At 64.7% G+C, this 56,481-nt stretch carries 53 protein-coding genes and 3 pseudogenes (2 of these 56 only partly in view); 19 read left to right on the forward strand and 37 right to left on the reverse strand.

Annotated features, from left to right (window positions below):
• The 7 genes from HMF7854_RS10695 to HMF7854_RS10725 all read right to left on the reverse strand — a co-directional run.
• Nucleotides 1-3,956, reverse strand: partial view of a translocation/assembly module TamB domain-containing protein gene (locus HMF7854_RS10695; RefSeq protein WP_126719080.1) — the 5' portion only. Its footprint begins 277 nt before the window's first position; only the first 3,956 of its 4,233 coding nucleotides appear in the window; its start codon is at nt 3,954-3,956; the stop codon falls past the left edge of the window.
• Entirely contained in the window at nt 3,956-5,944 is a 1,989-nt protein-coding gene (locus HMF7854_RS10700) for an autotransporter assembly complex protein TamA (RefSeq protein ID WP_338056335.1), read from the reverse strand. Before HMF7854_RS10700 ends, HMF7854_RS10695 begins: the two co-directional genes overlap by 1 nt.
• A 375-nt stretch (nt 5,945-6,319) precedes the next feature.
• Complete coding sequence (locus HMF7854_RS10705) at nt 6,320-6,799, reverse strand: DoxX family protein (protein ID WP_126719082.1); 480 nt, start codon at nt 6,797-6,799, stop codon at nt 6,320-6,322.
• Nucleotides 6,800-6,801: 2 nt separating this feature from the next.
• Complete coding sequence (locus HMF7854_RS10710; RefSeq protein ID WP_126719083.1) at nt 6,802-7,524, reverse strand: HvfC/BufC N-terminal domain-containing protein; 723 nt, start codon at nt 7,522-7,524, stop codon at nt 6,802-6,804.
• A complete protein-coding gene (bufB, locus tag HMF7854_RS10715; RefSeq protein ID WP_126719084.1) occupies nt 7,517-8,341 on the reverse strand; it encodes an MNIO family bufferin maturase in 825 nt (274 codons plus the stop codon). The genes HMF7854_RS10710 and bufB overlap by 8 nt, the downstream gene beginning before the upstream one ends.
• A 3-nt stretch (nt 8,342-8,344) precedes the next feature.
• A complete protein-coding gene (locus tag HMF7854_RS10720) occupies nt 8,345-8,626 on the reverse strand; it encodes a BufA1 family periplasmic bufferin-type metallophore (RefSeq protein WP_126719085.1) in 282 nt (93 codons plus the stop codon).
• Between the two features lie 118 nt (nt 8,627-8,744).
• Complete coding sequence (locus tag HMF7854_RS10725) at nt 8,745-9,182, reverse strand: cupin domain-containing protein (protein ID WP_221766433.1); 438 nt, start codon at nt 9,180-9,182, stop codon at nt 8,745-8,747.
• A 235-nt stretch (nt 9,183-9,417) separates the two neighbouring features.
• On the opposite strand from HMF7854_RS10725, the gene HMF7854_RS10730 reads away from it, so the two are divergent.
• The 5 genes from HMF7854_RS10730 to HMF7854_RS10745 are packed head-to-tail and all read left to right on the forward strand — an operon-like array spanning nt 9,418 to nt 13,037.
• Nucleotides 9,418-10,233, forward strand: coding sequence for a 3-hydroxybutyrate dehydrogenase (locus tag HMF7854_RS10730; protein WP_126719087.1), 816 nt, complete (start codon nt 9,418-9,420; stop codon nt 10,231-10,233).
• A complete protein-coding gene (locus HMF7854_RS15810) occupies nt 10,230-10,379 on the forward strand; it encodes a hypothetical protein (RefSeq protein WP_185829251.1) in 150 nt (49 codons plus the stop codon). Before HMF7854_RS10730 ends, HMF7854_RS15810 begins: the two co-directional genes overlap by 4 nt.
• Nucleotides 10,379-11,524, forward strand: a complete 1,146-nt coding sequence (locus tag HMF7854_RS10735) for a patatin-like phospholipase family protein (protein WP_126719088.1) — start codon at nt 10,379-10,381, stop codon at nt 11,522-11,524. The genes HMF7854_RS15810 and HMF7854_RS10735 overlap by 1 nt, the downstream gene beginning before the upstream one ends.
• A gap of 16 nt (nt 11,525-11,540) precedes the next feature.
• Nucleotides 11,541-12,251 carry a peroxiredoxin-like family protein gene (locus tag HMF7854_RS10740; protein WP_185829252.1) on the forward strand — a complete coding sequence of 237 codons (711 nt, stop codon included), beginning with the start codon at nt 11,541-11,543 and terminating at the stop codon, nt 12,249-12,251.
• A 27-nt stretch (nt 12,252-12,278) separates the two neighbouring features.
• A complete protein-coding gene (locus HMF7854_RS10745) occupies nt 12,279-13,037 on the forward strand; it encodes a peroxiredoxin-like family protein (RefSeq protein WP_126719090.1) in 759 nt (252 codons plus the stop codon).
• On the opposite strand, the gene HMF7854_RS10750 is transcribed toward HMF7854_RS10745, so the two are convergent.
• Genes HMF7854_RS10750 through HMF7854_RS10760 form a run of 3 tightly spaced genes read right to left on the reverse strand, consistent with a single transcriptional unit; the run spans nt 12,951 to nt 15,389 of the window.
• Nucleotides 12,951-13,865: a LysR family transcriptional regulator gene (locus HMF7854_RS10750; protein WP_126719091.1), complete on the reverse strand. Its 915-nt coding sequence runs from the start codon at nt 13,863-13,865 to the stop codon at nt 12,951-12,953. The genes HMF7854_RS10745 and HMF7854_RS10750 overlap by 87 nt on opposite strands.
• A gap of 31 nt (nt 13,866-13,896) precedes the next feature.
• A complete protein-coding gene (locus tag HMF7854_RS10755) occupies nt 13,897-14,865 on the reverse strand; it encodes a YeeE/YedE thiosulfate transporter family protein (protein ID WP_126719092.1) in 969 nt (322 codons plus the stop codon).
• A gap of 29 nt (nt 14,866-14,894) precedes the next feature.
• Nucleotides 14,895-15,389 carry a DUF302 domain-containing protein gene (locus tag HMF7854_RS10760; protein WP_126719093.1) on the reverse strand — a complete coding sequence of 165 codons (495 nt, stop codon included), beginning with the start codon at nt 15,387-15,389 and terminating at the stop codon, nt 14,895-14,897.
• A 283-nt stretch (nt 15,390-15,672) separates the two neighbouring features.
• On the opposite strand from HMF7854_RS10760, the gene HMF7854_RS10765 reads away from it, so the two are divergent.
• Nucleotides 15,673-16,689, forward strand: a complete 1,017-nt coding sequence (locus HMF7854_RS10765) for a phosphatase PAP2 family protein (protein WP_221766434.1) — start codon at nt 15,673-15,675, stop codon at nt 16,687-16,689.
• Nucleotides 16,689-17,420 (forward strand): fatty acid desaturase, encoded by a 732-nt coding sequence (locus tag HMF7854_RS10770; protein ID WP_126720180.1) that lies wholly within the window; start codon nt 16,689-16,691, stop codon nt 17,418-17,420. Before HMF7854_RS10765 ends, HMF7854_RS10770 begins: the two co-directional genes overlap by 1 nt.
• Here the strand turns inward: HMF7854_RS10770 and HMF7854_RS10775 are convergent.
• Nucleotides 17,392-18,636 (reverse strand): glycosyltransferase, encoded by a 1,245-nt coding sequence (locus tag HMF7854_RS10775; RefSeq protein WP_239016939.1) that lies wholly within the window; start codon nt 18,634-18,636, stop codon nt 17,392-17,394. The two genes, HMF7854_RS10770 and HMF7854_RS10775, sit on opposite strands and share 29 nt — an antisense overlap.
• A 243-nt stretch (nt 18,637-18,879) precedes the next feature.
• Nucleotides 18,880-19,512, reverse strand: a pseudogene (locus tag HMF7854_RS10780) (IS6 family transposase); the annotation flags it as partial.
• A gap of 532 nt (nt 19,513-20,044) precedes the next feature.
• Between HMF7854_RS10780 and HMF7854_RS10785 the strand changes: the two are divergent.
• The 4 genes from HMF7854_RS10785 to HMF7854_RS10800 all read left to right on the forward strand — a co-directional run bounded on the left by HMF7854_RS10785 (nt 20,045) and on the right by HMF7854_RS10800 (nt 24,678).
• A complete protein-coding gene (locus HMF7854_RS10785) occupies nt 20,045-21,121 on the forward strand; it encodes a type III polyketide synthase (protein ID WP_126720181.1) in 1,077 nt (358 codons plus the stop codon).
• Nucleotides 21,118-21,810 carry a methyltransferase domain-containing protein gene (locus tag HMF7854_RS10790; RefSeq protein ID WP_239016940.1) on the forward strand — a complete coding sequence of 231 codons (693 nt, stop codon included), beginning with the start codon at nt 21,118-21,120 and terminating at the stop codon, nt 21,808-21,810. Before HMF7854_RS10785 ends, HMF7854_RS10790 begins: the two co-directional genes overlap by 4 nt.
• Nucleotides 21,811-21,848: 38 nt before the next feature.
• Nucleotides 21,849-22,874, forward strand: a complete 1,026-nt coding sequence (locus HMF7854_RS10795) for an NAD(P)/FAD-dependent oxidoreductase (protein ID WP_239016941.1) — start codon at nt 21,849-21,851, stop codon at nt 22,872-22,874.
• Nucleotides 22,875-22,947: 73 nt separating this feature from the next.
• A complete protein-coding gene (locus tag HMF7854_RS10800; protein WP_126719096.1) occupies nt 22,948-24,678 on the forward strand; it encodes a polysaccharide deacetylase family protein in 1,731 nt (576 codons plus the stop codon).
• Between the two features lie 191 nt (nt 24,679-24,869).
• On the opposite strand, the gene HMF7854_RS10805 is transcribed toward HMF7854_RS10800, so the two are convergent.
• From HMF7854_RS10805 to HMF7854_RS10875, 15 genes and pseudogenes are all read right to left on the reverse strand, one after another.
• Entirely contained in the window at nt 24,870-25,994 is a 1,125-nt protein-coding gene (locus HMF7854_RS10805) for a transporter family protein (RefSeq protein WP_126719097.1), read from the reverse strand.
• Between the two features lie 137 nt (nt 25,995-26,131).
• Nucleotides 26,132-26,575, reverse strand: a complete 444-nt coding sequence (locus HMF7854_RS10810; protein ID WP_126719098.1) for a hypothetical protein — start codon at nt 26,573-26,575, stop codon at nt 26,132-26,134.
• 119 nt (nt 26,576-26,694) lie between these two features.
• Nucleotides 26,695-27,357 carry a C39 family peptidase gene (locus tag HMF7854_RS10815; protein WP_239016942.1) on the reverse strand — a complete coding sequence of 221 codons (663 nt, stop codon included), beginning with the start codon at nt 27,355-27,357 and terminating at the stop codon, nt 26,695-26,697.
• Nucleotides 27,358-27,386: 29 nt separating this feature from the next.
• Entirely contained in the window at nt 27,387-27,728 is a 342-nt protein-coding gene (locus HMF7854_RS10820; RefSeq protein ID WP_126719099.1) for a hypothetical protein, read from the reverse strand.
• 73 nt (nt 27,729-27,801) lie between these two features.
• The gene (locus tag HMF7854_RS10825; RefSeq protein ID WP_126719100.1) at nt 27,802-29,097 is read right to left on the reverse strand and encodes a beta strand repeat-containing protein; all 1,296 of its coding nucleotides are present in this window, start codon (nt 29,095-29,097) and stop codon (nt 27,802-27,804) included.
• 379 nt (nt 29,098-29,476) lie between these two features.
• Nucleotides 29,477-30,778: a family 1 glycosylhydrolase gene (locus HMF7854_RS10830; protein WP_126719101.1), complete on the reverse strand. Its 1,302-nt coding sequence runs from the start codon at nt 30,776-30,778 to the stop codon at nt 29,477-29,479.
• A 279-nt stretch (nt 30,779-31,057) separates the two neighbouring features.
• Nucleotides 31,058-31,234 (reverse strand): annotated as a pseudogene (locus tag HMF7854_RS16270) (IS6 family transposase); the annotation flags it as partial.
• 454 nt (nt 31,235-31,688) lie between these two features.
• Nucleotides 31,689-32,570: a cytochrome c oxidase assembly protein gene (locus HMF7854_RS10840; RefSeq protein WP_126719102.1), complete on the reverse strand. Its 882-nt coding sequence runs from the start codon at nt 32,568-32,570 to the stop codon at nt 31,689-31,691.
• A gap of 26 nt (nt 32,571-32,596) precedes the next feature.
• Complete coding sequence (locus HMF7854_RS10845; protein ID WP_126719103.1) at nt 32,597-33,022, reverse strand: hypothetical protein; 426 nt, start codon at nt 33,020-33,022, stop codon at nt 32,597-32,599.
• Nucleotides 33,019-33,618, reverse strand: coding sequence for a cytochrome c oxidase subunit 3 (locus HMF7854_RS10850; RefSeq protein ID WP_126719104.1), 600 nt, complete (start codon nt 33,616-33,618; stop codon nt 33,019-33,021). Before HMF7854_RS10850 ends, HMF7854_RS10845 begins: the two co-directional genes overlap by 4 nt.
• Nucleotides 33,611-35,566: a cytochrome c oxidase subunit I gene (gene ctaD / locus HMF7854_RS10855; RefSeq protein WP_126719105.1), complete on the reverse strand. Its 1,956-nt coding sequence runs from the start codon at nt 35,564-35,566 to the stop codon at nt 33,611-33,613. Before ctaD ends, HMF7854_RS10850 begins: the two co-directional genes overlap by 8 nt.
• The gene (gene coxB / locus HMF7854_RS10860) at nt 35,566-36,522 is read right to left on the reverse strand and encodes a cytochrome c oxidase subunit II (protein WP_185829254.1); all 957 of its coding nucleotides are present in this window, start codon (nt 36,520-36,522) and stop codon (nt 35,566-35,568) included. Before coxB ends, ctaD begins: the two co-directional genes overlap by 1 nt.
• Nucleotides 36,523-36,545: 23 nt before the next feature.
• A complete protein-coding gene (locus HMF7854_RS10865; RefSeq protein ID WP_221766436.1) occupies nt 36,546-37,109 on the reverse strand; it encodes a c-type cytochrome in 564 nt (187 codons plus the stop codon).
• Nucleotides 37,110-37,120: 11 nt separating this feature from the next.
• Complete coding sequence (locus tag HMF7854_RS10870) at nt 37,121-39,145, reverse strand: PQQ-dependent dehydrogenase, methanol/ethanol family (RefSeq protein WP_338056336.1); 2,025 nt, start codon at nt 39,143-39,145, stop codon at nt 37,121-37,123.
• Nucleotides 39,146-40,131: 986 nt separating this feature from the next.
• A complete protein-coding gene (locus tag HMF7854_RS10875; RefSeq protein WP_126719109.1) occupies nt 40,132-40,848 on the reverse strand; it encodes an IS6 family transposase in 717 nt (238 codons plus the stop codon).
• A 52-nt stretch (nt 40,849-40,900) separates the two neighbouring features.
• Here HMF7854_RS10875 and HMF7854_RS10880 point away from each other — a divergent pair, with 52 nt between their 5' ends.
• The 5 genes and pseudogenes from HMF7854_RS10880 (at nt 40,901) to HMF7854_RS10900 (ending at nt 44,478) form a co-directional block, all read left to right on the forward strand.
• On the forward strand, nt 40,901-41,335 hold the full coding sequence (locus tag HMF7854_RS10880; RefSeq protein ID WP_126719110.1) for a DUF6481 family protein: 435 nt from the start codon (nt 40,901-40,903) through the stop codon (nt 41,333-41,335).
• Nucleotides 41,336-41,461: 126 nt separating this feature from the next.
• Nucleotides 41,462-42,099: pseudogene (gene gntA / locus HMF7854_RS10885) on the forward strand (guanitoxin biosynthesis heme-dependent pre-guanitoxin N-hydroxylase GntA).
• A gap of 60 nt (nt 42,100-42,159) precedes the next feature.
• On the forward strand, nt 42,160-42,684 hold the full coding sequence (locus HMF7854_RS10890; protein ID WP_126719111.1) for a DUF1989 domain-containing protein: 525 nt from the start codon (nt 42,160-42,162) through the stop codon (nt 42,682-42,684).
• Between the two features lie 311 nt (nt 42,685-42,995).
• Nucleotides 42,996-43,952 carry a fatty acid desaturase gene (locus HMF7854_RS10895; RefSeq protein WP_126720184.1) on the forward strand — a complete coding sequence of 319 codons (957 nt, stop codon included), beginning with the start codon at nt 42,996-42,998 and terminating at the stop codon, nt 43,950-43,952.
• Complete coding sequence (locus HMF7854_RS10900) at nt 43,945-44,478, forward strand: DUF1003 domain-containing protein (RefSeq protein WP_126719112.1); 534 nt, start codon at nt 43,945-43,947, stop codon at nt 44,476-44,478. The genes HMF7854_RS10895 and HMF7854_RS10900 overlap by 8 nt, the downstream gene beginning before the upstream one ends.
• A gap of 839 nt (nt 44,479-45,317) precedes the next feature.
• Here HMF7854_RS10900 and HMF7854_RS16275 read toward each other — a convergent pair.
• The 7 genes from HMF7854_RS16275 to HMF7854_RS10935 all read right to left on the reverse strand — a co-directional run bounded on the left by HMF7854_RS16275 (nt 45,318) and on the right by HMF7854_RS10935 (nt 53,061).
• Nucleotides 45,318-45,674: a carboxylesterase family protein gene (locus HMF7854_RS16275; RefSeq protein ID WP_126719113.1), complete on the reverse strand. Its 357-nt coding sequence runs from the start codon at nt 45,672-45,674 to the stop codon at nt 45,318-45,320.
• A 574-nt stretch (nt 45,675-46,248) separates the two neighbouring features.
• Nucleotides 46,249-48,135, reverse strand: a complete 1,887-nt coding sequence (locus HMF7854_RS10910; protein ID WP_126719114.1) for an AI-2E family transporter — start codon at nt 48,133-48,135, stop codon at nt 46,249-46,251.
• The gene (locus HMF7854_RS10915) at nt 48,132-49,430 is read right to left on the reverse strand and encodes a YihY/virulence factor BrkB family protein (protein ID WP_126719115.1); all 1,299 of its coding nucleotides are present in this window, start codon (nt 49,428-49,430) and stop codon (nt 48,132-48,134) included. Before HMF7854_RS10915 ends, HMF7854_RS10910 begins: the two co-directional genes overlap by 4 nt.
• The gene (locus HMF7854_RS10920; protein WP_126719116.1) at nt 49,427-49,777 is read right to left on the reverse strand and encodes a membrane lipoprotein lipid attachment site-containing protein; all 351 of its coding nucleotides are present in this window, start codon (nt 49,775-49,777) and stop codon (nt 49,427-49,429) included. The genes HMF7854_RS10915 and HMF7854_RS10920 overlap by 4 nt, the downstream gene beginning before the upstream one ends.
• Before the next feature lie 86 nt (nt 49,778-49,863).
• Complete coding sequence (locus tag HMF7854_RS10925; RefSeq protein WP_126719117.1) at nt 49,864-50,175, reverse strand: Rossmann-fold NAD(P)-binding domain-containing protein; 312 nt, start codon at nt 50,173-50,175, stop codon at nt 49,864-49,866.
• 486 nt (nt 50,176-50,661) lie between these two features.
• Nucleotides 50,662-51,795 carry an extracellular catalytic domain type 1 short-chain-length polyhydroxyalkanoate depolymerase gene (locus HMF7854_RS10930; RefSeq protein ID WP_126719118.1) on the reverse strand — a complete coding sequence of 378 codons (1,134 nt, stop codon included), beginning with the start codon at nt 51,793-51,795 and terminating at the stop codon, nt 50,662-50,664.
• Nucleotides 51,796-52,344: 549 nt separating this feature from the next.
• Entirely contained in the window at nt 52,345-53,061 is a 717-nt protein-coding gene (locus tag HMF7854_RS10935; RefSeq protein WP_126719119.1) for an IS6 family transposase, read from the reverse strand.
• Between HMF7854_RS10935 and HMF7854_RS10940 the strand changes: the two genes are divergently transcribed.
• Nucleotides 53,060-53,647, forward strand: a complete 588-nt coding sequence (locus tag HMF7854_RS10940; RefSeq protein WP_126719120.1) for a helix-turn-helix domain-containing protein — start codon at nt 53,060-53,062, stop codon at nt 53,645-53,647. The genes HMF7854_RS10935 and HMF7854_RS10940 overlap by 2 nt on opposite strands.
• 72 nt (nt 53,648-53,719) lie before the next feature.
• Here the strand turns inward: HMF7854_RS10940 and HMF7854_RS15815 are convergent, their stop codons facing one another.
• Nucleotides 53,720-53,914, reverse strand: a complete 195-nt coding sequence (locus HMF7854_RS15815; protein ID WP_126719121.1) for a hypothetical protein — start codon at nt 53,912-53,914, stop codon at nt 53,720-53,722.
• Nucleotides 53,915-53,939: 25 nt separating this feature from the next.
• On the opposite strand from HMF7854_RS15815, the gene HMF7854_RS10950 reads away from it, so the two are divergent.
• A complete protein-coding gene (locus HMF7854_RS10950; protein WP_126719122.1) occupies nt 53,940-54,491 on the forward strand; it encodes an Abi-alpha family protein in 552 nt (183 codons plus the stop codon).
• A gap of 429 nt (nt 54,492-54,920) precedes the next feature.
• Here HMF7854_RS10950 and HMF7854_RS10955 read toward each other — a convergent pair whose 3' ends face one another.
• Nucleotides 54,921-55,214 carry a hypothetical protein gene (locus HMF7854_RS10955; RefSeq protein ID WP_126719123.1) on the reverse strand — a complete coding sequence of 98 codons (294 nt, stop codon included), beginning with the start codon at nt 55,212-55,214 and terminating at the stop codon, nt 54,921-54,923.
• Nucleotides 55,215-55,391: 177 nt separating this feature from the next.
• Here HMF7854_RS10955 and HMF7854_RS10960 point away from each other — a divergent pair, with 177 nt between their 5' ends.
• Entirely contained in the window at nt 55,392-56,153 is a 762-nt protein-coding gene (locus HMF7854_RS10960) for a Crp/Fnr family transcriptional regulator (protein WP_126719124.1), read from the forward strand.
• Between the two features lie 213 nt (nt 56,154-56,366).
• Here HMF7854_RS10960 and HMF7854_RS10965 read toward each other — a convergent pair whose 3' ends face one another.
• Nucleotides 56,367-56,481, reverse strand: the end of a protein-coding gene (locus HMF7854_RS10965) for an ATP-grasp fold amidoligase family protein (RefSeq protein ID WP_126719125.1). 410 nt of this gene lie beyond the right edge of the window; 115 of the gene's 525 nt are visible here — the last part of the coding sequence; its start codon lies off the right edge, out of view — the gene reads right to left on this strand; its stop codon occupies nt 56,367-56,369.

A 56,481-nucleotide genomic window follows, 5' to 3' on the forward strand; every position in this document is an offset into this window, starting at 1 on the left:
GAGCCGCGCAGCGTGTTCAGCGAGGCGGCGAGCTGGACCGCCTGGATCGCAGACAGCTGACCGACCGAGTTGCCGAACAGGATGCGCGAGACGATCTCGTCCTGCGGCAGACCGGGGGTGCTGGTGAAGCTGATCTTCGGATCGGTCGCCGAGCCGGTGACGTTCACCGTGATGTCGACGTCCTCGATCGTCTCCGCGGCGGTCAGAGCGATGGTCGCATCGCCGGTGCCGCCGCCGGCAAAGCGGATCTGGCCTTCCTGCAGCTCGAACGAACGGCCAGCGAAGCCGAGCGTGCCGCGGACGAGGTCGACTGTTCCCGAGATGCGGGGGTCGCTGTTGCTGCCGCGCACTCTCAGGTCCGCGCGCCACTCGGATTCCAGACCCATGCCGCTGACGTAGAGCTGCTCGGGTGCGACGATGCGGAGGTCGAGCTGGACCGCGCCGAACCCGCTGTCGGTCGGCGGCGGTGCATCGCCGGTGACCCGTGCCGGGCCCCTCGGCGGCTTGAACCGGACGCCGGTCAGCTCCGGCACCTGCGCCGAGCCCTGGCGGATGATCTGGTAGCGAGTGGCGGGCAGCCGCACGATGCCCGTCAGCACTGGCGACTGGTTGGCGGCTTTGACCAGGCGGACATCGCCAGTCGCGGTCACCCTCAGCGCGTCACTGTTGGCCAGGCGTGCATTGTCGAGCTTGAGATCGAAGTTGGCAGGATAGCCGCTCGCCGCCGCCAGGCTGACATAGCCGCTGCCGGTGACCGTGCCGCTTCCCGCCTGGGCGGTCAGCTGGTCGATCTGCAGCCGCTCGCCGGTGAAGCGGCCCTGCAACGCCATGTTGGTGAGGCGCGTCCCATAGGTCGCGTTGGAGTAGCTCAGCCCGCGACCGCGAACGATGCCCTGCAACGACGGCCGCTCGACCCGGCCACCGAAGTCGGCGGCGACACCGAGCGGACCGGCGAGGCTCTGGTCAGCGAGCCCGGCCAGCGAGAACAGCGAGTCCGCCGGCCCGATGTAGCGGATCCCGCCGGTTAGCGGCGCGCCGGCGATCCGCCGGGTCCAGCTTCCAACGCCCGGACCAAGCGGCTGGATCGCGGCTTGAAGCCGGCCGACCACCGTCCCGCGCGTGCGCATCACAGCATTGAGGTTACCGATGCCGGGCGCGATCCGGGCGACCAAGTTCACGTCGAGCGGCCGGCTGACCGACACCGCGGTGGTGCGGGTGAAATTGCGGATCGCGAGATTGGCCTGGAGCTGCGGGAGCGCGTTGCCGGTTTCGGCGAAGTCGATTGCCCCGGTGACGCTGCCGCCGAGCCCCAACCCGGGCGCGAAGAGGTCGAGCAGGCTCATGTCGAGCCGATCGATCCGGCTTTGCAGCCGAAGCTCGCGGCCGTAGCTGCCGGCCAGTCGCATGCTGCCGCGATCGAAGTTGAGCCGCGTGGGGAGAAGCTCGTAGCTTCCGCCGTGCGGGACGATCCGCGCCGGGCTGGCGGTACTGACATCGACGCCGTTCACCCGCCCCTTCAGCGCCGCACGCCACAGGTTCGGCTCCAGTTCGCTGTTGAAGGCCATCCGGAACGGTACGCCGGCGGTGCCTTCGGCCAGCCCCCGCGCATAACCGCGACCGCCGCGATAGTTGATGATCGTCCGCAGCGCGGCGATGTCGGTGGTCCCGAACCGCGCCTGCGCGAGCTGCGCGTCGGCGATGATCTCGGGCTGGTCGTAGAGGGTCACCCGGGCATCGACGATCGCCGCGCCGACCGCGACGTTCGCCGGTGCGGGCAGCACGGCGTTGCGCGCGCGCAGGTTGATCACCGCCTGCTGATACTTGCCCGCGGCGGCGAGCCGGACCACCCCACCCAGCCCCTGCCCGCGCGCATTGAGCCGGCCCGCGAACGGACCGGCGGCGGTCTGGCGGACCTGGCCGTCCACGGTGATCCCCGCGAGCGTGGCGCGGCGGATGTCGACGGTCAGCGGGCCGCCCGCGGTCCTCACCGCGACGTCGGCGGTGAAGGCGCCGTACTGGCTCTGTCCGCTGGCGGTCACCAGATAGGCGTTGCCGGCGCTCCGGATCTCGGCGCGCAGCCCCGCGATCCCAAGGCCGAGCCCGGGTCGGGCGGCAGTGACGATCGCGTGCGGGCTGTTGACCGTGCCCGTCACTTGCACCGCGACCGGGCCGTAGGCCTTTGACACGCCGCTGGCGGCGAGCGCGATCCGCCCGTCCGGCGAATAGCTTCCGCGTCCGTCGGTGACCCGGAGCTGCGGCGCATTGAGGCGAAGCCGCGAGAAGCGGATCAGCCCGTCGGTCCCGTAGGCGACGTCGCTCGACGCGACCAGATTGCCGCCGAGGAAGCTTCGCACCCCGTCGTTGAACAGCCGCGTCGACTGGGCGCGGACCCGGCCGACCAGGCTGAACCCGCCCCTCGGCAGCGTCTTCACGTCGGCGTGGGTGTCGATGTTGAAGATGCCGAGGCTGTTGATCCGGTAATTGTTGACCCGGCCCTCGAGCGCGCCGGTGTAGAGCCCCCTGGCGACGTCGGCGAGGACGATCGCCTTGGCGTCGATCCGGTCGGCGCGGAGGCGGAGATTGTCGGAGACGATCCGCGGCCAGTCGACCGCCAGGTCGCCGTCCAGCCGGACGTTGGTGATCGCGCCGCCCGCGGCGGCATCGAGCCCGGTGATCGCCCGCGCGGTGGCGGCGACCGGCACGACGAGATGATCGCGGTTGAACTTCGCCGTCCCGTGCGCGTCGAGGTTGCTCAGCCCCATCGTGTTGAAGGCGAGCGCGGCGGCGGTGACGTGATAGTCGACAGTCGGCCGCCTAAGTTCGCCGTTCAAAACGGCCGACACTTCGACCTCGCGCCCGGCGAGGTTGGGCGCCAGAGTCTGCGGCTTCAAAAGCGCGAAGCCGAGGTGGAAATCCTCCAGCCGGTTGCCGCCGACGTCGGCTACGCCCTCGCTGGCCAGCGTGAACGCATCGCTCCACACCCGTCCGCGAAGCTGCGCCCGGCGGTTGGCCCAGGTCGACTGGACGTCGACGTTGGTGATCGGCCCGAGCAGCGCCGCGGTCGGTCCCTGCACCAGCCGCGCCACCCGCGTCGGCCCGCGTACCCCGAACGTCCCGTCGCGCGCGCTCAGCGCCAGCCGGGCGAACGGCGAATTGTCGAGATTGGCGAACAACTGCCCGTCCCAGTGCCGCCAGTCGCCCTGCCCGCGAAGCTGCACGCGCACCGGCTTGGTCAGCCCGGCGATCCTGGCGAGAACGCCGTTGGCCGGCGCGTCGAGCGAGGCGTTGAGGCCGAGCCGGTTGGCCTCGGGCACCGCGTCGAGCCGCAGCGACAGCCGGTCGCCGCCCGCCTGCCCCGCGACCCCCGCCGTCGCCGCCTCCAGCGCGACCTGCGCGCGCCGGTCGGCGATCCGCGCCCGGCCGTCGATAAAGGCGATCCGTTGCTCGCCGGTCACCGGCCGCTCGATCACCAGCCGGTCGACCTTCAATCGCCCGACCGTGATGTCGAGGTCGGGAAGCAGGGGCTGGTTGCTCGGCGGCGTGACGTTGAACATGGGCAGCCGCGCCAGGGTCGCGGTCGGCGCGGTCAGGCTCCGGACATCGAGATGCTTGTGGAGATAGTCGAACGGCCGCCAGTCGAGCTCGACCAGCGGCGCCCGGAAGAAGACGCCCTTGGGGTCCGACAGGCTGAAGTCGTGGATCGTCATCGCGCCGTAGATCGACCCGTCGATCCGCCCGACCCCTATCTTCATCCCGTTCGCGAACTGCAGCCCGCCGATCCGCTGCGCGACGAAGCGCCGGCCGGGATCGGTGTTCACTCCCACCAGCACGATTCCCGCGAGCAGGAGCAGCGCGACGACCAGCCCGAGCACCCACTTGGCAATCCGCAGCGGCCAGTTCGTCCGGTGGCGGACGACGATCGTCTCCGGCGTCGGATCTTCGTCCGGCGCGGCCATCAGAAGGCCTGCCCGATCGAGACATAGACGTTGAACCGGCTCTCGCCGGGCCTTCGCCCGAGCGGCGTCGCGACGTCGACCCGGAGCGGGCCGAGGCTGGTGTAGTAGCGGCCGCCGATCCCGACCCCGGTGCGCAGCCCGCTGAAGTCCGGCACCCGCTTCTCGTAGACCTGGCCCATGTCGACGAAGCCGACCACGCCGAAATTGCCGAAGCGGTAGCGCACCTCGGCCGCCGCCTCGGTCAGGCTCAGTCCGCCCAGCGGCCGGTTGTCGGGGTCCTTGGGCCCGAGCTGCTGGAAGCCGAAGCCGCGCACCGACCCGCCGCCGCCGGCGTAGAAGCGGCGCGACGGCGCGAGGTCGAAGCGGTCGATCCCGAGCGTCGTCCCGACCCGCACCCGCCCCGCGACGACGATCTTGTCCGCGACCGGATAATAGACGCTCCCGTCGAGCTGGCTCCTGACATAGGGCCGGAACCCGTCGTGGAGCGCGCCCTCCGGCTGGACCAGGATCTGCGCCCGGAACCCCTTGGTCGGGTCGAGCAGGCTGTCGGTCCGGTCGATTCCCAGCTGCCCGCTGACCCCGCCGATCAGGAACTTGCGCTTGTCCCGCTCGCCCAGCGCGAAATTATAGTCGGATTCGACGGTTCCGAGGATCTCCGCCCCCACCGCCCAAGTGAAGGTCTTCCGCCAGATCGGCGTGCTGTCGTAGCTCAGCCTCGTGAACAGGCGCCCGGTCAGCGCCGAGAAGGCGTCGTAGCGGCTCCTCAGCGCCTCCAGCCCGAACTGGAAGGTGCGGTCGCGCTTGCCGGCGTTCGACCGGCGGAAGATCGCGCTCGCACCCTGCTCCTGCGTTCCCGCGACCGCCGTCGTGACGAGCGCGCCCTCGGGCGGGAAGAGGTTGCGGTGGGTCCAGCTGCCCTCGACCCGGAAGCCCTCGCCGGTGCCGTAGCCGGCGCTGGCCGCCAGCGTCCGCGGCGGCCCGGCGTCCTGGGTCACCAGCATGGTGACCGTTTCGGTCCTGTCCGGGTTCGTCTGCCCGGTCCGCTCCGGCGCCACCGCCACCGTGGTGAACAGCCCGGTCGCGACCAGCGCCTGGCGAAGGTCGTCGACTTGCCGGCTATCGTAAAGCTGTCCCCGCTTGAACCGCGACAGCACCTCGACATGGTGCGCATCGAAGGCAAGGTCTCCGGTGGTCCGGAAGCCGCCGAACCGCGCTCGCGGGCCGAGCGTCACCGGCAGCACATAGTCGCCGAGGTGGGTCTCGGGATCGAGCAGAACGTCGCGCTGGCCGACGGTGGCGAAGGGATATCCCTTCTGCGGAAGCACGATCGCGACGTTCGCCTCGGCGCCCTGGATCCGCTGCGCGACGATCGGCTCGCCGATCTTGAGCGCAAGATTGTCGTCGATCAGCCGCGGCGGCACAGTCGGGTCGGCATGAACGATGATCGTGCCAAGCTTGTAGCGCTCCCCCGGCGCGACGAGCAGGACCGCGGTGACCGGCTGACCATCCGCAGCCGTGGTGGTGCGATCGATCCGGGTGGTCACCTTGGCGTCGTACCAGCCTTCGGCGTGGAGGATCCGCTCGACCAGCTTGCTGTCCTCGGTCAGCCGCGCCGACAGCATCGCCTCGTTGGCCGCCTTGCCCTTGCCTTCGCGCAGCGCCGAAAGCCCCTTGTACTCACCAGCGAGGTCGATCTCGGTCTGCGCATCGGCGGCGTCGAGCCCCTCGATCCTGGTGGCGTAGCGAAGCTCGGCCGGCTTCTCGCCCTGCGCCGGCTGGGCAAGCTCCACCTCGCGCACATCGAACTGGCTGAGGGGTGGCAATGGCTGCGCAAGCTCCGGGTCGGCGCTCGGCGCGACGCTGCCCGGGGTAGTCTCCGCCGACTTCAACCGGTTCTCGAAGTCGCCAACGCTCTCCAGCGGCTGCTGCAACGACGGGTCGTCGGCGCCGAGCGGGGGAGTCTCCCGGTTGACCTCGTCCTGGCACAAGATCGGCGGAACGTCTGGTAGGCGCGCGCCCGCAGGCGGCGGCGGGGCAGCGGACGGCGTCTCGGGTGGGCAGCGCGTGGAGCTCGGATCGGCCGTTGCCGTCTGCGCGGCCGCCGTCGCCGGAAGCAGCGCGACAAGGCTCGCGACAGCCACCCCGGCCATCCACGAGGCGCGCAGCCTGCTTCTACTAACCAATTGCAAAAACGGCCACTTTCGATCGCTGACGGCTGGAGGCCCTTGGCGGAAACCGGCCTGCAAGTCACCCCCAAACGGAGCGATCGCCAGGGACGTCATTGGAAGGTGTCGCCTCCCGAACACAGCAGACGGGAGGCACGACGTCGCCTCCCGTCTAATCTTGTTGCTTCTCGACGCGGCTCAGCCGTCGAGGCGGAAGAGGCGATCGAGCGAGATCCGCCCGCCGCCAAGGGCGATGATCGGGAGGAGTAGCCCGGCCCAGCTCAGGTGGGTCGGCCACGCATCGGGATAGACGAACACCTCGATCACCAAGGTCATGCCGAGCAGGGCGCAGGCGGCGAAGCGGCTGAACAGTCCGAGCACCAGCAGGATCGGGAACAGATGCTCGCTGTAGGTCGCCACATGGACCGCGATCTCCGGCGGCAGGAAGGGCAATCGATAGTCGCTGGCAAACAGCTCACGGGCGCTGTCGTTGATGGTCAGCCAACCGTCGACCTTGGTCCGTCCGGAGAGAAAGAAGATCGCGGCGATGCCGACCCGCTGGACGAGTAGCAGCACCGACGGCGGCAGCAGCGGCGAAGCGATCGCCGCGAACCACCGCAGCGGGGTGTTGCAGATCTCCGGCGTGGCCGGGGCGGAAACAGCGGCGATAGTGGCCATGATCAGGTCTCCGTTGGGCCGGTGCCAGCGAAGGCTCCGGCGCTGACAAGGGACGCGAACAGCGCGCCGACGTCGGCGTGCGGGTAGAGCTTGGCGGTGGCGATGGCACTCGCCCCGACGGTCTCGCCAAGGCGGATCCCGAACAGGAAGCGATGCGCCGGCCGGTCGATCCGGATCGGCAGCACCGACAGCCGCGGACGGGTGAACAGCGCCCCCTCCGCCCGACCATCGATCGCCAGCTCGCTCCCAAGTTCGTCCTGATGCGCCAGCCAGATGCTCATCGCCGAGCGATTGCACCAGTCAAAGCGGGTCGCCGCGTGGAGCCGGAGGCGGAGGGCTTGCCAGTCCGGGGTGACCCCGGTCTCCCCCGGCCGGAGCGCCGGCTGGTCGGCCGCGAACAGGCTTTCGAGGAACAGCCGCTCGAGACGGGCCACGTCAGACAGATAGGGCAGCTCAAGCAGGATCGGCTGCTCCTCCAGCCAGTCCGGGAAACGCTGGCCATAGGCGGCTAGCACCGGCGAACGCGGCGGGCAGAGACTGGCATGGTCCACCGCCAGCGCGGTGAACAGCTCCTCCCCCAGCAGCCGATTGAGGACCGGGAAATTGGCCCGGAGCGCCTCTACGCAGCCGCTCAGCACGGTGTTGCGGTAGACCCGCATCGCGCCCTGGGGCAGCCCGTCGATCGCCGCGGCGAAGTCCCGCTGGAAGTCGTGGAGGTCAGACATAGGCCGCCTCGCTGGCGAGAATGGCGGTGGCGCGCGCGCGTTCGGCGAGCAGCTCCGCGAAGGCCGGGAGGTTGCCGTCACGCTCGATCAGCGTCGGTCGCGGACCGATCCGCTCGACCAGCCGGGCATAAAGGGCGCAGACTGTCTCGGCGACGGGCGCGTCGTGGCTGTCGATCAGCAGAGAGCCTTCCGCGTCGAGGCTGTGCCCCGCGAGGTGGATTTCGCCGACCGCGGCAGCGGGAATGTCGTCGAGCCAGGAATCCGCGTCGAACCGCAGATTATGTGCCGCGACGACGACATTGTTGACGTCGATGAGCAGCCCGCACCCGGTCTGGCGAACGATTTCGCGCAGGAAGCTGGTCTCTCCCCACTGGTGATCGCGCAGCGCGACATAGTGGCTGGGGTTCTCGACGAGGATCTGGCGCCCGAGCACGTCCTGGACCCGGGCGATGTTGGCGCAGGTTCGGCGCAGCACCTCCGACGTGCGCGGGAACGGCAGCAGGTCGGGGAAGCAGCGGCCGTCCAGCCGAGACCAGGCGAGATGCTCGGAGACGAGCGCCGGCTTGAAGCGGTCGACCAGTGCCTTCAGTCGGGCAAGATGGTCGGCGTCGGGCTCGCCCGCGCCGGCGAGCGACATGCCCACGCCATGAAGGCTGAGGTCGAAGCGCTCGCGAAGCGCGGCGAGCATGGCCAGGCGGGGGCCGCCTGGCATCATGTAGTTTTCGGCATGGACCTCGAACCAGAGGTCCGCCGCCGGCGTCTCGAGGGCGTCGGCGAAATGCTCTGCCTTGAAGCTTAGTCCGGCGGCGGGTTTCATGGCTTAGCGTCCCTTGATGGCGGTGAGCGATCCAGGCCCCTTGGGGGTCTTGATCGAGGTGCAGGTGCCCTTGGCGACATATTTCCACGCGTCGCCCTGGTAGTTGCGGACCGAGGTGCCGGCGCAGCTCGTGCCGGCACCCGCCTTGCAGTCGTTCTTGCCGGCAAGGCTGATCCCGAAGCACTTGTCCTTGCCGGGCTGCGGCGCGACCGGGCTCGCCTGGGCGGCGGCCGCGGTCAGCGAGGCGAGGACGGCGGCGGCGGTGATGCTGCTGATCTTGTTCAACGAAGGTCTCCGGCCCCCAGGGTTGCAAGGGGAAGTGGCGCTTTGCCGCGGGGGCAGAAGACGGAGCGCCACGGGGGTGCCGACCAGGTGGAAGGGGAGCGCGGCCGGCGGGGAGCGGTCAGTTGCCGTGGTAGACGTCCGAGCTCAGCAGGACGGCGGCCACCTTGCCGTGGTTCACCCAATAGTGGCTGAGCCCCTCGGCCTCGCGGCTGATGTCGCCGGCGCGGTGCTCGATCGGCTTGCCGCAGGCGCTGCTATATTCGGTGATCGCGCCGGACATGGTGTAGATCAGCGCGGGCCGGTCCTTGTGGCTGTGCAGCGGGACAATTCCGCCCGGCTGGACGACCAGTCGCCGGGTGCGCAGCTGGCGGCCGTCGACCCCGATCTCCGGACCGAGCGCGACCGACGAGAGCACCGTGTCGGTGACACCCTTGGGGCTGGTCGGCGCCTGGGAAAGCGGATTGCCGCCGGGTGCGGCGCAGGTCGCCGCAGGGGCGGGGCTGCCACCCGCGGTCAGGGCCAGCGCGGCCAGCGAAGCCGAGAAACTCTTGATCATCGAGCGCATCCTTTCGCTTGAAACGGGGTCACGGGAGCCTGCGCCATCCTTGGGCCCGGATCGGTTCCGTCCGCGGCCGCTGAGGACCTTGAGCCGGCTTCCGTGACGCTTCGAAAATTACCCCCGTCGCGAGCGCCCGCCCAATTGCATGACCGCATGGAGTCGATGCGCTTTCGGCATTTCAGCGGGACGCGGCGATCCCGGACAATGGCGCTACCAACCAGGGAGTCGCCTCATGGACATGCCTGCCACTCACACGACGAGCGCGCTGCCACTTTCGAAGCGCTGCGCGGTGGTGACCGGATCGACCAGCGGAATCGGGCTCGGCATCGCCCGCGCGCTCGCCAGCGCCGGCGCCGAGGTCGTCATCAACGGGATAGCGGACGAGCGCACGATCGAGGCGCTGTGCGAAGAGTGCGGAACGCTGCGCGGCCGCGCTTCCTACGATGGCGCCGACCTGTTCGACCCTGCCCAGGCGGTCGCCCTGGTCGAGCGCGCCGCGGCGCGGTTCGGGCGGGTCGACATCCTCGTCAACAACGCGGGCGTCCAGCACGTCAGCCCGGTAGAGCAGTTCGCGCCCGCGCAATGGGACCGGATCATCGCACTCAATCTGTCGGCGGCGTTCCACACGATCCGCACGGCCTTCGCCTCAATGAAGACCGCTGGATTTGGGCGGATCGTCAACGTCGCCTCCGCCCATGCGCTGGTCGCCTCTCCGTTCAAGGCCGCCTATGTCGCTGCCAAGCACGGGATCGCCGGGCTGACCAAGACCGTCGCGCTCGAGGGTGCGCAGCACGGCGTCACCTGCAACGCGATCTGCCCGGGTTACGTCTGGACGCCATTGGTCGAGAAGCAGATCGACGACACCGCCGCAGCGCGCGGGCTCACCCGCGACGAGGTGATCCGTGACGTCCTGCTCGCCGCGCAGCCCAGCAAGCGCTTCGCCACGGTCGAGGAGGTCGGCGCCCTCGCCGCCTTCCTGTGCGGCGACCGCGCCGCTTCGATCACCGGAACCACGATCAGCATCGACGGAGGATGGACCGCCCAATGACCCATGATCTCGCAACACCGCTCCGCCCGGACCTGGCAGCGATCCTGCCGCTGGTCCGGCCGCTTGCCCGCCGCACCGTCGGCCCGTCCCGCGATCCCGAGAAGCGCGGCATCCTCGCCGAGCTCGCCCATTTGAGGAGGCAGTGATGACAGCCCAACTCCGCGACGAGATCGCCGGCCTCGGCCAGCTCGTGCTGGTACTGCAAGGCGGCGGCGCGCTCGGCGCTTATCAAGTCGGCGTCTACGAAGCGCTCGCCGAGAGTGGGATCGAGCCCGACTGGGTGGTCGGCACCTCGATCGGCGCGATCAACGCCGGGCTGATCGCCGGTTCACCGAAGGGCGAGCGGCTCGACCGGCTGCGCGCCTTCTGGCGCCAGGTCGAACATGGCCCCTCGCTAGCTCATCTCCTTCCCGCTTGGATGGCCTCGGGGGCGCGCAACGCCGTTGCGGTCACCCGCGGGGTGAAGAATTTCTTCGAGCCCGACTGGCGTGCCTTCCTCAGCCCGCACTACCCGCTCGGGCCCGAGCACGCCGGCTTCTACTCGACCGGTCCGCTCGCCGAGACGCTGGGCGAGCTGATCGACCTCGACCGGCTCAACCACGGAGACGTCCGGCTGACAGTCGGCGCCTCCAACGTCCGGACCAGCGAGATGGTCTATTTCGATAGCCGCGAGCAGCCGATCGACCTTCGCCACATCATGGCCTCGGGCGCGCTCCCACCGGCCTTCCCGGCCGTGCGCATCGCCGGTGAACTCTACTGGGACGGCGGGATCCTCTCCAACACGCCCGTGGAGGTGGTGTTCGACGATAACCCCCGGCGCAGCTCACTGGTGCTCGCCGTTCACATCTGGAACCCGCACGGGCCCGAGCCGACGTCCATCTGGGACGTGCTCAACCGCCAAAAGGATGTCCAGTATTCCAGCCGCAGCCATGCTCAGATTAAGCGGCAGCGTCAGCTCCACCGCCTCCGCCACGTCGTCGCCGAACTGGGCGCGCTCGTCCCTGACGGCGCCGGAGATCCGGCGAGCGTGAAGGAGATGCGCGGCTACGGTTGTACCACCCGGATGCACGTCGTTCGCCTGTTGGCACCCGCGCTCGACTATGAGGATCACAGCAAGGACCTCGACTTCTCGCCGGAGGGCATCCGCCAACGCCGTGAGGCCGGCTACCGACACACCGCCGAGACGCTCGAGAAGGCGCCGTGGCGTGCGCCCGTCGACCCGCTGGAGGGTTTCATACTTCACGAGGCCTGCGGCGGCGACATGGTCGAGACGGCGGCCGGCCGTGCCTGAGACTGGTCGGCGTCGAGTGACCGAAACTGGCTTTCGCTCGATCGAGCAGGCGTTCCAGCAGGTTCGGTCGAGCAATCTCGCCCTGACCGAACGGCTGCGCGTGGTCGCGGACGCGGCGCGAACGCTGCGCCCCGACTATGCGCTGGCGGTCGACCGCTTTGCCGAGCGGCTGGCGGGAGTTCGCGCCGGCGGCTCGGCGCCCGAGGTCGGCCAGGCACTGCCGCTGTTTGCCCTTCCCGACCACGACGGAAGGTTGGTCACGCTGGAGAGCCTGCTCGGACGTGCGCCGCTCGTCGTCGTCTTTCACCGCGGCCACTGGTGTCCCTTCTGCCGGCTGAGCCTCGCCGGACTGGCCGAGATCGAGGAGGCTGCCCGCCCGGCGCAGATGGTTGCGATCTCGGCCGAACTGCCGCGCTTCGGCCGGTCGCTGCGCGACGAATGTGGCGCCGGCTTTCCTTTCCTCACCGACATGGGCGCCGGCTACGCCCTCTCGCTCGGGCTCGCCGTGTGGATCGACGAGCAACTCGCCGCGCTGATCGCGGAGGCAGGCTGGGACATTCCCCTCTACCAGGGCGGTGCCGATTGGGTGCTCCCGATTCCCACGGTCTTCCTGCTGGACGAGCGCGGCTTCATTCGCTTCCGCCATATCGACCCCGACTATCGTCGCCAGTTAGAGCCCGCGCGACTGCTTGCCGAGATCCGGGCGCTCGCGTCGCCATCGCCTTGATCCGCCGATCATGGTAGAAGCGAACCCATGACCCATCCGTTCGTGACGCGTCTCGAACAGGTGTATCAGCTTGTCAGGAACCGCGGCGATACGCTGGGTGAGCGGCTCCGCGCCGTTGCCGACGTCGTCCGCGACGAGGCTCCCGATTTCTGCGCCGAGGTCGACCGCTTCGTCGGGCGGTTGGAAACGGTGCGTGCCGGCTCCAGCGCGCCGCAGGTCGGCGATCCCATGCCGCTCTTCACCATGCCCGACCAGGACGGTCACCTCGTCGGCCTCGAGGAGCTCCTGGCACAAGGTCCGGTGGTGCTCGCCTTTCACCGCGGTCACTGGTGCCCCTATTGCCGGCTCAACATGGTCGGTCTGGCCGAGATCGAGGACCGAGTGCGCCCGGCGCGGATCATCGGCATCTCGGCCGAGACCCAGCGCTACACCCGCGAGCTGCGGCAAGATGCCGGCGCTTGCTTCCCAATCCTCACCGACCTCGGCGGTGGCTACGCGCTGTCGCTTAACCTCGTCGTGTGGGTCGACCGCCAGATGTCGCAGATGATCGAGGGCGCCGGCTGGGACATTCCGCTTTACCAGGGAGGTACCGACTGGATCCTGCCCATACCGGCGGTGTTCGTGGTGGCGCAGGATGGCACCATCGTCGAGCGCCACGTCGATCCCGACTACCGTCGGCGCATGGAACTGGACGACCTCCTACGCGGCGTCGACAAGCTCCGGGACGAGCCGGTCGCTCCAGTCGGTCGAGCGCAGCAGGTTGAGCAGCGCGCCTCCCTCGCGTGACCGCTGGCGCCCGGCGACACTGTAGATCGCCACGGTTCGCGTGAGGTCCAGCGCCGAGCAATGGAGATGACGAACCCGCGGCGATTGCATCGCGCTCGCCGGCACGATCGCAAGCCCAAACTTCGCCACCACCAGCGCCTCGAGGTCGCGGACCGAGTCCACCTCGTGCACCGCGTCGTAGCGGATCCCGCGGCCGGTTACCTGCTCCGGCCGAAGCTCAGCCGGGTCACACCCGGCATAGTGAAGGAAGCGCGATTCCTTGACCAACTCGACATCGAGGTCGGGACAGTCGCGCTGAGCCAGTTCATGATCGGCGCCGACCACCAAGTCGAACGCCTCGGTGAACATCGGCCAGGTGTCGATCCGCTCCCATTCCTCGCCGAGCGGCCCGCCGATCGCCAGTTCGGCCTCGCCGTTGCGAAGCATGTCGCAGATGACCGCGCCGGTGCCGCGACGCACCTTGAGCTGCAGGCTGGGGAAACTCCGCTGCACCTCTCCTAGCGGCTTCATCAGCAGCTCGATGTCGAGCGTTCGCGACACCGCGATCGACAGGCTCGAAACCTCACCGCGCCGCACCTTGGCGGCGAGCGACTTGGCGGTCAGCGCGCTCTCGTAACATTGCTGGAGCAGCGGCTGCATCTTCAGCCCGAGCTCGGTCAGGTGGCTGTTGCGTCCCTCACGGCGGATCAGCTCGCCGCCGAGCTCATCCTCCAGCTGCTTGACCGCGCGGGTCAAGGCGGGTTGAGTGACGTTGCAATCCTCCGCCGCACGGGTGAAGTTCAAGGTCCGCGCAACCGCCAGAAAATAGCGGACTTGCTGCATTTCCATCGCCGTCGCGCCCCCTAGCGCCAAGCCAAGGTCAATACGCCAATTCGGGGAAAACCGCCAGCCGGCGGACCGTCCGGGCCACCAGCATCGCCGCGAGGATCGTCCCCGCCATGCTCGCCAGCGCGACCCAGGCGTAGGGACGTAGCAGCGGGAAGCCGAGCAGGATGAGCCCGTCGTTGCTGCCGGGGATGAGCAAGCTGCCCATTCCCATCAACGCGCCGCCCGACAGGCAGGAGAGCGCCTTGCGCGCAGTCGGCCATGCCGGCTTCAGGCGGCCTGCGGTCCAGCCGCCCAGGATGGCACCGCCGAACAGGCCGAGGAACAGCGGAAGGCGAAGCGCGAGCTCCGCCATTCGTCCTCTGGCGAGGTCGGCGAGCAGGTCGGTGTAGGCCCAGGGCCCGACCGCCAGCAGCAGCACGACAAACGCCAGCCCGATCACGCCGGTCGCCACGTGGGGCGACCAGACATGCTCGGCGAGCATTCCCCCGCGCGCCGCTCGGACGACCCGGCGGGAACGCCACCCGACGAGCAAGAGCAGCGGCACGGCAACGAGCGCGGCCTGATCGAGCAGCGCCGAAGTGGCCATCGGCTCGCTCCGAGCCGACGTCGGAACGAGGCCCGTGGTGAGACACCCGAGGAAGAAGCCAGGCGGGACAAGCGCATAGGCCCACTGCCCCGACCCGAGCTTGGCGATCGAGCCGAACACGCACGAACCTGCGACATAGGCTCCGAGCCCGAGCAGCGCGCCGCCCGCAACGGTATGGAGGGTGAGCAGGTGGTCGGCCGGGGGCATCGGCAGGAAGCCGGCGAGCTGCGCGGCGACCATTCCCGCGGCCACGATCGCCGCCGCCTCCAGCAACGCCACGATCCGTCGCGCGCGCCGCTCGGCGACGATCTCTTCCAACGCCGCGACCATGCACGTGGCACCGCGCTGAACGGCATAGCCCATCACGCCCGCGGCGAGCAGCGCAACGGAAAGAGCGGCGAGGCTTCCGGCCATGGCTCTTGATCCTTCTATTCGGCGGCTTCTTACGCGATCGTGGCCGCGACCTCGTTGGCCATCTTGAGCTGCGCCCTCTTGCCGCCGATCGCATAACGGCGGCCGATGAAAGCGAAATCGGTCCAGGCGATCTCGGTGCCGCCGTCCTCCGCCTCTCGGACGAGCATGCGCACCGGCCAATCCAGCCCGGCATAGGGATTGGCCTGGAGGAACTGGACGCCAAGCGGCGGATTGCCGAACAGCACCAGAACCGAGGCTCGGATCGGTAGACCGGCCCCCGCGCCGAGCTGGCGCTGGTCGATCTCGGCGAAGTGGCGGATCCCTTTGGCTTCGACGGCCGCACGAATCCGGGCGACTGTCTCGTTGACCGAATGCGATGAGCGCACCCGAAGCACTCCGTCGGCATAGGTCGGGGCGACGGTCTCCGGAGATCCCTTGGCGAGTGCGGGAGCGCCGGCCACGGCGACGAGCACGGAAATGGCGAAGGCTCGGCGGAGCGCCGCGGCTGGGCTGGCGGACTTCATGTCGGATCTCCCTTGATGAGGAGTGAATTGTCCGCCGTCCGCAGCGCGATTTGAAATGCGAAGCCGCTATGGGTGCCATGAGCGAGAGTTATGAACGGGAATGCCGCCTCGGTTTTTGTGGCGACAGACGATCAGCGGCAGCTCCGGCGCTTGCTCCAGTTTTTTCCCGTTTATTGTCAGCGCCAAGGCACCGTGGGTTCATCCTCGCGTTCAACAGCCGATGGCCCGGACGTCGCCCATACCAGAAAGCCATGCCGGATCGTGGGTGCTGATTGCAGGTGTGGTGCTGGCCTGCCTTCTCGCCTCCGCAGGCCTCGGCTTCCGCTTCACCGGCCTGCTACTGCCCGGACTTTCACTGCTGCTGCTCGCGGCGGCGGCGGTGATCGGGCGATCGACCGCTCGGCCTCGGCTCTATGCCGGCGCGTCCGCCTTCCTGCTGATGACCCTTTTTTCCGAGCTTGGCATCCTGCTCTCCTACGCGCTGGCCGCCAAGGCCGGGCCGTTGTGGGACGGGGCCCTAGCTCACGCCGATCGCAGGCTAGGGTTCGACTGGCCTGCTGTCTTCCTCGCCTCCGACCACTCGCCGGTATTGCTGTGGATTGGCGCGGTCGCGTACCACAGCCTGCCGCTTCAGATGATCGTCTGCATCGTGGCACTGAGCGGCACCGCCAGGTTCCGAACTCTCGGCATCACCATCTCTGCGGCAATCCTGAGCGGCTTTGCCACTATCCTCCTGTCCGGGCTGATGCCGGCGATGGGCAACGTTTTCGATCCGGCCCGGTTTTCCCATCTCTGGCCCTCGGTAGCCTGGATGGAGCGGGGTATGATCGCGGGTTTGCGCGACGGAAGCTGGCGGACGCTGGACCTCACCCAGCTATGGGGCATCGTTACCTTTCCCAGTTATCATGCCACTCTGCCGATCATCCTTGCCTGGGGGCAGCGCGACATCCCGAGGCTCAGGATCCTCGCCCCGCTCTGGGCCGGGCTGACGATCCTCGCCACCCCGCTGTTCGGCGGCCACTATGGCGTCGACGTGCTGGTCGGCATGGGGCTCGCGCCGCTTGCGCTGGCGATCACGTCATCCCCCGCATGGCATCGTCTCGGCGAGCTTGCCCTGCCTTCGGTCTCGGGCAAGCCAGCGCCGGCCACCAGCACCGCTCTCGGCTGGACTGCCCTTCCGCCACGCGCGCACCGCCGGCATGATCCAGCGACGAGCCGGACAGAATCCGTCCGCCTCGTCCCGCATCCTGCCGACGAGCCGAGCTACCCCACCCGCAAGCGGGCGAACGGCGGAGAATGATGACCAGTCTCGCCCGGAACACCGCCACCAGCCTCCTGCTCGCCGGGGCGATCGGTGCCGGGTGGGTGGCTATCCATCTCGGCGGCATCTTCCTGTGGCGCTGGCAGTGGTCGACTGCGCCCCTCGCAGCGCTGCTGATCGTGGCGCAGACCTGGCTCAGCACCGGGCTTTTCATCATCGCCCATGATTGCATGCATGGGTCGCTGGCCCCGGGGCATCCTCGGCTGAACCGCATGATCGGCACGCTGTCGCTCGCTGCCTATGCCGGCCTGTCGTTCGGCGCGCTCCGCCCCAAGCATCACGCCCATCACCGCGCTCCCGGCACTCCCGACGACCCCGACTTCTCTCCGGGCGAGCCCCGCCGCGCCTTCCCTTGGTTCGTCCGCTTCTTCTCGACCTACTATACCCATGGGCAGATCCTGCGGATTACCTTGGCGGCAACGCTCTACCTGTGGCTCGGCGCCGCGCTGGTGAACATCGTCGCCTTCTGGGCGATCCCGGCGCTGCTCGCACTGGTCCAGCTATTTCTGTTCGGCACCTATCTGCCGCATCGGCACGAGGACGGGGCGTTCGAGGACGAGCACAATGCCCGCAGCAACGAGTGGCGCCCGCTCACGTCGCTGCTCACCTGCTTCCACTTCGGCGCCTATCATCACGAGCATCACCTCGCCCCCGGCGCGCCTTGGTGGCAGCTCCCGCGGGTCAGGGCCGATCGACGAGCGCGGCGCTGACGATGGCAGCGGCCGTCTTGGCGCCACCAGCATTCGCCATCTCGTCCGCCAGTTTGCCCGCCGCCTCTTTATAGCGGCGCTCCGCAAGCACCTCCTCGAGAGCCCGGGCGAGCCGCCGTACCGTCAGCCCGCGCCACCGGACTACCTTAGCCGCTCCGATCCGCGCGAGCCGCGCCGCCGTCCCAGGCTGCTCGAACGCGATCGGCACCGCGACGATCGGGACCCGGGCCGCGACCGCGTCGAGAACGGTGTTGAAACCTCCGTGCAGCATCGCCGCCGAACAACATCGGAGCACCGCTTCCTGCGGCCAGTAGTCACGCACCAGCGGATCGCCGGGAAGCGCGGCTTCCTCATCGGCGGTGAGCCCGCCGCCATGCCCGATCACCGCTCGCGCGCCGACCGCCGCACAGGCTGCCGCCATGGTCGCGAACAGCGCCTTGCGCGAACCTTGAAGCGAGCCGAGCGAGCAGAAGATCAACGGTAGCGGATCGTCCGGCCGGTCGACCCAGGGCTCGACCGGGTTGCGCCATGGGCCGCCATAGTGGAAGCGGGGCGGAAGCTCGTCACGCGGAAAATCGAGCCCGCGCGGGCACTGGGCGACATGGACCAGCGGTCCATCCTCCTCCTCCTCGTCGATCCGCCACGCCCGCCGGCGCTGCTCGAGCACGCCGCTGATCGGGCGCATCAGCAGATCGGAGACACGGTAGCCGCCGCGGTTGCGCGCTCGCCCGCTCCCGTCCGGCCGGTAGGGCCAGCGGAGAAAGGGCGGCGGGACATTTTCCTCGCGCATCAGCGGCAGCCCGGTGATGCTGACGACATGGGGGAGACCTAGGCGCCGGGCGATCAGGCCGCCGGCCGGCTCGGCCGCATCGGCGATGACCGCCTCCGCCCCGATCCGTTCCAAAACCGCCGGCGCCTCGTCGAGCAGCCGCGCGGTCATGCGAGCGGTGGCGGCGATCATCCGGGTGATCCCGAGCAGCCCTGTCGCCGCGGCGAGCTGCGACAGATAGGTGTCGAGCAGACCGTCCGATGCGCCGTCCGCCAGCGGCGCGAACCCGACTTCGGGCGTGTTGACATAGCGCGCCACCCCGCCGGTGTGGACGATCGTCACCCGGTGCCCGAGCGCGATCAGTCGGGCGCCGAGGACTTGCAGTGGATTGAGGTGGCCCGGGGTCGGCGGCGCGATGATCGCGATGCTCCGGCGTCTCCTGCTCACGCCGGCCTCATCGCCGCAAGCGCGATCCTTGTCACCACGCCGCGCACCCGTTGCGAAAAGAAATTGGTTACGTGCTCAGCAAAGAAGCAGGAAGGACGCATCCCCGCCCGCCGAAACTCGAGCGCTAGGCCGCAAGTCGTCCTGCATGACGGCGGCCAGCGGCAGCAGGCGGCCCGTGGCGGAGGTGTCAGACAAAGGCGAAAGCGTCTCTGCAGCGCGCCGCTCGGTCTTTGATGGTCAGCCCTACTCCACAAGCCCCTGCCACTCGGCCAGGGCGGCCGAGCGGCGGAGCTTGAAGTCGGATCGGCTGACGAGGTGACGTTCGGCATTGAAGTGGTTGTGGAGATTGGCATGGACGGAAGCGAACTTCTGTAAGCTCTTCATCTGCCGAAACCTGAGCATCGCTCGTTCTCGTCGTCGGAATGCCAGGTGGCTGTTCTCCACCCTGTTGTTGGCCCAACGTCCGACCTCCTGCTTCCCCGTGTTGCCCAGTTCGGTCATGGCAGCCCTGTAGGAGCGCAGGCCGTCGGTGGTGATCGCCTCCGGCGAGCCATGGCGCTTCAGCGCCTTCTTCATGAAGCGGAGTGCCGCGGCCTTATCTCGCTCCTTGGTGACGAAGCTCTCGAGCACCTCGCCTTCATGGTTGACGGCTCGCCACAGGTAGCGCATCTCGCCGTTCACCTTCACGTACATTTCGTCCAAGTGCCAGCGCCACTGGCGAAAGCCACGCATGCGGCTCACCCGCTGGCGGCGGATGTCGGCCGCGAACAGCGGACCGAAGCGGTTCCACCAGTAGCGCACCGTCTCATGGCAAATGTCGATCCCACGCTCGAATAGCAGGTCCTCGACGTTCCGCAGGCTCAGCGGAGGTCGCAGGATTCCTGTTCTCTACAATCCTGGCTGGCGCCTTCGTGGTATTGCCAAGCGATTGCTCGAAAAGCATTGATCGCGCGGAAAAGCGGGGTCCAAGCTGGTCACTCCTGCGGCTTCCGATCGTACGTCACTTTTTCGCCGCAAGTCTCCTTGCGTCGCTTGCAATCAGCATCTTTTAACAATGCTTCCCCATTCTGCTGGTCCGCAGGTACGGATTCGAACCAATCTTGATCGGCTGGATCAGTTTTGCGCTAACGGTCGCCCTACTAATTTCGAGCATCTGGATCCTCCAGTTCGTGAAGCGTTTCATGCGGAGGTGTCAGCCAGGGGCGAACGCGTCCCAACGGCGCGAGGGGCAGTCGTTGATGGCAGATGACGATTGCGTTCGGTCGATGAAAACGGAACAGCGACTGTGGTCGTCAGCTCTTCCACATCCGTTCATGTGGAGCATGCCACCGGGAATGAACCGCGTTTGTAATGAACCCTTTCGTGGCAAAGGCGGTTGAAAAACAAAACTCTGTCCAGGGTCCTTCATATTTCCGAGCGCGCCGCCTTCATCAACCAAGTCACCACTGCCGTACCGTCGCAGGATGTTCACAAGGCCTTTCTGGCCTGGGCCGAACAGCGCCTTCCGGATGAGCGGCAACGCTCCGTCTTCCGGCGCATGGCCGAGCGGTCGGGTATCAACCATCGTTGGTCGGTGCTGCCCACGACGGCGGGTGGTGGTTCCCCGGTCGCCGACGGAGGTCTCTATGCGGATGCGCCGCCGCCGACATCGGAGCGGATGCGGATCTATGCGGAGACTGCGCCCGAGCTTGCGCTTGCAGCAATCGCGAAACTTGATGCCGGAGCAATCGCGCGGACTACTCACCTCGTGGTCGCAAGCTGCACGGGGTTCGTCGCGCCCGGGGTCGACCAGATCATTGCTCGCCGGCTCGGGCTCGCAAATCATGTCGAGCGCACGCTGATCGGGTTCATGGGCTGCTATGCGGCGATCGCAGCGCTTCGGACCGCTTACCATATCGTTCGTTCGGAACCCGCCGCGCGCGTCCTCGTCGTAACGGTCGAACTTTCGACGCTGCATCTACAGTTCACCGACGACATGGAGGCGCTCCTCGGCATGCTCCAGTTCGGTGACGGAGCCGCGGCGGCCATCGTCAGTGCCGACGCCACGGGGCTGCGGATCGATCGGCCCTTCGCCATCGCGATGGAAGACAGCGAGACCCTCATCCAGTGGGCAATAGGCGAGACCGGCTTCGTCATGCAGCTGTCGGGGGAAGTGCCCGGGCGGATCGGGTCGGCGCTGGAAAAGCCATGGATCCGCGAGCGGATCCTCGACGCGGTCGACGCGGGAAAGATCGACAGCTGGGCAGTCCATGCCGGAGGCCGATCGATCCTGGATGCGGTGCAGCGCGGCTTCGATCTTCCGGCCAACGCGCTCGACCGGTCGCGCGAAGTGCTGGCCGACTTCGGCAACATGTCGTCCTCAACGCTGATGTTCGTTCTTGCAGCGATCCTCCGCCAATCGGATGAGGGCGAGCGCAGTGGCGTCGCGCTTGCCTTCGGACCAGGGCTGGCGGCCGAGGGGTTCCGATACGAGCGTGCGGCGTGATCGACCTCAAGGTTCGATCACGGCGAGAGGAGCAGATGGACTCCCCCCACCTCGCCTTCGAGGAATACGGGAAGGTCCTGGCCGATCTCGCCACGGTGAATTCGTGGACCTTGGCTGCTCGGCCGACCCTCTTGTTCCTGAAGTCGGCAGTCGGAGCTCGTCCGCGCTTTTCCGTTCTCGATGTCGGCTTCGGACGCGGCGACATGCTGTGTCAGATCGCCGCATGGGCGGTCCGAAACGGGAAGGAGGTCGAGCTGCATGGCGTCGATCTCAACCAGAAGAGCCTGGCGAGCGCGCTCGAGGCAACGGCGGGGCTGCCAGTTCAACTGCACGTCGGTGATTACAAGGACCTGCCCGGTCCATTCGATTGTGTCGTGAGCAGTCTGGTCGCGCATCACATGGGCGACTCCGAGCTGCATGACTTCATCGGCTACATGGAGGGTCACGCGAGGCTTGGCTGGCTGATCAACGACCTTCATCGTCACGCCTTCGCCTACCTCGGATATCCCTGGCTCGCTCGCCTGCTGCGCGTGCACCGCATCGTCCGCGAGGATGGGCAGCTCTCCATTGCCCGGAGTTTCCGCAGCGCAGATTGGGCCACTATTCTGGATGGCGCCGGCCTTCCCCCTGGTGCCGCGACGATCGCGCGCCACTTTCCGTTCCGGCTGTGCGTCGAACGCCTGCGCTAATCATCGGCGGCGGCCCCGCCGGCTCAGCAGCCGCGATCATGCTCGCGCGAGGCGGCGTCGCGGCCACTCTTGTCGAGCGCCGGACGGAACCGCACGACGTGGTTTGCGGTGGGTTCCTGGGGTGGGACACTCTCGCGACGCTCGAGCGACTGAAGCTCGACATCTTCTCGCTCGGCGCACGGCCCATCACCCGCCTTCGGCTCGTGAGCGGGCGCCATGTGCTTGAGGTCGGATTGCCACGGCAAGCGGCGGGATTTTCACGAAAGTCGCTGGACGCTGCTCTCCTGTCGCTTGCCGGTGCTGGAGGCGCGACCGTCAGGCGCGGCTTCGCGATTCGCGACGTCGATCCCGCTACGCGAACGGCGCGCCTCGAAGACGGTGAGGAACTGACCGCCGAAGGGCTGTTCCTGGCGACGGGCAAGCATGAGCTGCGCGGCCTCGCGCGACCGCCAGACTTCACCAGAGAAGGCGCGGTCGGCTTGCGCACCGTTCTCAGAGGCGGGCTCCAGGGCAAGCCGCTCGATGGTTGCGTTGAACTCCACCTTTTCGATGGTGGCTATGCGGGCTTGCTGATGCAGGAGGACGGCAGCTCCAACCTGTGTCTCTCGGTCACGAAGAAGCGATTTTCGCGGGCGAAATCGCCCGGCGCGCTGGTCAAGGCGCTCAAGGATGAAGCGCCGCTGCTGGGCGAGCGGGTCGGGCACGAAGACGAACGGCATTGGCAAGCTATCGCGGGCGTTCCTTATGGCTGGCGCGCGGATGATACGCGGGACGGGCTGTTCAGGCTTGGTGACCAGGCCGCGGTGATCTCCTCGCTGGCCGGCGATGGGGTCGCCATTGCACTGCAGAGTGGCATCTCGGCCGCGAAGGCTTTCCTGCGAGACGGACCCAGCGGGGCGGCAGCGTATCAGACGGCATTTTCAAGACAGACCAAAGTCCCCCTGGGCCTCGCCGATCTTCTTCGCGGCGCCGCCGAGCGCCCTCTAAGCCGTCCTATCCTCATGCGGCTTGCTGCCGTGCCGGGCTTGGCGAGTTGGGTCTCGCGGCTGACCCGGATCACCTAGAACCCGTAAAGAGGGCATGGGCAGCCGCGACTTTCCGGATTGAACCTAGCGAGCAGTCGCGTAAGCCGATGTGATGTCCACTCGCGTCCGTAATGCCTTGGCGGCTGTCCTACTTTCCATCGGCCTGCTCTTCTTCGTCCAGCTTCGTTCAAAACCTGCCGTCAGCGTCATCCCTGGTCTTGCCGGACCCACGACCAGGACACTCGTCCCGCCGCCGGTCGCACCCCATGTCGAAGACTATGGCGGCGGCGGCGCAACGCGGCTCGGCGTGCTGGTGACCGATGTCGATTCCGACTGGATCGGCCTGGTACGCTCGCTGCGTGCGCGGGGCATCCCGGCGAATTTCACCCGCGACCCGGCCGAGGCGCTGCGGCATCGCGCGGTGCTGGCCTATCCGTTGATTTCGGGCAAGGTACTGAGCGGGGACCAGATCCGCGCCCTGGCGGCCTTCGTTCACCGCGGTGGCGGTCTGATGACGTTCGACCTGGCGGGCGGCGGCCTCGAACCCCTCTTCGGCATTCGTGGGGAGGTCCCGGGACGCGCCCGCTCAGCCATCCGCTGGGCTGGGAACAGCCGCAGGGAGGCTGCGAGCACCCCGCTGAACGCGCAGGGCATGGAAGCAAAGCTCGGAAGCCAAGGTCTTGCAGTCAGTACGGCCATGGTCTCGGCGCGATTCGACGATGGCGCGCCGGCACTGACCTGCCGGGCCGCGGTCGGACGAGCGTGCATCCTCGGTGTCGATGTCGGCTCCTATGCTAACCGAGCCTTCAACCTGCGCGCCGAGCCGCTCGCCGGCGGCTATGTCAATGGAGAGGCCGGTGGCCTCGACAGGCTGGTTGACGCGGTGCGCGACTTCTACGTTGCCAGCAAGCCGAACGCCTTCCTGATCGGAACCGCCCCGGCGCCGTACAGTGGAAGCCTGATCGTCACCCATGATCTCGACGCCGGCAAGGCGCTGACCGACGCGCTTGCCCTCTCCGAGGCACTGCGCCGGCGCAAGGTCGACGCTACCTTCTTCATGCAGACGAAATATGTCCGCAACTGGAACGACGATGTCTTCTTCCGCGCGGACACGCTGCCGCAGCTCCGACGCCTACGGGCTATGGGGATGGAGGTCGGCAGCCATAGCGTATCCCATGCGCGGGCGTTCAATCAGTTCGAGTTGGGCGATGGAACCGAAGCCTACCCGGACTATCGGCCGTTCGTCAGCAGCCAGACGACCGCCCGCGGCGGAACGGTGCTGGGCGAGCTGCGCGTCTCCAAGCATCTCCTCGACGCCACGACCGGGCAGCAGACCATCGCCTTCCGGCCCGGGCACCTGCGCAATCCGGAGGTCTTGCCGCAGGCGCTCGCGGCGACCGGATACCGGTACACATCGGACCTGACTGCCCAGAATGCCCTGACCAACTATCCCTTCCAGCTGGCCTACGGCCGTCACGGGCCGAGTCTGGTACCCGTCTGGGAGTTCCCGGTCACGATCGAGGACGAGGCAGCGCCGCCCTTCGCAGCACGGCTCGGCGCGTCAATCGCGCTGGTGGAGCGGATCGCTTCCCACGGCGGCGTGGCGACGTTGCTGGTTCATCCCGACCATGGGCCGAAGCGCGATGCCGAGCTCGCATTGATCGATCGGCTTCGCGGCCGATACTGGATCGGCGGGCTGAGCCGGTTTGGCGAATGGTGGCGAGCTCGCGATCTGTCCGCAATCGACTATGACGGGACGCACGTCACGGCCCGCGGTCCGCTGCCGATCCACTCGGTGACCGTCTTCCTTCCCCGATCAGGCAAGACCCTGACGATCCGATAAGCTGGCCGCAGCGTTCAAAGCAACAAGCTGACAAATAGTCATTCGGTGTTCGCCATGATCTTGAGCCTCGTGCACTTCCGTCTTCGGAGGGCGACCTGGCTGGCCCCTATGCGGCCGTTGGCTCAGCGGCCGGTATCAGGATTCGGTGTTGCCCAACTTTCCAGGGCACGTCCCCAGGCAACCCGCCGCTCTCAACGACCGGGTATCAGCGTCACCGGTATTCGCAGGGTCGTGCGCACGTCGGGCGCGTCGCGAGTAGCACCGATTTCCACCCCCCAGTTGAGACTGGCGTCGTCAGTGACCCGGTAGGTCACACCGAACAGGAAACGTCCAAGCTGCAGGTCCCGCGTCTTGGTCGTAACCGGCGTGGCCGTGCTGTTTGGAGCTGTCGAGACGGTGGTAGTCCGTGTCCCAAACGTCCAGTTGTGGGTGTAGCCGAAATTGATCGTTGCCCGCTCGTTGAGGCCGATTCCGATACCGGCAGTCGCAGAAACGGAGTCGCCCGGATCGACGTGGGTGATCCGGACCGGGGCAATCAGCGTATCGACGCTTCGTCCAAAATTATGTGCATAGCCGAGGCTTCCGAACAGGACGGCAGGGTCGGTTGGAAGGATCGCCGTCATGCTCGGTGCTACGCTCCAGAAGCCGGCGCCTGTCGCCGCCCGCAGCTCCCGTCCGAGATCGTCACGCGGCACGGCAAAGGGACTTTCTCCCGTCGGAGCATTCACCTGCAGGTTGGCAACGAGGAACGGCCAGCCACCTCCCCCGCGTGTTACCTGGTACCGCAAGCTTGCCTCGACATCGCCGATGCCATTCCCGCGCGCGCTGCTCGCGATGGTTCCATCGGCCGATCCGTCAGCGAACGGCCGGATTGGTGCGAGCACGCTGCTGTCGGAGCGATGGATGAGCGGCAGCTTGGCACCGATCTCAAGCCGGTCAGTCAGTCCGTAGCGAAATCCCGGCGTTGCCTCGAGCACATCCTGATGACTTTCGTTGATATCGAAGATGCCGATCAGTAGCGTGTCCAGCAATGCGATGCCGCGGAACAGCGCCCGATTGCGGTCCGCCCTGGTATAGCCAAGCAGTAACTCACCGGTCAGCTGCCCTCGCCGAGTAATGAGCGCCCCCTGTTCGCCAAGGACTGCCACTTCGGGCGGCCGGTCAACATCCTTCGGTGCCTCTCCCACAGGTTGTGCGAGTCCAGGTTCTGTGGTGTTTGAGGCGGTCGGGCTCGCTACCGTTGAAGGCGTGGCAGCAGCAGCCGGGCCTGGAGACAGGCTATCGACGCGCTGCTCGAGCTGCTGGATCCGCTGCATGGCGGCCTGGAGCTGCGACCGGAGCGCGTCTACCTCTGCCTGCTGAGGTGCCGCGACAGCAGGAGGCGCGCCGCTCAAAGTTGCGAGGATCAAGGCTCCGAGAAAGAGAGTCTTCCGGCGCATCTTGCCTCCGAACGTCAACGGGAAAGAAGGTTGGCGGTGGCCAACGCAAGCTCGTCGATCCGCGGCAGGGCCGTCCCCAGATTGTTCATGTTCGCGCCAGCCAGCTTGAGGTCGATGGTCGTCGCGACGTCGATGGCCCTGCCATCGGCCTGGTTTTGGATCACAGTCCCGGCAGCATCCCCGATCAGGGTGCTGACGTATGTTCCACCATCGGCGAAGCGGATCCTCGTGCCATTGCCCTCTTGTTCGATGGCCACGGGTCCGAGCGACGAGGGCGAGACCGTTGCCAGGCCGCCCGACCCGTCGGCTCCCGCGACCGACAGCGAAGCCGACGATTCCTGGATGCTATATTGGCTGCGCAGCACGAGTTGGCCATCGATCCGCGCCTCGCTGACCACCGCCATGGCGACCCGCAGCCCATTCGGGAGGTCGAACCCGCCCCGCAGCGAGGCGAGCACGGGTTCGGGGACCGGCGTTCCGAAAGACGTAGATCGCAAGCCGCCACTCGTGAGCGGGGCGGCGTGCGCGCTGGTCAGAGGCGCGCCGGCAAGGAGAAGCAACAAAGCTACTCGACGCATCAGAACTCTCCGAAGAAGGGCGCCGTGAGCCACAGCGCCTGAAGGCTGACAGGATTGGTGAACCGACCGTTCGTCGGCGCGCGAGCGACGCTGGCCCATTGGGCCCCGGCGTTGAACCGGCCTGCACGGGTGTCCGGATCGATGACGAAGTAAATGCCATTCCAAGCTTGTTCGAAGTGAGCGATGGGCTCAATCATCAGACCGCGAGAGGGATCTCCGACGAGCACATTCTCGCCGGCAATGCCCTTGATCACGACGAAGTGCTTGTACCCTTTCATGTCGACCAGCGCGATGCCGGGGACCTGGCGGCGCTGGATGTCGCGGAGGGATACTTTGAAGCCGTTGGCGGCCAGGCCGCGCGCCTCGAGATATCGCTTCATGTCGAGGAGCGAAAAGCCGAGCTTTCGGATTTGAGCTCGGTCACCGTTGCGCCACATGCCCTGGAACACCTGGGCTTCATCGACCGGGAGATCGTAGTGAAACCGCAGTAGCGACGCCAGCGAAGCGGAGCCGCAACTGAAGTCATACCGCTGCTTGAGCACGGTCGCGAACTTGCGGTCGAGCATGGTCCGGATCGGAGCACTGACATCGCCGATCGGGGTGGGTAGCAGGAACCTGGGTCCGACGGGCATTGCGGCCGACAGGAACAGGGCTGTCGCCATGCTTGCCACTGCCCGGCCAAGTCGAGCGGTCATGGTGCCGGTATGATGGCGATGTTCAGGGTCATGGCGGAGTTGATCGCCACGTTGTTGCCGCTGTTGGCATTGACCATCGTCAATCCCGACGCATTCTGGAAACTGCTGTCGGAAAAGGTCACGGTTCCAGTCACGCTCGAACCATTGACACTGTTGTTGCTCGACCGGGCATTCAGCGTGCTGGTCGCATTCTGATTTCCCGTCCCTCGCGCCGTGGTGGCGGCGAGCTTGTCCTCGGTAAGCGCCGGTGCTTCGAACCCCGACACGGTGGGAAGATTGCGCACGCTGGGCAGCGGCGTCGTGCCGGCCAGATCGGCGGCGACAATAATCCAGAACATGGGCGCCTCTCTCTCGATGTGGGAAGGTCCGGCCAGGCGCGGGAAGAACGCGCCTGACCGGTCGTTCCGCAACCTACGGAGTGATGTTGCCGGTGGTCGCCGTGACGCTGATGTTCGCGTTCTGCGAAGCAGCCGCCCCCGTGTTCTGGTTGATTGCGCCCATGCCGGCGAAGTTGGCGAAGGATCCGCCCTGGTTCGACAGGCTGGTGTTCGCAGCGCCCGCCGTGCCGGTCGAGCCATTATAGTTGACCGACACGCCGGTGACGTAGCTGCCAAGCGCCGCCGACGACACCATTGAGCCGGAGCCGAAGCTTCCGGACGTCCGGGCCGATCCAGTCATGTCCGACATGTCGCGATTGTCGTTGCCGCTGTCAGTCAGCGAATTATCAATCGCATAGCCGCCATTGTTGGCAGCCACCCGACCGCCATTGGCCGTGCTGCTGTTCCTGTTGTCGGCTGCTATTCCGCCGTTGTTTGCGGCCACGGACCCGGCAGTAGACGTGCTGTTGTTCGTAGTGTTGGTGGCAGTTCCGCCATTGTTGGCGCCAACTGCTCCTGCATTCACGCTGCTCTGGTCGCGAGCGTCGGTGGCGGTTCCGCCATTGTTCGCGCCGACCGTTCCGGAATTGGCGCTGCTCTGATCGCGAGCGTCGGTGGCGGTACCACCATTGTTGGCACCGACAGATCCTGCGTTAGCGCTGCTTTGATCACGCGCGTCGGTCGCGGTCCCGCCGTTGTTGGCACCAACGGTCCCTGCATTCGCCGAGCTGTTGTCGGTCCAGCTGTTGTCCGTGGTGCTGTTGTCGGTGTTGTCGGTGGCGGTACCGCCGTTGTTGGCCCCGACCGTCCCGGCATTTGCCGAGCTGTTGTCGGTTGTCGACCGATCGGTCGTGCTGTTGTCGGTTGAACTATTGTCGGTCGTGCTGTTGTTTGTGTTGTCGGTCGCGGTGCCGCCGTTGTTGGCGCCGACCGTTCCCGCGGCAGCACTGCTGGCATCATTATAGTTGAGGTGGGTGGATGCGTCCGTCGAGCTGCTGCCGTTGTTCGCGGAATAGGCGCCATTGGCCGAACTGCTGTTCGTCGAGGTCGCTCCATTGTTGGCCGAGTAGGCGCCGGAGTTGCTGCCATCCCAAGCTGATGACCCGTTGTTGGCACCAAGAGTGCCAGCGTTCGCTGAGCTACTGTCGGTCCTACTTCTTACCGAATTGTCGGTTGCCGTGCTGCTGTTGTTCGCAGCGTGGCTACCACTAGCGTCGCCCGAGATGGTTGATTGGGCCAGTGCTGGCGTGGCGATCGTCAATGCTGCAACGGATGCAGTCGCGAGCAGAATTTTAAGCATTGCTTCCTCTCGACTCTGGTGGGGAGTCAAGGATCGCTCTGCGCGCGACGGTCGACATTAACCTATTTATACTCACGTTAAAATTAATGCTGGTCGCATGCTGCCGGTTTGCTTGCACTTCGCTTGAGTTGGAGACCGGATGATTGTTCAGGGAATGAGCTATTGTTCGCTTAACTGTCGAAACATTCCTTTCCAAGGGGGTTAGGAGTATTTTCTAAGGGTAGCAGAGAGGTAAGCACGTGGCGTCGCAACAGCGCGCGGTCTCGCCTTCGCATCAATGCCCTTGCGATCCTGACGCGCATTTCCTCGGGACCGATCTCCACCCTCTTGCCGAGCGCCAGCCGCGATGCCGCGGGAAACCGTGCTCCAACGACAGTAGGAACCGATCATCCGCGTCTACTCGGGAGGGTCAGCTGCTCGATTGGTCGTCGGCCGCGCGCAGCTGCGCCTGGCCTTCGTTGAGCTCCCGTGCGCGGTCCTTCTGTTCCTGTGCGTGAAGCGTATCGGAGCGATTGGGCATCAGCACCGGGACCGTCAGGCAGATGCTCTGGGTGGGGAGCACGTCCCTCCAGTCCGCGATCAGCTGCTTGTAAGCGGTGCCTACGGGGCGGATGTTGCGATCGAGATCGAACAGCCCGACCGGGCTCACACGGTTGTTCTTTTCGCGGAGTGCCGTATCCCAATCCATCTGGTCGGTCAGCGAAAACCAGGTAAAGCCGACGATCGGCACGCCATCGTTGCGGACTCGCAGCACGTTGGCCCATTCCTTCCAGAGCCAGTCGACCGCCTCCGTCCCGCGCGGACCCTGCGCGATGTTCGTCTCGGTATGCATGACCGGGAGGTGATAGCGGTGATGATATTGGTGGGTGATGCCGTCGTAGCCCAGCACCTCCCCCGCGGGGCAGGTCACGCCATTTGACGAGACCCGGTGCTCGTTGGTGACGTAGTAGTCGTTCCCCATGATGCAGTGCTGCTTGAGGTGATTGGCCGGGAAGAAGTCATATTCCTCCCGCGTCATGCCGTTATCGAGCAGATACTGGTACATCGACGAATCCACCCGGCGCCCGTAATTGAGGTCGAGCGAGAGGAAGCGCATTTCATTGAGATGCTCGGCTGCCGCGATCGCCGCCGGGTTCTCGGCGTGGAAATATTCGCTCGATTCGCTCTGGACGAAGATGGCGTCGGGGCGGACATCGAGGATCGCCTGCATCGCAAGCACGTTCGCCTTGACGATGTGCTTGAGCGCGGTGACGAACCCCTGGTCGCTCGACAGCTGCTCGTTCCACCAGCCGTACTTGGCGGAGAACATGGCGCAAATATACATTTCGTTGATAGGCGTATAGAGTTGTACCCAAACGAACCTCTTGGCGAATTCGCGAGCATAGACCGCGAACAGGGCAGGAAAATCCGGGTTCTGGAAGTTGCCGAGCCAGTCGGGCAATCCGAAGTGGCAAAGATCGACAATCGGAACGATGTTCCTTCGCTTCAGGTCGGCAAACGTCTCGTCGGCGAAGCTCCAGTCGAACCGTTCCGCCGCTGCCCAGCTAGTGTGGATCGGCGGTCCGTAGCGTAGGAATTGGAGCCCGAGATCGTCGACCAGCTCGAAATCCTCGCGCCAGCGGGCATAGTGCCCGCAACTCTCCATCTGATCGACCCGCGTCCTGCCTCCGTCGATCGTGGGGACGCTGTTCTCGATCCCGGTGCAGAACATGAATGTCGCGATGATTGCCTCCTACGCTTACTCCTGACCGCGCTCACGTGACCACGGCAGGCCCATGCTCATGGGCCCAGCCGCTCTCCTGGGCAAATGAACACTGAGGCATTGAGAACCTCTTGGGGTCACGTCGAAGGGCAAGGGTGCGCTCGCACTAATCAGCGCGATGATCGCGACGTTCGTTCAGGCAAGGAGCCGAAAGAGGCTCCGCAGGAAGGTGTCAGACAAAAGCGAAAGCGCCTCTGTTGCGTGCAACTTGGTCTTTGATGGTCGGCCCTACCCCACTAGCCCCTGCCACTCGGCCAGGGCGGCCGAGCGGCGGAACTTGTAGTCGGATCGACTAACGAGGTGACGTTCGGCATTAAAGTGATTGTGGAGATTAGCGTGGACGGAAGCGAACTTCTGTAAGCTCTTCATCTGCCGAAATCTGAGCATCACCCTTTCTCGTCGTCGGCTAGTTATCGCCTGAATGGCCTCAACAAGCCACGCTTCCTGATTGATCGCAGGACGGGTCGCATCAGCGTGCAAGGCACCGCCGGCTATTCTTTCCAGGGCTCGTGCGACCTGATCGGCAACAATCCTCGACGGTTCTGACAGCTTCGCCGGACGAACACTGGCCTGCACTGCCCACCCAGTTATCGCGCACGAGGCGCAGCGCGCGTTGGGCGGAACGGCTGGTTTCGTTCCAGGTGGTTACGGCCGCTAAGCCGGCGCCTACGGTCGGTTCAAGGATGGTCACACCTTTGCAGCGCTATTCTCAGCCCATGTCGATTACCGCGCCTACTACGATCGGTAGGCTATTGCCCCACGGCCTTACGCTCCTGCTCAGCTTATGAGTCTACAGCCTAACCAAACCGACTCGCCGCGGCCTTGGCTCTAAGCGCAGAAGACGCCAACTACTCCGGTCTCATTGCCAAAGGTCGGATCTCCTCTCAGCCTGGCGCCAGGCAGCAGATTGCGCGGCCGCCGAGAAAAACTTGCCCGTGTTTTTGTCCATCAAACGCCACATCGCGTGTGCGGTGCTGGCGAGATAAATCAGCCCGGCCGGGACCCACATCAGCATTCCGGCGATCTGCTGGTCGTCGAGCGCTCCGGCACCTTGGTAATGCAAGTAGATCGGATTTGGCGCGAGGGTGATCAGCGCAGCCATCAGATTGCCCTGTACCCCCACGAGCGTGACCAAGAGGATCGCTGAGCCGGGGTCAAGACGGCGGTTGCCCACGGTTGATACCATTCGCCAGAAGATGGCGGCGCTGAAGAGAAAGGTGAGGTGTTCCAGCGTGTGCAGCGTCGGGCTTTCCAGCGCCGCGTCGTAGAGAGTGGGCGCGTGCCAGAGCCAAAGGCCGAGGGCGAAGGCCACACCCGCCAGCCAGGGCGCAACCTTGCTGTACCCGCCCCGCTTGACCCCCGGGACTGAGACCGCGGCCCGGCCGAGACGCCGCCGCCAGCGAAGCGGCCAGGCGAACAGCATGACGAGATGCGCGTTGGCGAGCGCCAAAAGAGGTGCTGCCACGATCATGAGGAGGAGGTGCTGGCCCATATGCCAGGCGAAGCTGCTGTCCGCCCGAGCATCGAATGGCGACAGCAAAGCAACGATCAGGAGGGAGATAGCCGCGATGTAGCTGCCGATCCGCCAGGCGGGCACGATTGCGTCGCGTGCTCGTCCCATGCGGCAAAGCCCGATGCCGTAGGTCAGGACCGACAGCGACAGGAGTGAGGTGACCAGCGGCTCGAACGTCCAGCCACCACCGTGGTGCTCGCCGCCGTGCGCCCAGGCGGGTGTCGTCAAGGCCAGCGTCGCCAGCGCGACAATCCTCAGCGAACCACGAGGCACTGCGAAAGCGTCAGAACAGAAGTCAGTCCGAGCACGACGGCGAGCAGCATGATACCACTCTCGGCGAAACCGCAGGCCGCGATGAAACGTGTCCGCCCCTCGCCAGTGTCGAGGCTTTTCCGAGCCCCACCGCCACGCTCATGCCTGGTCGCCTGGAATGCGTGCCAAGCGAACCAGATTCCTGCGAGCGCGCCGGCGACGGCAATCGCGTTGATCCCGAACGTCCAAGGCCTTGGATCCCCGCCCAGGTCGCAGAGGTGCACGGTGACGATGTACGAACCCACGATCTGCAAGAGGAACGATGTCGGCGCGAGGACCAGGCCGAGTACCAGCCGCCAACCGGCCACCCGGTGGCGGTCCGGCGCCGGATCCTGCAGCGCCTCGGTCAACCGGGCGAGGTCGCTCATGTGAGCCTCGGGCTCAGGTAGATGGTCGTGAACACGAACAGCCAGACGATGTCCACAAAGTGCCAGTAGAGCGTCGCAAGCGCTCGGTGCTGGACATGTGCGCCCTGCACGCGCCCGTCGAAAGTCCAGATGAACAGGACCAGCAAGGCGAAGAGGCCCACGACAACATGGACGAGGTGCGTGCCGGTCAGCATGAAGTAGATCGAGCTATAGCTGTTGTCAGGCAAAGCGAACGGCTTGGTCGACCATTCAAAGAGTTCCAGCGCGACAAAGGCGCCGCCCAGCAGCAAGGCAGCTCCAACGCCGAACAGTCCGCGCTCGCGATCCCCTCGGTTTGCAGCGCGCTTGCCCCATTCCAGCACGAAGCTGGAGCCGACCAGCAATAGGGTCGCCGGAACCGCCAGCTTCAGGTCCGGCGGTCCGTTTGGCGGCCATGACCCTAAGCCCTGGCTCCCGAGGTAGGCGTACGCGAAAATCAGATAGGCGAAGATGCTGCCTTCGGTCGCAATCAGGCACAGCATTCCCCACCAGGGCGTGCCTACCTGCCCACGCCCATGGATCGGCAGCGTGTCGTCGATCGTGCGGGCCTCAGGCATAAACGCGCACCCGCTCCTGGTCCTGCGGCTGCTTCGTGGGCTGGAACCACATCACCAGGACGATGGCGACGGCGGCTCCCGCAGTCGTCGAAAGCCAGTCGGATCGTACCAGCAGGCCGACAAAGAAAACGAATAGCGCCGCAGCCAACAGTCCCGGCAGCAGGCTGTCGCCCGGCATCTTCAGGATGACAGATGGTTGACCGTCGAGCGGCGTCACCGCCAGCGTCTCCTTGCCCTCGTCGAGCAGGAAGCCGCTGTCGAAGATCGTCCTCTCTTCGCTCTTTTTCAGATGGTCCTCCCAAAGCGGGTGCCTGCTGGCTAACAACGGAATGACGGCGAAGTTGAACGAGGGCGGGGGCGATGGAATGGACCACTCCAGGGTCGATCCCGCCCACGGGTCTGGGCCCGCCCGCGGGCCGGACGTCGCACTTTTGATCACGTTGATGAGGAACAGGAGGATGCCGATCGCGAGGATGAATGCCCCTCCGGAGATGATCGCGTTCGGCAGGTCGAAGCCCATCCCCGCCGGGTAGGTCCAGACACGGCGCGGCATGCCGTAGAGGCCAAGGACGTGCATCGGGAAAAAGGCGAGATTGAAACCGACAAAGATGGTCCAGAACGACCAGTGCCCGAGACGTTCGCTCATCATCCGACCGGTCACCTTCGGGAACCAATGGTAGATTCCGCCGATCACCGGAAAGAGGTTGATGCCGAGGAGTACGTAGTGGAGGTGGGCGACGACGAAGTAAGTGTCGGTCAGCTGCCAATCGAGGGCAACGCTGGCGGTCATGACCCCTGACACCCCGCCGATAACGAACAGCATGATGAAGCCGGCGAAGAACAGGAAGGGCGTCGTGACCTGGACCCGCCCGGTGGCGATAGTGCCGATCCAGGCGAATAGCGCGACGGTACTCGGAATGGCGATAACGAAGCTCGCTGCGGAGAAGAACGACAGCGCCAACGGCGGAGCGCCGACCGCGAACATGTGGTGAACCCAGACACCTAGGCCGACGACCATCGTCGCCACGGTGGCCATAGCGACCGGCGTGTAGCCGACCAACGGCCGGCGGCAATGGATCGGCAACGCATCCGACACGATGCCCATGGCCGGTAGGACAAGCGCATACACCCAGGGGTGCCCGAATAGCCAGAACAGGTGCTGCCACAACATCGGCTGTCCGCCACCGGAGACGTCGAAGAAGTGTGTGCCGGCGTTCCGATCCAGCCAGAGCAGAACGGAGGCCAAGCTTACCGCCGGGACCGCAAAGATGTTGGCGACACTAGCCGTGAGCGTTCCCCACACGAGGATCGGCAGCCGATTGACCGACATCCCGGGTGCCCGCATGCGCAGCAACGTGACGATGAAGTTAACCGATCCGACAGTCGTCGAGATTCCGAAGAACGTCAGCCCCAGGGCGTAGATGTCGATGTTCATGCCGGGGTTCTGGTCACGCCCGGCTTGCGGCACATAGTTGAACCAGCCGCTATTCGGAGCCTGGCCGAACGGGAAGCTGATGTAGAGGAACAGGCCCGAAGCGAGGAAGATCCAGTAGCTCAGCGCATTGAGGCGCGGGTAGGCCATGTCCCGTGATCCGAGCATCAGCGGCCACAAATAGTTGGAGAAACCCGACAGCATTGGCAGCGAGTACAGGAAGATCATGGTGACGCCGTGCATCGAGAACAGCTGATTATACTGTTCCGGCGAGAGCACCGTCGCACCCGGCCGGGCAAGCTGGATCCGCATGATCAGCGCTTCGACGCCACCGATCAGCAGGAAGGCGAAGGCGGTGACGATGTAGCGGATGCCAATGGTCTTGTGGTCGACGGTCGAGAACCAGCCGCGCAAATCGGATCGCTCTCCCCAGATCGCATCGAGCTTTTGCACGATGTCGGGGGGTTGCGGCGACGCCGGCGGCGCGTCGGGTCTAGAAAGCGGCAAGGTCGCCATTACTTCAATCCTGCGAGATAGGTGACGATCGCTTTCCGCTCGGTGTCGGACAGCGGAACCTGTGGCATGTACGATCCTGGCTTCACGCCTTGCGTGTCGTGCAGCCAGAGATCGAGAGCGGGTAGAGTCATCGGCAATGTTCCAGCCGCTAGCGTCGGGCGACTGGCAACATGGGTCAGGTCAGGCCCGACGAGGCCGCCCGCGCTCGTTCCGCGAACCGCATGGCAGAGCCCGCAGCGGGCGGTGAACAGCGCCTGCTGCGCCGCAGCTGCGGCTGGTGCCAGGTTTCTTGCGTACCATTGCAGGAACGCTTCACGCGGAACTGCGCGGACCGTGAACGCCATGCGGGCGTGCTCCAGCCCGCAGAACTCCATGCACTGGCCGCGGTAGATGCCGGGGGTGTCGGCTTGGAACCAGGTCGAGTTGGTGTGGCCCGGGATCATGTCCATCTTGCCAGCAAGCTTGGGCACCCAAAAACTGTGGATGACGTCGGCCGACATCAGCTTGAGTCGAACCGGCACGCCAACCGGGATTACGATGTCATCTGCCGTCAGCAGGTCGCCGGCCGGCTCCGGCGTCCGATACCGAACCTCCCACCACCATCGGTGACCGGTGATCTCGAGCGTGACCGGAGACGATCCCTGCTGCTCTGCCACTGCACGGGTTGTGACCAGGGTCCACACCGCCATCGCGACAAAGATCGGAAAGGTCAGGCCGGTGCCCCACCAGATCCAGGGCAGCCCGCCGCCATGTCCCTTGACACCATCGCCCTCCCGCTTCGCCTTGCGCCGACCATTCACGATTGCGGCCGCGAGCAGGAGGCCGGTCACCAACGAGCCGACCACCGCGATCAGCGTAAGCCCAACGGCAATCGACTGCAACGGACGCGCGGCGGGTCCGGCAGCCCCCTCGAGATAGCCGAGCGGGTGTGAGGCGCAACCCGACAGCAGCGCCAACGCGAGCGATAGGCCCGCGGCTCTCATTGCCCTTCGATCGCGAAGCCACCGTCCGCGGTGCCGGGTGTCGCCTTGCTAGGCGACCGCGCGGCGAAGTCGCCCTGAAGATCGCGCTGGTATCCTTCAGGCGAAATGCCGCCGCCGAGCGACGAGACGTATGCAGTCAGCTGCCAGAGAGATCGCGGCGGCAGCGACCGCCCCCAGGCGGGCATGCCTTGCGGCCTTCCTTCGACCAGAGTCTTGTAAATGCGGACCGGCGTGCCGCCGTAGCGCCAATAGCCATCGTTCAGCGCCGGCCCCATGCCGCCCTCTCCCTTGAAGCCGTGGCAGTAGGCGCAATTCATCCGCGTATAGAGCTTACGGCCTGCCGCGATCGCCGACGGATCGTCGCCGAGCGGGTTCACCATGGCTTCGGGGTAGGTGACACTACGGCCACCGGCCACGTCGCCAAGCGGCACGCCGGCGGCCTCCGGATCAGCGCCGACCGTGCGGGCGATCCGCTGCTGGATTCCTTGCTGGCGCGAACTGATCGCCCAAGCAGAGGCGACCGCTCCGATCAGCGCCGCACCCGCCGCGATCAGCGCCACACCCCCAGCCTTCATCGTGCCCGTCCCTGCCGGGCGGCGGCAGCGGCACCCTGGATCCCGTCGAGCGAAAAAACATACAACGTCGAACCGCGAGCCGGGAAGCCGGGCCGCCCGGTCTGGAGCATGGCGACGCCCCCGGCGCCGCTCGGCACGGCAATATACTGCCTGCCGTCCGGCCCGAGGTAGGAGGTAATCTGGCCAGTGATCCCGGATGACAATTTCTGCTGCCAGAGCAGCTTGCCGTTGTATGCGTCAACGGCCCGGAGCCAGCCGTCGGTGGTGCCATAGAAGACGAGGTCACCTGCTGTGGTGAGTGGCCCCATCAGCACCATGAACTTTTCAGTCCGCTTCCACGCCAATCGTCCATGCACCGGGTCCCAGGCGAGGAACGCTCCCCAGTCTCCGTTTGCGCCGTCCGCCGAGTAGCGTGTCGTTTCCATCCCGTCGTACGGAGTGCCGGGGATGTACGCGACCTTGTGGTCGGTCAGGTCCATGCACAGGTTGAAGATGCCGACGTAGATCAGACCGCTGCGCGGTGAGAACGCCGGCGGTTGCCAGTCTTTCTGACCCACGTCAGGCGGGCAGATCCGCTCCACCTTGATTTCGGGCTTTGGCTCCTTGGCGGGATCGACGATCGGGCGCATCGTGCGTCGGTCGATCCCTCTGGACCAGTTTTGTAGCGCGAAGTTGTCTGCTTTCAGCACTTCACCGGTCGCACGGTCCAGGACGTAGGCGTAGGTGTTGCGATCAAAGTGGACGACCGTCTTCCGCATCCGCCCGTTGACCGGCATGTTGAGCAGCATTTGCTCATTGACGCCGTCGTAGTCCCACTGGTCGTGAGGAGTGTATTGATAGAACCAGACCGCCTCGCCGGTGTCTGCATCACGCGCGAATACGCCGCTCGTCCAGAGATTGTCGCCGGGACGCTGCGCCGGCACTCGGGGTCCGGGATTGGACGTCCCATAGAAGATCAGGTTGAGCTCAGGGTCGTAGGAGATGAAGCCCCAGACCGACCCGGCACCCTGCTTCCACATGCCAGGCGGCCAGCTCTTCACCCCCCGGTCCTTGCCACGGTACTGAGGATAGAAGGGCTTGAAACGCGGACCGATCTTGACGTCCTTGTCGGGACCTACCGAGTGCGCTCGCCAGAGTTCCTTACCTGTCTCGACGTCAAGGGCAGCAACCCAGCCATCCACGCCAAGCTCACCGCCTGAATTGCCGACGTAGATCTTATCCTTCACCGCGAAGGCCGCCATCGTCATCGTGATGCCGTCCTCAACGTTTGCCATCTTGGTACGCCACACCTGCTTGCCGGTCTTGGCATCGACCGCGACTACGTGGTCGTCGAGCAGGTTGTAGATCAGCTTGCCGTGCGAATAGACCCATCCGCGCAGCACCGGATCGCAGCAGGCTTTCCCGATTGCCACCGGGCTGGGCTGAGGATCAAACACCCACTTGATGGGAGCGCCGGGCTTGCTGAGGTCGAGCGCGAAGGCGCGGTTTGGGTATGGCGCGACCATGTACATCGTGTCGCCGACTACCAACGGTGCACCTTCGTGCCCGTGTAGCGCACCGTCCGAGAAGGTCCACGCCATCCGGAGGCGGCCTACATTGCCACGGTCGATCTGCGCCAGCGGGCTGTAGTGGGTATTAGCGTAGTCGCGCGCTGGGCTCGTCCATTCGCCGGGAGGTGAATTTGGCGCCGGATCATAAGTTATACCATAGGCCGCGGGAGTCGGAGCAACCCTACTGCTCTCCGCCTCATGGGTCGCGGTCTTCGAACACCCTTGCACTGTCAGAAGGGCGCAGATTGCCAACATTCGTGGCGCGGGGGTCAATCGCCAGTGATTTCCTGAAAGGCTACCCCCAGCCCTACATTCTGCCTGCCTCGACAAGCTTTCAGCCTTTGGTACTGTACTCGTCGTGGCGGCAAACATTAATACGTCTCCAGCCCGGAGCGGCCACGTAGCTCCGCTGAATCGACGACGCACCAACATAGGACACTCGGCGCCCCGTATTCGCGTTTTCAGCCGCATCCATCTCGGCGCCACCTACAACGAGCAGCTACTTGCTGAACGAGCGTCCGCTTACCGGCGATTTTGTGAAGTAATACAGCGTTTGCACGTAGCGCTAAGCAGACCTTCGGCTCCTCCTGAACGGGCGTCGGCTTTCCCCCGTGCTCACCCAAAAGCAGTCGGTCCGCTAACCACCAGGCGCAGGCGTTCGGGGGAAGCCGGCTCGAGCGGCTACAAGTGGCCGGAAGCGGATCGTCCGCTTCTCGACGCCACGGCGCCCTTCCAGCCATTCGTTCAGCTTGGCCGCGAGCGACCGCTTTCGACCCGTTGCGGACATTCATTTTGGCTGGCTAAGTTGTGCTCGCTGGCAAGCGGGGGCGAGATGAACCGTTTCATGATCGTGGGCCAGCCAGGCGCTGGCAAGAGCACGTTGGCCGCCCAGCTTGGTCGGCGGACGGGGTTGCCCGTGGTCCACATCGACAAGATTCATTGGCAGCCCGGATGGGTCGAACGCAGCAAGAACGAAAAAACTAGGCTCTGCTTGGATGTAAAGCAGAAGGAACGATGGATCTTCGAAGGAGGGCACTCGGCTACGTGGCCCTCCCGTCTGCGGCGGGCCGATATGCTGGTCTGGCTCGACTTCCCGGTGACTCTTAGAATGTGGCGCATAACGAGGCGAGCCATGTCTGGGCGAGGCAGAACTCGCCCGGACATGCGGACGGATGCCCCGAGCGCTTGCGACTGTTACCGGACTTTCTAGTGTTTACCTGGAGAACGCGAAGGTCGGTACGGCAAAGGCTATAGCAACTCGTGAGTGGGGCTCCCGATTCCTGCAGAGTGATCTGCCTTCGCTCCGACGCTGTCCCTTCACGATGAAGAAGCAACTGCCGACGAGACGGCCAGAATGGCTGCCGCAGACGGGCTGCGGGGACAGGCCGCCGCATGGTGCTGTCAGACTAAGTCGCACTTGTCTCCGATTGACGAGGCTTAGTCTTTGAGACGTCGGGTCAGGCGATCAGCGACTGCCACTCGGCGAGGGAAGCCGAGCGGCGGAGCTTGTAGGTGGTGCGATCGACGAAGTGACGTTCGGAGTTGAAGTGGTTGTGGACGTTGGCGTGAACCGAGGCGAATTTTTGCAAGCTCGCCATTCGTCGGAACCGAAGCATTGCCCGCTCCCGTCGTCGGAAGCTCAGGTGGCTGTTCTCGACCCGGTTGTTTGCCCAGCGTCCGACCTCCTGCTTCTCGGTGTTGCCAAGCTCGGTCATGGCTGCCTTGTACGAGCGAAGCCCGTCAGTGGTGATCGCCTCGGGTGACCCATGGCGCTTCAGCGCTTTCTTCATGAAACGGAGCGCCGCGCCTTTGTCCCGCTCTCTGGTGACGAAGCTTTCAAGCACCTCGCCTTCGTGATCCACGGCGCGCCAGAGATAGCGCATCTCGCCGTTCACCTTCACGTACATTTCGTCCAGATGCCAACGCCAGTGGCGGAAGCCGCGCATGCGGCTGACCCGCTGCCGGCGGATGTCGGCGGCAAACAGCGGGCCGAACCGGTTCCACCAGTGGCGCACGGTCTCGTAGCTGATGTCGATGCCTCGCTCGGCCAGCAGGTCTTCGACGTTTCGAAGGCTGAGCGGGTACTTTACGTACAGCATCACCGCCAAGCGGATCACCTCGGGCGAGCTGTTGAAGTAGCGAAACGGGCTGGCGGGGACGCGGCGACGAGGCATGACGCCTCCCCCTACCCCCACCGTCTTACCGACCGGTGCATTTGCTCTGACAATGCCGTTTGACAAGATCCCCGCTTCGGGCTGCTCCGATCATTTCGCGACGACACGAATTCGGCATTGGGAAATGCGGCGTTATCGAGCTTGGCTCGTTTTTTGGGTCATGACACCATTCAAAAATCCTTCTTTCCAGGACCGCGCAGGCCAAGCCGCGGCCGAGAAGATCAAGGCGTTGGCGCAACTTCGGCGCAGGCCGGAGCCTGATGAAGAGTCAGTCGTCCGAACAAAGGCCGCCGCCGAGCGGCGGGAGGCACTTCGGGCGGGTAACGCGGCAAGGAAAAGGAAGGAAGCGGAAGAGGCTGCTGAAGAGGCAACTGCGGCGAAGACCGAAGCTGTCCGCAAGGCCGCTGAGCCAGTGCCGACTGAGGCCGAGCGGAAAGCACAACGGGACCTTCGTTATGCAGCCCGGCAGACCCGCAAGAAGAATTGACCTACTCACTTGCCGTTGATTGAAAGATCGGCGGAACGCCGCATGGTCGCCGGCCGTATAGACATCATGCTTCCCTAATCAGCCCGTTTTCCCGCCCATCCGGCGCAGGAAGACTTACGCACGCTTCTGCGACACCATGTGTCTGCTTCCGATTTTCCGTGCGTCGGAGCCAAGGCGGCGGCGGCCAAGGGGACGCTCGAGGTACTGTCGTGCCGCGCCATCGATTCTGCGTGGGACGATGTCCGGATACACGACCGACTGCTCGGCTAGGCCAAGACCTATCGGGCCGCGCCAACGCTGTTCCGCAGCCTCCCAGTCATATTCGAGGTCCAGACGAGCTTAGAGAGGCCGAATTCGAGCAAGCCTTATGGCAACGCGTTCAATCACTGTCGGACAAGGACGTCTGGCGGGGCCAGCAGTACGACCTCCGGGTCAGCCGCAACCCGCAGGACGACCATTTTTCGCTTAGCTTCGGCGGAGAAGCCTTTTTCGTCGTCGGCCTGCACCCGCACGCGAGCAGGCCCGCGCGCCGTTTTGCGCGCCCAACGATGGTGTTCAACCTGCACAATCAGTTCGAGCAGCTTCGCGCAGCGGGCAAATATGAGGGAATGCGCGAGACGATCATGTCACGCGACAAGGCCGTTGCAGGGAGCCGGAATCCAATGCTCGCGCGACATGGCAAGATGAGCGAGGCGCGGCAATATTCCGGTCGCGTGGTCGATGATAGCTGGAGATGCCCGTTTCAATATTCGGGCATCGAATGAGCAAGATTCTGGCCATCACCGAGCGAAGCGACGGCCTTCAGCCTCCCAGACGGCGCGACGTTGAGTGTAATCGACCCGAAGGGCGAGCAAGTCGCGGATCTCCTGGCGTTCAATGCCAAGGATTTGGGCGAGGTCATTTCGTCCGGTCGCTCGCTGGATTATGCCGAGACCATCAACCTGACCGCCGGACACAAGCTTTATTGGAACCGCAGCCGCGTGATGCTCGACATCGTCGCCGACACCGTCGGCCGACACGATTTTCTGCTGACCCCATGTTCGGAGGATACGTTCCGGCACTTCTATCCAGATTTGCTTGTCCATCGTGGATGCTTCGGCAATCTCGTCGAGGCGCTTGCTCCTTTCGGTGTGACCCCCGACATGATTCCGACCGCCTTCAACTGTTTCATGAACGTGTCGGTCGATGGAACGACGGGCAAGTTCGCCGTTCTTCCGCCCACCAGCACGGCGGGCGACAGCATCACCTTCCGCGCGAATATGGATCTCGTCATCGGTCTCACCGCCTGTTCGGCGCCCGCATCGAACGGAGGGACGTTCAAGCCGATCCACTATTCGATCGAACGATGACGCCCGCCCAGCGACCGACTTTCGCCAGATCCTCTTCTAGCCGGTACTGACGACGGCGGAATGGCCAGACGCGAACGTGCCGCAAGCGAACGATCGGCACTTCTCATTTTCGCGTGCGTTATCTGAGGGTTCCCGCTCACCTTTGCTTGCCGACGACTCCCTCCCGGAGGCAGATGGCGCGCTTACCGTTCTTCCGATTGGATAAGTGTTTGAGTTTACCTCCGGCGCAAACTGTTTTCGCGCATCGTACACGACGAAGCAGAACCGCTGCTTTGGCGCCGCTCATGCGGCCCAGCGATGGTCGAGCGTTGATGGAACTTGCCTTAAGCGTGGTTCCCTTCGCTTTGCTCTGGCTTGTGATGGTGCGACTGGTGGATTCCCACTATGGCCTCGTCCTGATCCTTGCCGTTCCAGCCGCAGGATTTCTGATTCGCCTGTTCCTGATCCAGCACGACTGCGGCCACGGCTCTTTCTTCGTCAAACGCCGAGCCAACGAATGGATCGGTCGCTGCGCGGGTGTTCTCACCTTGAGCCCCTATGCTTACTGGCGACGAGTTCACTCGATGCATCACGCCGGCACAGGAAATCTCGATCGTCGCGGAATCGGCGATGTCGACACGCTGACGTTGCGCGAGTTCCATCAGATGGGTTCTTGGCGCCGGCTGCGATATCGCGTTTACCGCAATCCTGTCATCCTCTTCGGACTCGGTCCGGTGTGGCTGTTCCTCATCCAATATCGTCTTCCGGTTGGATTGATGCGCAACGGCTGGCGCCCTTGGCTGAGCGCGATGGGCAACAATTGCGCAATCGGAACGCTCTACGCCGCGATGATTCTGGCGGTTGGATTACGTACCTTTCTGCTGGTGCAGGGACCCATCTTATTGCTCGCATCAACGGTCGGCGTCTGGTTGTTTTATATTCAGCACCAGTTCGAGCAGACCCAGTGGCGGCACGCCGAAGAGTGGACGTTCGAGGAAGCCGCGCTGCTGGGAAGCTCTCACTATACACTTCCCGTGTTGCTCCAGTGGTTCACCGCGAACGTCGGCATCCACCACTTGCATCACTTGCACAGTACCATCCCCTTTTATCGGCTTCCCGCGGCACTGAAGATGACCCCCGAGCTTTCGAGGATCAATCGCCTGACGTTTCGGGATAGTCTGCGCTCCGTGAACCTCGTGCTCTGGGACGAGTCAGCAAGTCGCCTGGTCACCTTTCGTGAAGCTCGACGGGTAAACGGCTTGCAGCAAGGCGGATCCGGCAATGATTGAGCGGTGGAAGTCCGATCCCGACGGTAGCGTCGAGCAGTTGGCGGAGTTGCAACGCGAGCATGACTGCTCGACAGGCCTGATGCAGAGGCTCGCCAATCGTCTGACGACGGAGCTTGGACGCCCGGCAACGGTTTCGGTCGTAATCCTGACGATTGCATTCTGGAGCGGGGCCAATCTTGCGGCGCAGAAGCTCGGGCTTCAGGCGGTTGAGAAACTTCCCTTCCCGGACCTCGGGATTGTTGTCGCTGTCGTGGCCTTGATCGTGGCACTCCTGATCCTCACCACTCAGGAGCACCGAAATCAGCTCGCCGAGAGTCAACTGCAACTGACAGTGGAGATCGCCCTGATGAGCGAACGGAAGGTCGCGAAGATAATCGCTTTGCTGGAAGAAGCTAGACGAGAGGACCCGGCGCTAAGGTCGAGGATCGATCCCGAAGCCGAAGCGATGGCCGTTGCGGGGAAACATCATGTCGCTGGGGGAGATGACCCAGACTTGCCGACGACCGGGAACGACACAGGGGACTAGGATCAGCCGGACGACAACCGGTCGGCAAGCGCGCGGGGGGCGGTGACCTAACCCTCCCCGGCTGGCCGATCGCGCGACGTGTCCCGCTTGGGCGGTCGTCGCGTATTCTTCCGGATGAACTCTTCGCCCTCGCGCATCGTCGCGACCGGGTGCTCGGTTGGCGGCGCGCCGTCGTGCTCGAGGACAACCTTGTAGGAGGATCCTTTGCCATATGCCTTGACGATCCGACCCGCGGTGGCGTTTCCGTGCGATCCGCTCGAGGACCCATGCGCCTGTTCGGCCGAGCCGTCTCCACGAGACTGAGCCGCATCTAAGTCGGTCGAATCACGATCGCACATTTGCTAACTCCCGCCTCCGGCGCACGGATTTCCAGACACGAAACCCTGCTTCGCCCACGCGACATGGGTGGGCTTGTGGAAAGAACAATATCGATCACTGCGATCGCCGACGGTTCGGAAGCGAAAACGACGACCGACGTTTGTCCCGGGACGCGCCCACTCGGTCGACTGGCGGCCGCCAATCAGCTAGGGTGCAGAGCTATACACCCGAGCTGCCAGGCGGATCACCTTGGGTAAGCGCTTGATTGAGCGGAAGGGACTTGCGGGGGTGGCGGCGGGATATCCGTCTGCCCTACCCCGCCTCTTAGCTGGAGAGTGCAAATACCCGGACGATGCCCGCTGACGGTACTGTCAGAGATAATGCACCGCGGTTTTCCCACCTGGTTAGTGCGGCATCTTCAAGTTCGAGGTTCGTCAGATGTTCTGCTTTCCGACCGGTTCAGTTCCGGCATCGCAAGCTGCCTTGAGTAGCGTAGCGCGGGGCTTTGAACCAGATTCTGGTTAGTCTGACAGTACCATCCAAACTATTACAGGCCGTTTGTCGGCTTCCAGGGGCGCCCAGATGTTGAGCCGCAGATAGTCGGTCCCGTCGAGCCCGCCGTGGCCAACTAGAGCGGCGACATCAAGTCGCGAAAAAGGTCGAATCTTGTGAGGTGCGCAGGGACCAGCGTCGGCGGCCTCGCGGACTTCGGTCCACGGCGCGGCCGGCTGGGGAGGCTGGAAACGCCGCTCACCGACCGGCGGCGCCGCGTATGGGAGCCCGAGAAAGCGGCGGATGCCGGCGTGCATATGGCCCCGCACAGTTCCGGCGGCGATTGTTACGGTGAGCGCGTCAGCGCCTTCTGTTTGGCCGGTCATGACCACTCCCTACAGTCGGGCGCGGTGACTCTGCACTCGCGCTCGGTTTGCAGAATGGACCTTTTGATTTGCTCGTTGTGACCAAGAGACGGCACGGGCTGGCGAAAAGGTCGTCAGCCTGCACTAGCCTTCAGCCTGAGCGAAGGTCGGCTTGGCTCAACCCGAGAACCCGCGCATGGCGCAGAAGACCCATTCTCAGACGCTCAGGGCTGCATGCTTGGCGACCGTAAGCGGACCATCGTTCATCGAGGTGCCTTGCGGCCGGAAAGACCCACTGGCGGACGCCCACGCTTTGATCAACGCTGCCCGTAAGCGGACGTTCGTTCATTGCGGTCGGTGGCGGCCGCAAAAACCCATTCCCGGACGCTGAGGCCTTGCTTTCTAGCGCCCATGACCGGACGATCGTTCATTGGGGCTGGCTGATGCCGGAGAGACCCACCAGTAGACTTTCACGGTCACTCTAGTGCTTCCGGTGTCCGGAGGTCTACTTGTGTAAAGCGCGACAAACGGGGGCATGGCGCCTCCCCTACCCTCACCTACTTACCACATTGGTGCATTCGGTCGAACAATGCCGTCAGGTGGCTTCAGCCGCGGTGTTCGGACTGGCGGCGATCTGGGTCACGGCGTCAGCGAGTGAGCCGACATAGCGGTCCGCGCCAAGCGTGCGCTGGATAGCGGCATCGCTCAGCGCGGCTTCGCCCTGCGGCCAAAGCCCAACTATAATGCGCGCAGCCGGTGCGCGTTCGCGCAGGCGGCGTACCAAGTAGCGAAGCTGGGCCGGAGAGCCAATCACCTCCAGATAGGAAACCGCGATGACGTCGATGCCCGTCACGTCGAGAGTTGCGATAGTCTCGCGCGAGACGGACGCATTTGGGACGCGGCGTGCCTCGACGCCCTTCTGCCGGAGCAATTGCGCGAGCATGGCGGTGACCACATCGTCGAAGGACCCGTGACCGGCAACGCAGATCGCGTTGACGCTCGATGCGATCGGCTCAGTCGCGCTCGCGGAAGGGCGCAGATCGGCGATGACCGAAAGCATCGAGCGGGTCATGCGCACCGCGCCGTCCTGATCGATTGTGCCGCGCGCCTGGTCCTCGACGGCGAGCTTGAGGCCTTCCAGCACCACGCCGTCATAATAGTCGGTGAGAGAGCGATCGGTAAGTAGCGTCTCGGCCTGCGCTAGAGCCTCGTCAGGATTGTTGGCGAGGATGCGCTGGTAGAAGCTCTCGACCGGCGTCAGCGCCGGTCGGTCGCCGAGCAGGACGTCGAAGAATTCCAGGCTCTTCACGTGGCGGCCCATCACGACGAGGCAGAGCGTAAGCGGAGTCGACATGATGAGTCCGACCGGCCCCCACAACCACGACCAGAAAATGGCGGACACGATGACGGACGCCGGCGAAAGCCCGGTGGAGTGACCGTAGAGCATCGGCTCGACGACGTAGCCGGTGAGCGGTTCGACGACGACAAACAGCGCGATTACCTCGATGGCCATGATCCAGCCAGGGTCGACCGCGGCGCCGAGGGCGGCGGGTGCGACGGCAGCGAGAAACGAGCCGATATAAGGCACGAAGCGCAGCAGGCCGGCCATAATCCCCCACATGGCGGGCGACGGGATGCCGATCGCCCAAAGGCCAAGCCCGATGACGATGCCAAAGCTGGTGTTCACCGCGAGCTGCGAGAGGAAGTATTTGCTCAGCCGCTGGCCGGCGTCATCCATCGCGCGAGTGGTGCGGTGGAGGTCGGTCGAGCCGAACACGCGGATGCAGCGGTCGCGCAGGTCCTCCTTCTGCATAAGCACGAAAATTGCGACGATGAGGACGATGATTGTGGTCTCGAGGGGCCCGAGGATCGGCGCCAGCACCACCTTCGCGATCGTGAAGGGTGAGGCGCCGTCGGAGACCACCTGGACGGGCACGGGCTTGCGGGCGCCCGACGCCGACGATCGTTGCACGTCGAGGCCCGTGCCGGTTGCCGGCGTCGGCGCGGCGCCAGGAGCGGGCTTGCCGCTGCCGAGCTGCTTGGTGATGGAGGCGAGTCGCGCGACCGCGAACCCCTGGACGCCCTGCACCTTGGCCTCGATCGTCTGCGCGTATTGCGGCGCGTTGACGGTTAGCGAGGCGGCTTGACTACCGATCAGGGTTCCGATCAGCCCAAGCACCCCGAGTGCGGCGAGCACGGTGACAATGACCGCTGGCGCGCGCCAAAGGCGGAGCCGCTGCAGGAAGTTGACGACCGGTGACAGCACGAACGACAGCATTACCGCGAGCGTGATCGGGATTAGCACCTCTTGGCCAAAATAGAGCGCGGCGATGACGAGCGTGCAGACGGCAACCGCTGCGAGAGTCTTCAGCTCGGGGGCGGAGGCGGGCCTGACCTGCGCGGCGCCGGGGGAGTCAACAGGGGCCTCACGGCTGCCGGTGACGACATCCTTGTAGCCGGCAACGCTGTCGAGATTGCTCATCGGAGAAGCGCTTTCGTCGTGAATTCCGTATCAGCGGCACGGACGTGGGCGCGCCAAGTCAGCAGACCACCGCCAGCGAGACATAGCAATCCTCGTGTCGCCGAGCCGCGCTGACCGATGAGCGTGAGCCCGGTAGCGATAAGGGTCATCGGCACCACCCCGACGGGCACGTCACCGACGTGGCGGCTGATTCGTGACGCGGCGATACCAGCGGTGACCGACGCTGCGAGCGAGGATTTGCACGGCGCCCGTCTGCCATTCGTCCCTTGGGCGTCATTGGGCTTATCGATCCTCGGCGGCGTATCGGCGCCCGTGGCGGTCGTGTCCGCCATGCTGGCGCCGCGTTTGCCCATCGGCGTGTCCGGCCCGGTGGTGGTGTCCTTGGCAGTCTGGCGCTCAATCTCGGCGTTGAGTTCGGCGCCGAGCAGCACTACGAAAGCGGTGACGTACAGCCACATCAGGAACGACACGACCGCGCCAAGCGCGCCGTATGTCGCGTTGTAGCCCGCGAAGTGGCTGACGTAGAGCCCGAACAGGAAGGTTGCGAGCAGCGCGACGACGCTCGCGAAGACGGCACCAGGGGTCAGCCATGTCCAACGGGCATCCTGCCGATCGGGGCCGTAGCGGTAGATAACCGCGACTAATCCGCTGGCAACCAGCGCGGTGCCGATCCAAAGGCCGCCAGTAACGAGCGGTGCGGCGAAGGCGGGCAGATGGATCACCGTGCCGATCAGGCTCATAGCGCTGATCGCAAGCATGGCGACGATTGCGACCAGCACCGCGCCGATCGTGAAGGCAAACGAGAGGCCGGTGGTGCGTAGAAAGTTGCGCGTCTCGCGCTCGTCGTACGTGACGTTGAGCGCGCCGATTACCGACGTCGCGCCGCGCATCGCGCCGTAAATCGCGAGCAGGATGGCGATGACGAGGCCGATTGTGGTGCGCGTGACCGGGGTCTCGGTCATGCTCTTCATCTGGTCGGCGACGATCTTGGCGGCGTCGGTCGGCAGGATTCGCGTCAGCGTCTCGAGGCGGCTCGCGACGTCAGCGGGTGCCGCGACGATCCCGTAGATAAGGACGATCGCTGCCAGCATCGGCACGAAGGCGAGAAAGCTGTAGAAGGCGACGCCCGCGGCGAGCAGGCTGATATTGTCCTCGTTCGTCTCCTGCCAGGTGCGGACCGCGATGTCGCGCCATCCGGTCTTGGGAATCTCCCAGAACTGGCGCGCGCTGCGACCGCGCCCGGCACGGGGCGCGGCCCCGCCGTCTTCGGGTAATACGGTGGCGGCGGCGGTCATTGGCGGACCGCCTTAACGCGATCGTCGAAGACGTTGGCGCGCTTGTCCGCCCTGGCACGGATCTGCTTGGCCTCCGCTTCGAGCTTGTCGGCACGGCCGTCGGCTTCCCCGCGGATCGCCTTGCCCTGCTGCTTCAGCTCATCGGCCTGCGCATCGCGTACGTCGGTCGCGGCCTTGTTGACGCGGTCCTGCGCTTCGCCCAGCTTCTGGTTCGGCCCCTCGCTCTTGTAAGGCTGGCCCGATGCGGCGGCGGCGGCTTGGTCGCGCTCCTTGCCCGCCTTCTCGGCGGGGCCGTTGCAGGCGGCGAGCGATAGCACCGCGGTCGCGGCGAAGAGAGAGCGTTTCATAATGTGTCGCCTCGTGAGGCCGGGCGGCCAACACCGCCCGGAGCGGATCAGTTGGAGCCGTGAAGATTCTGCTTAAGGTCGCGCATCTAGTCGTGCCCCGAGCGAACCGCAGCATAGGCCTGCTCGATCGCGGTGCAGGTGGTCGGCGACAGCTCGCCGATGAGGGGAGTGATGGTGACCTCGCCTTCTTGGCGCTGCTGGGGCGCTTCTCCGACGAAGGCTCCGACCGCGACACGCTCGATTCCAATCATGCCTTCGGTCAGGGTACCGTGAAGCACCTCGGGCTTCTCCTCGACAATCGTCCGTACCCGCACCTGCCGACCATCGACGATTCGACGACCGAGCGACAAAACCTCATCAACGATCGCAATGTGAGGCCCACTTGGTTCAATCGTCATCTGAAGTTCGTAACTCGTTCCAAATATTTATCTTTCAACAGATCGGACGTACGATCCGTTCCAACAAATCGTCGAGCGAGCTATTGTGTTCTTGACTTGAGGTTTTAAGGAAGAATCGCCCTTGATTTTAAATACAGGCTAGTGTTCCATTCGTACATCAGAAGGGAAGAATTTCTATTTATCCCATGTTGGAGAGCAACATTGGGGCAGCGACGCAGCAGGCGTTGAAGGCGCATGACCCTTGGCAGGGGAACAGGCGCGGCTGCAACGCGCCGAAGCTCAGCCGGCGATAAGCTTACGCAGGGATGCGCGGATGCTCGGTCCGCTCAGATGCTCATCGACCAGCGTGTAGCCGTCACGGGTAGGCGGGCACGTATTTGGCCGAGGTCGGCGCACTCCGGGGCAAGCTCGTAGGCTCGTTAAACAATTCCGACTGACGTCGATGTTTTGTGGCTCATGATGGTTCATCCATTGTTCGGGCGTTGTTCAATGCATGAGACCGGCCGAGCGAAGGGCTCGCTCGATCGTTGCTTGTACATTGGAGACTCTCGACGGCCGTGTTGCCGCCCTGACGGCCAGCGGAGGGTCAACCCGCGCCAGGCGCTGCACCGGTTCCGGCGCCAATTCTACAAGCCTCGTCAACGGCGAGTGCTCGGCCTGATCGTTGATCCCCCAAAACGACGCGATCAAGCGGGTCGACGAGATGCCGGCTTCCAACATGTACGGTCCGGGGACCTCGTAGCTTAGGCCGCCCTCCGCGCTAAGCGGCGTTCCATGCCCCATGCCGGTGATGACATATTCCTCAATGACCTCGCGACCATCGGGGGCAGACCATACTCGATGCGGATATCCGTGAACCTCGTCGATTCGGGAAGGAGCAGGCTCGGTGCCGTGCAATCGCCCCCATTGGTCGATCAGGGCCGAAGCGTTGCTCGGATCGACGACCTTGTCCCCGCTGCCGTGCCAGACTGACAGCGTCGGCCAAGGGCCGCGGTGGGTAGACGCAGCACGAACCAGCGCGGCAAGCCCGTCCGCGTGATCGCAGACATGTGCCCGCATCTGATCGAATGCCTCTGGCACCGAGCGTGCAGTTCCGAAGGGAAGTCCGGCGATGACCGCCCCACCGGCAAAGACGTCAGGATAGGTGGCGAGCATGGCTGCCGACATGGCGGCGCCGGCCGAAAGCCCAGTAACGAAGGTTTGGCTTGGATCGGTCGAATGGCGCTGCTGAATCGCGCCGATCATCTGCCGGATCGACAGCGCCTCCCCTCTCTCGCGCGAGGTATCCGTTGGCGAAAACCAGTTGAAGCAGAGGTTTGGATTGTTGGATCGTTGCTGCTCGGGAAAGAGCACTGCGAAGCCCTGCTCCTCAGCGAGGCGCGACCAGCCAGAGCCGATGTCGTAGCTGGCCGCCGATTGCGTGCAGCCGTGGAGGACAACAACCAGCGGAGCGCTAGACCGGAGCAACGGCGGCATATATATCTTCGCTTTCAGTTGACCCGGGTTGGATCCAAAATTGAAGAGTTCGCTAAGTCGATCGCTGCCCGCCGGGGACGGGAAGGCTGCGTAGCGCAGCTTCTGCGTTGTCAGCCTTGCGATGGTTTCCTGAAGGCCGCCCATGGTAATTGAACTCCTCCGACATGACGCCGGCGAGCGCTTTAGATAGGGCTTTTGCTGCACTGCACAATCCCCCGCTCACGACCCGACTCTGGAACTCGCTGCCACGTAATTTTCCTCGGCAAACATCTGGGTACGGTCAGAGATAATGCACGGCCACTCTGCTGTCTGGTTAGTAGGCCGCCATGACGACCACCAACCCCGCTTTGCTCCCGGTTCGGTCCTCTTGTGGGCACGCGGCAGCAGAGCGCAAATTGGCGTTTAAAGGGCCCTCGAGCAAAAAGCTCGTTGGCCTGACACTACCCCGCGCACCAACCCCAAGTTGATGACGGCTCCCGGTTTCGCCATTAACCGAAGATTTGTCGGCCAGGAATCCAACTTGAAATGGGGCCGCATTTTTCTTTGGGAGGCGGCTTTTGTTCGATTGTTCAGCGTCCGGAAGCATGTCGGCCGAACCACCAACACCGTCAGCCAATCTGCTCTTCCGACGGAGGTGTCAGACAAAAGCGAAAGCGTCTCTGCTGCGCGTAGCTGGGTCTTTGATGGCCAGCCCTACCCCACAAGCCCCTGCCACTCGGCCAGGGCGGCCGAGCGGCGGAGCTTGAAATCTGATCGGCTGACGAGGTGACGTTCGGTGTTGAAGTGGTTGTGAAGGTTGGCGTGGACGGAAGCGAACTTCTGTAAGCTCTTCATCTGCCGAAATCGGAGCATCGCCCGTTCTCGTCGTCGGAATGCTAGGTGGCTGTTCTCGACCCGGTTGTTGGCCCACCGGCCAACCTCCTGCTTTCCCGTGTTGCCCAGCTCGATCATGGCGGCCTTGTAGGAGCGCAGTCCGTCGGTGGTGATCGCGTCCGGCGAGCCATGGCGCTTCAGCGCCTTCTTCATGAAGCGGAGTGCCGCCGCCTTGTCCCGCTCCTTCGTGACGAAGCTCTCGAGCACCTCGCCTTCATGATCGACGGCACGCCACAGGTAGCGCATCTCACCATTCACCTTCACGTACATCTCGTCGAGGTGCCAGCGCCACTGGCGAAAGCCCCGCATGCGGCTCACCCGCTGGCGCCAGATGTCAGCCGCGAACAGCGGACCGAAGCGGTTCCACCAGTAGCGGACTGTCTCATGGCAGATGTCGATGCCGCGTTCGAAAAGCAGGTCCTCGACGTTCCGGAGGCTGAGCGGATAGCGGACATACATCATCACCGCGAGGCGGATCACTTCCGGTGAGGTCTTGAAGTAGCGGAACGGGCTGGCAGGGACACGGCGGCGAGGCATGCGCCTCCCTACCCTCGCCTCCTTACCGGAGGGTGCATTTGCTTTGACAGAGCCCAAGCGGTTGATCTTCCTGTTTCTGATGCCCGGCGACTTCATCATCCCGGGGCTGTTCGAACTCGAATGCTGTGACCTCATCGCGCTGACCGCGCTTCGAACCGCTGACGCGTCCCCGCTCCTCCAGTGCGAAGACGGAAGCACGGCCAGAACCACGGCGCTCATTCGGCAGAGCGGACGATATTATCGTCTCTTCCTCCTCGACCATCTCACGCGCCTGACCGGCGGCGACACCGCCCGGGCCGTGGCGCACATGCTCTACGAATTCTACGTTCGAGCAGGGTCGTCGGGCGCCTGCGCGGAGGGCCAGTTTCATCTTCCGATCGGGCAGAGAGTGATCAATCGGGCGCTCGGCAGAAGCTCCGTCGAGGTCAACAAGGTCATCAGCCTTTTCCAGACCGAAGGCCTGCTGGACGTCGGCTATGACTGGATCAAGGTCTGCGAGCCGGACGGCCTCAGGCGCAGGGCGGGCAAGACCCACAGCCTCGACCGGCCGGCACGACCGAATACGGCCGTGGACGTTGCGGCTTGAAGAGTTGAGGGGTTGGCGATCGCCGCTCTCGGTAGGACCTGACGCTGAAGACGAGCCCATCGAGCTGACAGGTCATTTGGTCAGACAAGCCTGTCCGACCGCAGCGGGTTCACACAGCTGATAACCTAGGTTGCGCGTCGCGACGAAAAACAGGCCCATGCGTGGCATCGGCGATTCATGGAATCGCGTGAGGTTGAAACGGGAAGCGAGAAGCGCGTGGGCATCGACGTAACCACCATGATCGAGCCGGCGACGGCCGATTGACACGACGCTTAGCGAAGCTTGGGCTGCGGTGATCGGCGAGCGTGTCGCCGCTTATCGTCTCAAAAATGCAGCGGCGCTTCAAATGAAGGTCCATGAGGAAGTCGGCAAACTTGGATTGAGGCTAGATCGATCGAGCATCCCCGAACGTTACGCGTTGTCCTGGTTTGAAGAAGCCACGAAGCATGCTGAGCCGGAGATACAGGTGCTGTTCGCGCGACTGTTAGCCAAGGCAGCGACGGGGGATCAGGACGCGCTCGATCGCCGCCATCTCGAACTCCTTTCGCAGTTCATCCCTATCGAGGCGCGTTTGCTTCAACGTCTTCCAGACCTTGGACTGAAGCTTCTCGCTGACCCAGCTCCGCTCCCTGATGGCATGTACCGCGCGATCATCGCTGAAGAGGGCCTCGAGCAAGCGTCCATGGCCTTTGAGCATCTCACCGCCCCGCAGGTGTTCGAATCCACTTACACCCTTCTGAATGGGGAATATCTTCTGCCGGACCCATCCAGCATTGAAAAAGTGATCGTTCTCTCCGCAACCGGTGCCTCGCTATGTCGTGCGCTCGCCATTTTTCCTGATTGAGCGTTCCAGTCGTCCCATGACCGTATGACTGGAATTCGGTGTTGGGTGAACCGCGCAAAGGCGAGCGGGAGGGTCGCCGAACTCGCCGTGCCGGAAACAACCGCTTCCGGTTCGACCAAGTGATTCGGTTTGCACTACTCGCTCCGGAACCGGCGGAGGCGATGGCGAGCGATCAGACCGGCGCTAGGGTCAACGGCGCCCGATTGGCGACAACCGGCTGCCTGGGCACACAGGCTGTACTCTGTGGCCATTGCGAACCCACCGCTTCGCCAAGCCGACCTATTCCATCGAAGCCAACAGCAGATCCTCGCCTTCTTGCCGGATGGCGCAGTTCGGCTGACAATGCCCGCGCCGGCGTGAGACGCCGGGTCCCGACTTAACCTACCGCCCTGGTCCGGCGAGACAGTCGAGACGGAATCGCGCTTGCGATCACTCCACATGACCTCCCGCCAAGCTCGACCGAATGGCGTTCAGGAGGTTCAACGACTTCTGCAGCGCATCGGGCGTATCGCCAAGGTCGGCGCCGATCTCTTCCTTCACGTCGGCTGCGATTTCGACGATCTCGATCGCCTGAGCAACACTGATCACCGACTGGCCGATCAGTCCATGAATGAGGCTCTCGACAAGGAGCATGGCGGCTTGGCCGTGCGGATCGGGGCTGAGCCGCGGGTCCAGCACGGGAGCGCGCGAAGCGATTCCCTCGGGCAAGATGGGATCGACCATGATTTGAGCCTCCGATTCAGGCGAGAGCGTCTCGTCTCTCAGCCGTCGGAGCCTGAGCGATATGCCGACGATGCCTCGCGACTAGCAGACTTGTCACGGCTCACCATTAATAATATCAACAATCGACTATAACATTCGACAATATTAAGGCGACTTGGGCTGTGTGATGACGAGCCGATGGACAATCGCTTTATCGATAAGTTGCGCAATTTCAGCGAGTTGAGCGCGGAAGCGATCCTGGCGCTGCGCCAAGCGACCGATCATCCCCGGTCCATTCAGGCTCGCCGCGACCTGATCCGCGAGGGGGACCGGCCGGGTCCGGTGTTCGTGATCCTCGACGGTTGGGCCTGCCGTTACAAAATCCTTCCTGACGGCGGTCGGCAGATTCTCGCTTATCTGATGCCGGGCGACTGCTGCGACCTGCACGTCGGGCTACTGGCAGAGATGGACCACAGCATTCAGACAATCACCTCGGCGGCGGTGGCAACCGTTGGCCGCGATCAGATGGAGGAAATCTTCAGCTGCCATCCTGAAGTGGGCCGGGCGATGTACATCGCGCAGTTGGTTGACGAGGGCACGATGCGGGCGTGGATCACCAGCATGGGGCGGCGATCCAGCATTGAGCGGGTGGCCCACTTGATGTGCGAGCTGTACATTCGCTGCCGCAATATCGGGCTGACCACCGACATGGTGGTGTCGCTTCCGTTCTCGCAGATCCTGCTTGCCGACTCTCTGGGAATGACGCCGGTGCATCTCAACCGTGTGCTGAAGGAGCTACGCTCGCGCGGGGCCATGGAGTTACAGCGCGGCAAGCTGATCATCGTCGATCCCAAGCGATTGGTGCAAATTGCCGGTTTCGACGAAAATTATCTTCATCGCCGGTTTAGACCGGCGGGTGAGAGTCGGCAGATCAATGATCATTTGGACAATGCTCGGTAGTCGGAACCGATAATAATCAGCAAGCGCAACTTCGTTTGGTCAGCCGGATCGCCTTACTTTCGAAAGACATACCTTAGATCGGAGAACGCGCTCCGCGATGCCCTTGCCAGCAGACAATTGTGGAAATGCTCAGTAGCCAAATCACGAGCACGATCACCGATGAATCCGGCGGACCGAAGCGCATCCTCGATCGTCACGATCACATCGTTCCTTTTAATCGGCCAGTTTCCGGCCCAGCGAGTCTGATTTGGCCCTCGACCAGGAATTTCCAAGCCACTCGTCGAGCCCGTCGCCCGCGAACGGGTCGAGGCCGGAGCCCGGATAGAGG

It is taken from the genome of Sphingomonas ginkgonis (genome assembly GCF_003970925.1).
In the GTDB taxonomy this organism is placed as follows: domain Bacteria; phylum Pseudomonadota; class Alphaproteobacteria; order Sphingomonadales; family Sphingomonadaceae; genus Sphingomicrobium; species Sphingomicrobium ginkgonis.

Coding starts and splice junctions, on each gene's coding strand:
- HMF7854_RS10705 (WP_126719082.1), bottom strand. CDS start 6,799: ATGGCCACTATCGCCGCTGTTTCCGCCCCGGCCACGCCGGAGATCTGC.
- HMF7854_RS10710 (WP_126719083.1), bottom strand. CDS start 7,524: ATGTCTGACCTCCACGACTTCCAGCGGGACTTCGCCGCGGCGATCGAC.
- bufB (WP_126719084.1), bottom strand. CDS start 8,341: ATGAAACCCGCCGCCGGACTAAGCTTCAAGGCAGAGCATTTCGCCGAC.
- HMF7854_RS10725 (WP_221766433.1), bottom strand. CDS start 9,182: ATGATCAAGAGTTTCTCGGCTTCGCTGGCCGCGCTGGCCCTGACCGCG.
- HMF7854_RS10730 (WP_126719087.1), top strand. CDS start 9,418: ATGGACATGCCTGCCACTCACACGACGAGCGCGCTGCCACTTTCGAAG.
- HMF7854_RS15810 (WP_185829251.1), top strand. CDS start 10,230: ATGACCCATGATCTCGCAACACCGCTCCGCCCGGACCTGGCAGCGATC.
- HMF7854_RS10735 (WP_126719088.1), top strand. CDS start 10,379: ATGACAGCCCAACTCCGCGACGAGATCGCCGGCCTCGGCCAGCTCGTG.
- HMF7854_RS10745 (WP_126719090.1), top strand. CDS start 12,279: ATGACCCATCCGTTCGTGACGCGTCTCGAACAGGTGTATCAGCTTGTC.
- HMF7854_RS10750 (WP_126719091.1), bottom strand. CDS start 13,865: ATGGAAATGCAGCAAGTCCGCTATTTTCTGGCGGTTGCGCGGACCTTG.
- HMF7854_RS10755 (WP_126719092.1), bottom strand. CDS start 14,865: ATGGCCGGAAGCCTCGCCGCTCTTTCCGTTGCGCTGCTCGCCGCGGGC.
- HMF7854_RS10760 (WP_126719093.1), bottom strand. CDS start 15,389: ATGAAGTCCGCCAGCCCAGCCGCGGCGCTCCGCCGAGCCTTCGCCATT.
- HMF7854_RS10770 (WP_126720180.1), top strand. CDS start 16,689: ATGACCAGTCTCGCCCGGAACACCGCCACCAGCCTCCTGCTCGCCGGG.
- HMF7854_RS10795 (WP_239016941.1), top strand. CDS start 21,849: ATGCTCGCGCGAGGCGGCGTCGCGGCCACTCTTGTCGAGCGCCGGACG.
- HMF7854_RS10800 (WP_126719096.1), top strand. CDS start 22,948: ATGTCCACTCGCGTCCGTAATGCCTTGGCGGCTGTCCTACTTTCCATC.
- HMF7854_RS10805 (WP_126719097.1), bottom strand. CDS start 25,994: ATGCAGCGGATCCAGCAGCTCGAGCAGCGCGTCGATAGCCTGTCTCCA.
- HMF7854_RS10815 (WP_239016942.1), bottom strand. CDS start 27,357: ATGGCGACAGCCCTGTTCCTGTCGGCCGCAATGCCCGTCGGACCCAGG.
- HMF7854_RS10820 (WP_126719099.1), bottom strand. CDS start 27,728: ATGTTCTGGATTATTGTCGCCGCCGATCTGGCCGGCACGACGCCGCTG.
- HMF7854_RS10830 (WP_126719101.1), bottom strand. CDS start 30,778: ATGTTCTGCACCGGGATCGAGAACAGCGTCCCCACGATCGACGGAGGC.
- HMF7854_RS10845 (WP_126719103.1), bottom strand. CDS start 33,022: ATGAGCGACCTCGCCCGGTTGACCGAGGCGCTGCAGGATCCGGCGCCG.
- HMF7854_RS10850 (WP_126719104.1), bottom strand. CDS start 33,618: ATGCCTGAGGCCCGCACGATCGACGACACGCTGCCGATCCATGGGCGT.
- ctaD (WP_126719105.1), bottom strand. CDS start 35,566: ATGGCGACCTTGCCGCTTTCTAGACCCGACGCGCCGCCGGCGTCGCCG.
- HMF7854_RS10870 (WP_338056336.1), bottom strand. CDS start 39,145: ATGCGGCTGAAAACGCGAATACGGGGCGCCGAGTGTCCTATGTTGGTG.
- HMF7854_RS10875 (WP_126719109.1), bottom strand. CDS start 40,848: ATGCCTCGTCGCCGCGTCCCCGCCAGCCCGTTTCGCTACTTCAACAGC.
- HMF7854_RS10880 (WP_126719110.1), top strand. CDS start 40,901: ATGCCGTTTGACAAGATCCCCGCTTCGGGCTGCTCCGATCATTTCGCG.
- HMF7854_RS10895 (WP_126720184.1), top strand. CDS start 42,996: ATGGAACTTGCCTTAAGCGTGGTTCCCTTCGCTTTGCTCTGGCTTGTG.
- HMF7854_RS10900 (WP_126719112.1), top strand. CDS start 43,945: ATGATTGAGCGGTGGAAGTCCGATCCCGACGGTAGCGTCGAGCAGTTG.
- HMF7854_RS16275 (WP_126719113.1), bottom strand. CDS start 45,674: ATGACCGGCCAAACAGAAGGCGCTGACGCGCTCACCGTAACAATCGCC.
- HMF7854_RS10910 (WP_126719114.1), bottom strand. CDS start 48,135: ATGAGCAATCTCGACAGCGTTGCCGGCTACAAGGATGTCGTCACCGGC.
- HMF7854_RS10915 (WP_126719115.1), bottom strand. CDS start 49,430: ATGACCGCCGCCGCCACCGTATTACCCGAAGACGGCGGGGCCGCGCCC.
- HMF7854_RS10920 (WP_126719116.1), bottom strand. CDS start 49,777: ATGAAACGCTCTCTCTTCGCCGCGACCGCGGTGCTATCGCTCGCCGCC.
- HMF7854_RS10925 (WP_126719117.1), bottom strand. CDS start 50,175: ATGACGATTGAACCAAGTGGGCCTCACATTGCGATCGTTGATGAGGTT.
- HMF7854_RS10930 (WP_126719118.1), bottom strand. CDS start 51,795: ATGGGCGGCCTTCAGGAAACCATCGCAAGGCTGACAACGCAGAAGCTG.
- HMF7854_RS10940 (WP_126719120.1), top strand. CDS start 53,060: ATGCGCCTCCCTACCCTCGCCTCCTTACCGGAGGGTGCATTTGCTTTG.
- HMF7854_RS10935 (WP_126719119.1), bottom strand. CDS start 53,061: ATGCCTCGCCGCCGTGTCCCTGCCAGCCCGTTCCGCTACTTCAAGACC.
- HMF7854_RS10955 (WP_126719123.1), bottom strand. CDS start 55,214: ATGGTCGATCCCATCTTGCCCGAGGGAATCGCTTCGCGCGCTCCCGTG.
- HMF7854_RS10960 (WP_126719124.1), top strand. CDS start 55,392: ATGGACAATCGCTTTATCGATAAGTTGCGCAATTTCAGCGAGTTGAGC.